Source organism: Croceicoccus naphthovorans (genome assembly GCF_001028705.1).
GTDB lineage: Bacteria > Pseudomonadota > Alphaproteobacteria > Sphingomonadales > Sphingomonadaceae > Croceicoccus > Croceicoccus naphthovorans.
Genome location: NZ_CP011770.1, coordinates 2328713 through 2384542, shown reverse-complemented (window position 1 = coordinate 2384542; position 55830 = coordinate 2328713). Strand labels below are relative to the sequence as shown.

General features: G+C 64.1%; 59 protein-coding genes (2 of these 59 only partly in view). 30 read left to right on the top strand and 29 right to left on the bottom strand.

Translation table 11 applies throughout. The features are described from left to right. From AB433_RS11985 to AB433_RS11940, 10 genes are all read right to left on the bottom strand, one after another. Nucleotides 1-374 carry the beginning of a PhoH family protein gene (locus AB433_RS11985; protein WP_047823981.1) on the bottom strand. 649 nt of this gene lie to the left of the window's left edge, so the window shows 374 of its 1023 coding nt (coding positions 1-374); the start codon lies at nt 372-374; its stop codon lies beyond the left edge, outside the window. A gap of 174 nt (nt 375-548) precedes the next feature. After that, nucleotides 549-1463 (bottom strand): META domain-containing protein, encoded by a 915-nt coding sequence (locus AB433_RS11980; RefSeq protein WP_047821222.1) that lies wholly within the window; start codon nt 1461-1463, stop codon nt 549-551. Between the two features lie 69 nt (nt 1464-1532). Continuing rightward, nucleotides 1533-2861 (bottom strand): tRNA (N6-isopentenyl adenosine(37)-C2)-methylthiotransferase MiaB, encoded by a 1329-nt coding sequence (gene miaB / locus AB433_RS11975; RefSeq protein ID WP_047821220.1) that lies wholly within the window; start codon nt 2859-2861, stop codon nt 1533-1535. A gap of 20 nt (nt 2862-2881) precedes the next feature. After that, nucleotides 2882-3592: a hypothetical protein gene (locus tag AB433_RS11970; RefSeq protein ID WP_047821217.1), complete on the bottom strand. Its 711-nt coding sequence runs from the start codon at nt 3590-3592 to the stop codon at nt 2882-2884. Next, nucleotides 3586-4284, bottom strand: a complete 699-nt coding sequence (locus AB433_RS11965) for a lysophospholipid acyltransferase family protein (protein WP_245626656.1) — start codon at nt 4282-4284, stop codon at nt 3586-3588. Before AB433_RS11965 ends, AB433_RS11970 begins: the two co-directional genes overlap by 7 nt. A gap of 32 nt (nt 4285-4316) precedes the next feature. Then, on the bottom strand, nt 4317-4736 hold the full coding sequence (locus tag AB433_RS11960; protein WP_047821213.1) for a Fur family transcriptional regulator: 420 nt from the start codon (nt 4734-4736) through the stop codon (nt 4317-4319). A 142-nt stretch (nt 4737-4878) separates the two neighbouring features. After that, on the bottom strand, nt 4879-5313 hold the full coding sequence (locus AB433_RS11955; protein ID WP_047821211.1) for a Ros/MucR family transcriptional regulator: 435 nt from the start codon (nt 5311-5313) through the stop codon (nt 4879-4881). A 188-nt stretch (nt 5314-5501) separates the two neighbouring features. After that, nucleotides 5502-5975, bottom strand: a complete 474-nt coding sequence (locus tag AB433_RS11950) for a GNAT family N-acetyltransferase (RefSeq protein ID WP_047821209.1) — start codon at nt 5973-5975, stop codon at nt 5502-5504. After that, nucleotides 5972-6601 (bottom strand): tRNA (adenosine(37)-N6)-threonylcarbamoyltransferase complex dimerization subunit type 1 TsaB, encoded by a 630-nt coding sequence (gene tsaB, locus AB433_RS11945; RefSeq protein WP_179944976.1) that lies wholly within the window; start codon nt 6599-6601, stop codon nt 5972-5974. Before tsaB ends, AB433_RS11950 begins: the two co-directional genes overlap by 4 nt. A 41-nt stretch (nt 6602-6642) precedes the next feature. Next, nucleotides 6643-7218 carry a NifU family protein gene (locus AB433_RS11940; protein WP_047821208.1) on the bottom strand — a complete coding sequence of 192 codons (576 nt, stop codon included), beginning with the start codon at nt 7216-7218 and terminating at the stop codon, nt 6643-6645. 125 nt (nt 7219-7343) lie between these two features. On the opposite strand from AB433_RS11940, the gene AB433_RS11935 reads away from it, so the two are divergent. The 6 genes from AB433_RS11935 (at nt 7344) to AB433_RS11910 (ending at nt 15999) form a co-directional block, all read left to right on the top strand. Continuing rightward, on the top strand, nt 7344-10250 hold the full coding sequence (locus AB433_RS11935; RefSeq protein ID WP_047821206.1) for a M16 family metallopeptidase: 2907 nt from the start codon (nt 7344-7346) through the stop codon (nt 10248-10250). 154 nt (nt 10251-10404) lie between these two features. Continuing rightward, nucleotides 10405-11778, top strand: a complete 1374-nt coding sequence (locus tag AB433_RS11930) for a class II 3-deoxy-7-phosphoheptulonate synthase (protein ID WP_047823977.1) — start codon at nt 10405-10407, stop codon at nt 11776-11778. Nucleotides 11779-11851: 73 nt separating this feature from the next. Then, nucleotides 11852-13087, top strand: coding sequence for an ergothioneine biosynthesis protein EgtB (gene egtB, locus AB433_RS11925; RefSeq protein ID WP_047821203.1), 1236 nt, complete (start codon nt 11852-11854; stop codon nt 13085-13087). A 3-nt stretch (nt 13088-13090) separates the two neighbouring features. Continuing rightward, complete coding sequence (egtD, locus tag AB433_RS11920; protein WP_047821201.1) at nt 13091-14089, top strand: L-histidine N(alpha)-methyltransferase; 999 nt, start codon at nt 13091-13093, stop codon at nt 14087-14089. Nucleotides 14090-14224: 135 nt separating this feature from the next. Continuing rightward, nucleotides 14225-15250 (top strand): aspartate-semialdehyde dehydrogenase, encoded by a 1026-nt coding sequence (locus tag AB433_RS11915; protein ID WP_047821199.1) that lies wholly within the window; start codon nt 14225-14227, stop codon nt 15248-15250. Beyond that, a complete protein-coding gene (locus tag AB433_RS11910) occupies nt 15250-15999 on the top strand; it encodes an alpha/beta fold hydrolase (RefSeq protein WP_047821197.1) in 750 nt (249 codons plus the stop codon). The genes AB433_RS11915 and AB433_RS11910 overlap by 1 nt, the downstream gene beginning before the upstream one ends. 1 nt (nt 16000) lies before the next feature. Here AB433_RS11910 and AB433_RS11905 read toward each other — a convergent pair whose 3' ends face one another. After that, nucleotides 16001-17440 carry an AMP nucleosidase gene (locus AB433_RS11905; RefSeq protein ID WP_047821195.1) on the bottom strand — a complete coding sequence of 480 codons (1440 nt, stop codon included), beginning with the start codon at nt 17438-17440 and terminating at the stop codon, nt 16001-16003. 255 nt (nt 17441-17695) lie between these two features. Between AB433_RS11905 and AB433_RS11900 the strand changes: the two genes are divergently transcribed. Together AB433_RS11900 and AB433_RS11895 are read left to right on the top strand one after the other, a co-directional pair. Continuing rightward, nucleotides 17696-18073 carry a DUF2946 family protein gene (locus AB433_RS11900; protein ID WP_047821193.1) on the top strand — a complete coding sequence of 126 codons (378 nt, stop codon included), beginning with the start codon at nt 17696-17698 and terminating at the stop codon, nt 18071-18073. Nucleotides 18074-18135: 62 nt separating this feature from the next. Next, nucleotides 18136-19251, top strand: coding sequence for a transporter family protein (locus AB433_RS11895; RefSeq protein WP_047821191.1), 1116 nt, complete (start codon nt 18136-18138; stop codon nt 19249-19251). A gap of 69 nt (nt 19252-19320) precedes the next feature. On the opposite strand, the gene rplI is transcribed toward AB433_RS11895, so the two are convergent. The 4 genes from rplI to AB433_RS11875 form a co-directional block, all read right to left on the bottom strand. After that, on the bottom strand, nt 19321-19926 hold the full coding sequence (gene rplI / locus AB433_RS11890) for a 50S ribosomal protein L9 (protein ID WP_047821190.1): 606 nt from the start codon (nt 19924-19926) through the stop codon (nt 19321-19323). A gap of 11 nt (nt 19927-19937) precedes the next feature. Further along, entirely contained in the window at nt 19938-20162 is a 225-nt protein-coding gene (gene rpsR / locus AB433_RS11885) for a 30S ribosomal protein S18 (protein WP_047821188.1), read from the bottom strand. Beyond that, the gene (gene rpsF / locus AB433_RS11880; RefSeq protein ID WP_047823974.1) at nt 20162-20518 is read right to left on the bottom strand and encodes a 30S ribosomal protein S6; all 357 of its coding nucleotides are present in this window, start codon (nt 20516-20518) and stop codon (nt 20162-20164) included. The genes rpsR and rpsF overlap by 1 nt, the downstream gene beginning before the upstream one ends. Before the next feature lie 184 nt (nt 20519-20702). Next, the gene (locus tag AB433_RS11875; RefSeq protein ID WP_047821186.1) at nt 20703-22151 is read right to left on the bottom strand and encodes a glutamate ligase domain-containing protein; all 1449 of its coding nucleotides are present in this window, start codon (nt 22149-22151) and stop codon (nt 20703-20705) included. Nucleotides 22152-22218: 67 nt separating this feature from the next. Here AB433_RS11875 and AB433_RS11870 point away from each other — a divergent pair, with 67 nt between their 5' ends. The 6 genes from AB433_RS11870 to AB433_RS11845 all read left to right on the top strand — a co-directional run bounded on the left by AB433_RS11870 (nt 22219) and on the right by AB433_RS11845 (nt 27458). Beyond that, nucleotides 22219-23076 carry an LD-carboxypeptidase gene (locus AB433_RS11870; protein WP_047823972.1) on the top strand — a complete coding sequence of 286 codons (858 nt, stop codon included), beginning with the start codon at nt 22219-22221 and terminating at the stop codon, nt 23074-23076. A 29-nt stretch (nt 23077-23105) separates the two neighbouring features. Beyond that, nucleotides 23106-24059, top strand: a complete 954-nt coding sequence (fabD, locus tag AB433_RS11865) for an ACP S-malonyltransferase (protein WP_047821183.1) — start codon at nt 23106-23108, stop codon at nt 24057-24059. A gap of 37 nt (nt 24060-24096) precedes the next feature. Next, the gene (gene fabG, locus AB433_RS11860) at nt 24097-24846 is read left to right on the top strand and encodes a 3-oxoacyl-[acyl-carrier-protein] reductase (protein WP_047823971.1); all 750 of its coding nucleotides are present in this window, start codon (nt 24097-24099) and stop codon (nt 24844-24846) included. Nucleotides 24847-24953: 107 nt separating this feature from the next. After that, nucleotides 24954-25325 (top strand): hypothetical protein, encoded by a 372-nt coding sequence (locus AB433_RS11855; protein WP_156170800.1) that lies wholly within the window; start codon nt 24954-24956, stop codon nt 25323-25325. Nucleotides 25326-25511: 186 nt separating this feature from the next. Continuing rightward, nucleotides 25512-26648: a DNA polymerase III subunit beta gene (dnaN, locus tag AB433_RS11850; RefSeq protein ID WP_047821179.1), complete on the top strand. Its 1137-nt coding sequence runs from the start codon at nt 25512-25514 to the stop codon at nt 26646-26648. A gap of 426 nt (nt 26649-27074) precedes the next feature. Continuing rightward, nucleotides 27075-27458, top strand: coding sequence for a hypothetical protein (locus AB433_RS11845; protein WP_047821176.1), 384 nt, complete (start codon nt 27075-27077; stop codon nt 27456-27458). Here AB433_RS11845 and AB433_RS11840 read toward each other — a convergent pair. The 3 genes from AB433_RS11840 to AB433_RS11830 all read right to left on the bottom strand — a co-directional run bounded on the left by AB433_RS11840 (nt 27455) and on the right by AB433_RS11830 (nt 30298). After that, nucleotides 27455-28102 (bottom strand): hypothetical protein, encoded by a 648-nt coding sequence (locus AB433_RS11840; RefSeq protein WP_047821175.1) that lies wholly within the window; start codon nt 28100-28102, stop codon nt 27455-27457. The two genes, AB433_RS11845 and AB433_RS11840, sit on opposite strands and share 4 nt — an antisense overlap. After that, nucleotides 28102-29418, bottom strand: coding sequence for an FAD-dependent oxidoreductase (locus AB433_RS11835; RefSeq protein WP_047821173.1), 1317 nt, complete (start codon nt 29416-29418; stop codon nt 28102-28104). Before AB433_RS11835 ends, AB433_RS11840 begins: the two co-directional genes overlap by 1 nt. A 73-nt stretch (nt 29419-29491) precedes the next feature. After that, entirely contained in the window at nt 29492-30298 is an 807-nt protein-coding gene (locus AB433_RS11830) for an alpha/beta fold hydrolase (RefSeq protein WP_053059139.1), read from the bottom strand. A 136-nt stretch (nt 30299-30434) separates the two neighbouring features. Between AB433_RS11830 and lepA the strand changes: the two genes are divergently transcribed. After that, the gene (lepA, locus tag AB433_RS11825; protein ID WP_047821171.1) at nt 30435-32252 is read left to right on the top strand and encodes a translation elongation factor 4; all 1818 of its coding nucleotides are present in this window, start codon (nt 30435-30437) and stop codon (nt 32250-32252) included. Between the two features lie 9 nt (nt 32253-32261). On the opposite strand, the gene AB433_RS11820 is transcribed toward lepA, so the two are convergent. Further along, nucleotides 32262-32855: an SOS response-associated peptidase gene (locus tag AB433_RS11820; protein WP_053059138.1), complete on the bottom strand. Its 594-nt coding sequence runs from the start codon at nt 32853-32855 to the stop codon at nt 32262-32264. Between the two features lie 12 nt (nt 32856-32867). Next, the gene (locus tag AB433_RS11815) at nt 32868-34928 is read right to left on the bottom strand and encodes a transglycosylase domain-containing protein (protein WP_218916948.1); all 2061 of its coding nucleotides are present in this window, start codon (nt 34926-34928) and stop codon (nt 32868-32870) included. A 490-nt stretch (nt 34929-35418) separates the two neighbouring features. Here AB433_RS11815 and AB433_RS21050 point away from each other — a divergent pair, with 490 nt between their 5' ends. From AB433_RS21050 to AB433_RS20560, 8 genes are all read left to right on the top strand, one after another. Then, nucleotides 35419-36669 carry a hypothetical protein gene (locus AB433_RS21050; protein ID WP_047821170.1) on the top strand — a complete coding sequence of 417 codons (1251 nt, stop codon included), beginning with the start codon at nt 35419-35421 and terminating at the stop codon, nt 36667-36669. A gap of 5 nt (nt 36670-36674) precedes the next feature. Beyond that, nucleotides 36675-37241 carry a GTP-binding protein gene (locus tag AB433_RS11805; protein WP_047821168.1) on the top strand — a complete coding sequence of 189 codons (567 nt, stop codon included), beginning with the start codon at nt 36675-36677 and terminating at the stop codon, nt 37239-37241. Continuing rightward, a complete protein-coding gene (locus tag AB433_RS11800; RefSeq protein WP_082134909.1) occupies nt 37238-37666 on the top strand; it encodes a roadblock/LC7 domain-containing protein in 429 nt (142 codons plus the stop codon). The genes AB433_RS11805 and AB433_RS11800 overlap by 4 nt, the downstream gene beginning before the upstream one ends. Before the next feature lie 88 nt (nt 37667-37754). Continuing rightward, on the top strand, nt 37755-38117 hold the full coding sequence (locus AB433_RS11795) for a hypothetical protein (RefSeq protein ID WP_047821166.1): 363 nt from the start codon (nt 37755-37757) through the stop codon (nt 38115-38117). Between the two features lie 174 nt (nt 38118-38291). After that, nucleotides 38292-39134 (top strand): outer membrane protein assembly factor BamD, encoded by an 843-nt coding sequence (locus AB433_RS11790; RefSeq protein WP_047821164.1) that lies wholly within the window; start codon nt 38292-38294, stop codon nt 39132-39134. 37 nt (nt 39135-39171) lie between these two features. Further along, a complete protein-coding gene (locus AB433_RS11785) occupies nt 39172-39975 on the top strand; it encodes a class I SAM-dependent methyltransferase (protein WP_047821162.1) in 804 nt (267 codons plus the stop codon). 97 nt (nt 39976-40072) lie between these two features. Continuing rightward, nucleotides 40073-40828 carry a transglutaminase-like cysteine peptidase gene (locus AB433_RS19540; protein WP_218916947.1) on the top strand — a complete coding sequence of 252 codons (756 nt, stop codon included), beginning with the start codon at nt 40073-40075 and terminating at the stop codon, nt 40826-40828. A 157-nt stretch (nt 40829-40985) separates the two neighbouring features. Then, nucleotides 40986-41117 (top strand): lipoprotein, encoded by a 132-nt coding sequence (locus tag AB433_RS20560; protein WP_179944975.1) that lies wholly within the window; start codon nt 40986-40988, stop codon nt 41115-41117. 106 nt (nt 41118-41223) lie between these two features. Here AB433_RS20560 and AB433_RS11775 read toward each other — a convergent pair whose 3' ends face one another. Both AB433_RS11775 and AB433_RS11770 read right to left on the bottom strand, forming a co-directional pair. Next, a complete protein-coding gene (locus AB433_RS11775) occupies nt 41224-42333 on the bottom strand; it encodes a glycosyltransferase family 4 protein (RefSeq protein WP_047821160.1) in 1110 nt (369 codons plus the stop codon). Beyond that, nucleotides 42330-43274, bottom strand: coding sequence for a UDP-2,3-diacylglucosamine diphosphatase (locus AB433_RS11770; RefSeq protein ID WP_082134907.1), 945 nt, complete (start codon nt 43272-43274; stop codon nt 42330-42332). The genes AB433_RS11775 and AB433_RS11770 overlap by 4 nt, the downstream gene beginning before the upstream one ends. Nucleotides 43275-43509: 235 nt before the next feature. Here AB433_RS11770 and recN point away from each other — a divergent pair, with 235 nt between their 5' ends. Together recN and AB433_RS11760 are read left to right on the top strand one after the other, a co-directional pair. Beyond that, nucleotides 43510-45186 (top strand): DNA repair protein RecN, encoded by a 1677-nt coding sequence (gene recN, locus AB433_RS11765; RefSeq protein WP_047821158.1) that lies wholly within the window; start codon nt 43510-43512, stop codon nt 45184-45186. 27 nt (nt 45187-45213) lie between these two features. Next, a complete protein-coding gene (locus AB433_RS11760; protein WP_245626655.1) occupies nt 45214-46440 on the top strand; it encodes a dipeptidase in 1227 nt (408 codons plus the stop codon). Between the two features lie 265 nt (nt 46441-46705). Here the strand turns inward: AB433_RS11760 and AB433_RS11750 are convergent, their stop codons facing one another. Then, on the bottom strand, nt 46706-47155 hold the full coding sequence (locus AB433_RS11750) for a DUF2165 family protein (protein ID WP_047821154.1): 450 nt from the start codon (nt 47153-47155) through the stop codon (nt 46706-46708). A 108-nt stretch (nt 47156-47263) separates the two neighbouring features. Here AB433_RS11750 and ligA point away from each other — a divergent pair, with 108 nt between their 5' ends. From ligA to AB433_RS11735, 3 genes are all read left to right on the top strand, one after another. Next, a complete protein-coding gene (gene ligA, locus AB433_RS11745; protein WP_179944974.1) occupies nt 47264-49369 on the top strand; it encodes an NAD-dependent DNA ligase LigA in 2106 nt (701 codons plus the stop codon). 176 nt (nt 49370-49545) lie between these two features. Next, on the top strand, nt 49546-50052 hold the full coding sequence (locus AB433_RS19535; RefSeq protein ID WP_053059135.1) for a hypothetical protein: 507 nt from the start codon (nt 49546-49548) through the stop codon (nt 50050-50052). A 117-nt stretch (nt 50053-50169) separates the two neighbouring features. Next, complete coding sequence (locus AB433_RS11735; protein ID WP_047821152.1) at nt 50170-50985, top strand: hypothetical protein; 816 nt, start codon at nt 50170-50172, stop codon at nt 50983-50985. Here the strand turns inward: AB433_RS11735 and AB433_RS11730 are convergent. Together AB433_RS11730 and AB433_RS11725 are read right to left on the bottom strand one after the other, a co-directional pair. Further along, nucleotides 50982-51365 (bottom strand): hypothetical protein, encoded by a 384-nt coding sequence (locus AB433_RS11730; protein ID WP_047821150.1) that lies wholly within the window; start codon nt 51363-51365, stop codon nt 50982-50984. The two genes, AB433_RS11735 and AB433_RS11730, sit on opposite strands and share 4 nt — an antisense overlap. A 68-nt stretch (nt 51366-51433) precedes the next feature. After that, nucleotides 51434-51712 (bottom strand): DUF4242 domain-containing protein, encoded by a 279-nt coding sequence (locus tag AB433_RS11725; protein WP_047823949.1) that lies wholly within the window; start codon nt 51710-51712, stop codon nt 51434-51436. A gap of 96 nt (nt 51713-51808) precedes the next feature. On the opposite strand from AB433_RS11725, the gene AB433_RS11720 reads away from it, so the two are divergent. Next, on the top strand, nt 51809-52378 hold the full coding sequence (locus tag AB433_RS11720; RefSeq protein ID WP_047821147.1) for a GNAT family N-acetyltransferase: 570 nt from the start codon (nt 51809-51811) through the stop codon (nt 52376-52378). Here AB433_RS11720 and AB433_RS11715 read toward each other — a convergent pair. Genes AB433_RS11715 through AB433_RS11700 form a run of 4 tightly spaced genes read right to left on the bottom strand, consistent with a single transcriptional unit; the run spans nt 52341 to nt 55555 of the window. Continuing rightward, the gene (locus tag AB433_RS11715) at nt 52341-53054 is read right to left on the bottom strand and encodes a TIGR02117 family protein (RefSeq protein WP_245626654.1); all 714 of its coding nucleotides are present in this window, start codon (nt 53052-53054) and stop codon (nt 52341-52343) included. The two genes, AB433_RS11720 and AB433_RS11715, sit on opposite strands and share 38 nt — an antisense overlap. Next, the gene (locus AB433_RS11710) at nt 53027-53932 is read right to left on the bottom strand and encodes a 50S ribosomal protein L11 methyltransferase (RefSeq protein WP_047821145.1); all 906 of its coding nucleotides are present in this window, start codon (nt 53930-53932) and stop codon (nt 53027-53029) included. The genes AB433_RS11715 and AB433_RS11710 overlap by 28 nt, the downstream gene beginning before the upstream one ends. Continuing rightward, nucleotides 53929-54822 (bottom strand): subclass B3 metallo-beta-lactamase, encoded by an 894-nt coding sequence (bla, locus tag AB433_RS11705; RefSeq protein WP_047821143.1) that lies wholly within the window; start codon nt 54820-54822, stop codon nt 53929-53931. Before bla ends, AB433_RS11710 begins: the two co-directional genes overlap by 4 nt. Beyond that, entirely contained in the window at nt 54812-55555 is a 744-nt protein-coding gene (locus AB433_RS11700; protein ID WP_047821141.1) for an SDR family NAD(P)-dependent oxidoreductase, read from the bottom strand. Before AB433_RS11700 ends, bla begins: the two co-directional genes overlap by 11 nt. A gap of 191 nt (nt 55556-55746) precedes the next feature. Here AB433_RS11700 and sdhC point away from each other — a divergent pair, with 191 nt between their 5' ends. Then, nucleotides 55747-55830, top strand: partial view of a succinate dehydrogenase, cytochrome b556 subunit gene (gene sdhC / locus AB433_RS11695; protein ID WP_047821139.1) — the 5' end (the start) only. Its footprint extends 318 nt past the window's final position; only the first 84 of its 402 coding nucleotides appear in the window; it begins with the start codon at nt 55747-55749; its stop codon lies off the right edge, out of view.

Here is a 55830-nt window from a genome sequence, read left to right as displayed (position 1 = left end):
GTGCGGATCATGATCGGCGGGCGCTTGGAATCGCCGGTGATGATGCCTTCCAGCGTCGGCTCGTTGCTCATCGCGATCAGCGATTCGACCGCGCCCTGATCCAGCTCTTGCCCCTGTCCCAGCCGGGTGTGCATGCCGGTCAGCACCTCGCGGGCGCGGGCGACGGCTTCCTCCGGCCCTTCGATCTGTACGCGGTTGCCCCGTGCGGAGATATAGACGCCAAGGCGGTTTTCGATGTGGACGAGGTTGGCGTCGAACTGGCCAAACAGCGCGCCCAGCACGTCCGCGTCTTCAAACGCGAGCTCAGTTCTGGCGCGGCCATTGCCGCGTGGCGCATGGATTGGCGATTCGTCTTCGGGGATGGCGACCGGGATGCGAGAGGGCTTGCGGCTCACTTGGTGTTCCCCACGAATGTTCCTTCTTCAAGGGGGTCGGCCGTCACGCTTCGCAACGCCCGACTCGTTATCGCTATCCTAGAGAATAAGACTGCCACGCACCCGCACAAGGGGTTGGGACGCGACTATGCACTATGCTCAACCATTTGGGGGTCATGTACCGGGCGCCTTTTCCGCCGGTTTCGTCGCATAGTTGCAGGGCGAAGCATCGGGATAGCATTGCTGACCATGCATGACGGTTATCCCGTCGGTCAGCAGCAATTCGCCGTTCGGCCCGCGCGCGATGGAAAGCGGCTGCGAAAGGAACGTGCCGAAAGACCGGATTGCGGTGGGGCGATAGCTGTCGCAGCTGGTCGTCACCGCAATATCGCTCGTCCGCATCTGTCCGTTCGAAACCCGCGCCTTGCCGTGGATCGCGGCGGGACAGTCCATCCAGACCGAGAAGTTGTTACCCTTGAACGACAGCACCGGCGGACGCGAACCGCCGTCGGCCAGCATGATGCGGAACGGTCCAGCCTCCAGCGGCGGGGCGGCGACGTTCTTGTAGCGCGAATCGATCTGCGAAAGCGTCAGCGTGCGGCCTTTTAGGGCCAGCATCAGCTTACCCTCTGCATTGCTGGCGATCAGCGGGCGACCGCCCAGCACTTGTGCCAGCTCGGCATCGGGGCTTTGCGCAGGGCAGGCCACCAGTGTCGCCGTGATGCGGCCCAGCGCAAAGCTGGGGCCGGTATCAACGTAAAGCCCTTCGTGGTGGTTGCACGCCTGCCAATAGATCATCGTATCGGTGAAATGGACGGTGGCAAGGTCGGAATAGCGGTCGGAAAGCGGCTTTCCGTCGATGGCGACGACCAGCCAGCTCGATCCGGCAAGGTCGAAGGCAATGGGCGCGAAACCCGGGGCCAGATTGCCGACCGCGACATTGGGCGAGGGCGTCTCGTCCTCCGGCTCGGCGCTCGGCGCCGCGACCGGCACGTCCTCATCCGCTTGCGCCGGCATCTCCCCGCCGCATCCGGACAAAGCAAGCGCGGCGATATTCGCCAATGCGATCAGTGCGTTGCGTAGACCCATCCCCATGCGGCGCATTCTTGGCGGCGCAATCGATTCGGGCAAGCATGAATTGCCCCGATGTTAAGGCGATTAAGCCAGTTGCAGCACCCGCGCCGACAGCGAGTTCGGGTTGGCGTCCATCAGTTCGACCCGCACCAGATCGCCGACGGCATGGTCGCCCGTGAAATAGGCCGATTGCAGCCATGGGGTCTTGCCCAGCCACTGTCCCTCGCGCCGTCCGGTCCGTTCGACCAGCACGTCGCAGGTCCTGCCCACGGTCGCGCGGTTGAAGGCGTGGCTGTCGCGGGTCAGCGCGGCCTGAAGCCGTTGCAGCCGGTCGTCCATCACCTCGCGCGTGATCTGGTCTTCCATGGTCGCGGCGGGGGTGCCGGGGCGGGGTGAGTACTTGAAGCTGAATGCAGCAGCATAGCCAATGGTGTCGACGATGGAGAGCGTGTCGGCAAAGTCCTGCTCGCTCTCACCCGGAAATCCGACAATAAAATCGCCGCTGATCGCGATGTCAGGCCGCGCTTCGCGCACCCGTTCGATCAGGCGGATATAGCTCTCTGCGGTATGGCTGCGGTTCATCGCCGCCAGCACGCGGTCGCTGCCCGACTGCACGGGCAGATGCAGGTAAGGCATCAGCTTGTCGACCTCACCATGCGCGGCGATCAGCGCGTCGGACATGTCATTGGGGTGGCTGGTGGTGTAACGAATGCGCGCCAGATCGGGCAGCGCGGCAAGTTCGCGGACCAAGCCATCAAGGCCGATCTTGCGGCCCTTGGCGTCCTCTCCATCCCAGGCATTCACGTTCTGGCCCAGCAGCGTTATTTCGCGCGCACCTTGGTAGACAAGGCGGCGGGCTTCTTCGATCAGATCAGCAAAGGGCCGGCTGATTTCTGCGCCGCGGGTGTAGGGCACAACGCAATAAGTGCAGAACTTGTCGCAGCCTTCCTGCACCGTCAGGAATGCGCTGGGCGCACGCTTGCGACGGGCGGGCAGCGCGCCGAACTTTGCGTCGGCGGGCATGTCGGTGTCGGTCACACGCTCACCCTTGCTGGCGCGGTCGATCATGTCGGGCAGCCGGTGATAGGCCTGCGGGCCGACGACCATGCGCACGTCCTTGGCGCGGGCCATGATTTCTTCGCCCTCTGCCTGCGCGACGCATCCGGCCACGGCGATCAACGGGCTGGTGCCGTCTTCGCGTTTGAGGCGACCGATGTCGGAATAGACTTTCTCTGCCGCCTTTTCGCGGATGTGGCAGGTGTTCAGAACGACAAGGTCGGCATCGTCGCCTTCTTCGGCGGCGGCCATGCCCTGTTCGCCCAGCAATTCGGCCATGCGTTCGCCGTCATAGACGTTCATCTGGCAGCCGAAGCTTTTTACGCGAAAGGTGCGGGGGATAGAAACCTTGGTCATGTCGCGCGCCCTTACCGCAATCAGGCCGGATCGGCAAAGTCCTCTGCACGCATGATCGCCGCCCATTCGGCGAATTTCTCGCGGTCGGCCTTTTTCTCTCCACGCGCGACGACGAAACTGTCAAAGGGGGAATCGAAGATGAAATCCTCGCAGCAGATCTGCATGATCATCGGCATGCGCTCTTGCCAGCCATCGGTCAGTCCCTCGCGGCGAATGCGGATGGCGCGTTCGGGGGCGAAGTGGACGAGGTGGCCGGGCACGGTGACGAGGCTGGTCAGCGACGCGAACTTGGCCTCCGTGATGTCGAGCGCCCAATCCACACCGCGATAGCGCGCCGCCAGTTCGTCGCGCCACTGGTCGGAGAATTTCGGACCGGTCGTCGTATCCTGAAACGGATGGGGGTCAAAGCGGAATAGCGTCGTCGTTATCCGTCCCCGAACCGTGGTTCGGATGAACACGCAAGCGTCGAGTTGCAGGTACGAGCGCCCCTTCTGACCCATCGTGTCGAGCAGGCAGTCCTCAACCACTGTCCCCGCCAGCGAGCAATTCATCTGCATGCACTTCACGGCGGAGCAGTTGCGGATCGTGCGCCATTCGCCGGGGTGGACGCTGGCCAGCATGTTGCCCATCACCTCACAATTTTCGAGCGCGAAGTCGGCAACATGGCGGGGTTGATCCTGACCGTTCAGGGTGAGCAGGTCGAGGTCCGCGCCCACAATGCGTGTTACCATCCTGCCATCGCCTTGGTCAGCGCATCCCGTGTCGCTTCGGCAATGGCCTTGCGCCCGTTCAGCGCCTCGCCCGTCAATGCGGGCAGGATCGTGACGGTAGCGTCAATGGGCTTGCCGCGGCCAAGGACGTTGAAGAAATTCGTGGCGCCCGGTTCGTTGCCCACCCATGCGATCTCTTGCGTGGCATCGCCGTAGGACAGGGCGACCGGGTGGATCGCCGTGCCCGCATCGGTCGTGTCGAGGGCAGAGAGCAGCGCGCTTTTTATCGGCAGCAGGGCGGTTCCATCATTGGTCGTGCCTTCGGGAAAGACGGTCAGCACCCGCGCCGCATCCAGTGCCTCGCGAACTTGATCGACCTGATGCGCAACGGTCGACCGGCGCGACCGGGCGATAAACACCGTGTCGTTCATATCGCACAGCCATTTCAGGGCGCGATTGCCAGCCAGCCCGTCGTGCGCCACGAAAACCGATCCGGTAGTTCCGGCGAGCAGGGGAATATCGAGCCAGCTTAGGTGATTGGCCAGCAGGACTGCGCGGGGCGCGCTTATCGAACCGATCCGCCTGACCCGTACGCCCGCAATCGTCGCCACGCCCGCCAGAAAACGCGGCGGCACCGGATTGCGGCGCGTGAACGGGGCAGCGATGTAAAAGGCGCCGACGCACAGGATCAGCCATACGATAAGCGCGGCCATGCGGTATGCGATCCGCAGGCGGCGCATCGGGGTCAGTCCCGTTCCAGCCTGACGCCGTAGAGTTCCATGCGATGATCGACGAGGCGAAAGCCCAGCCGCTCTGCAATCTGGCGCTGCAACGCTTCCAGTTCCGGATCGACGAATTCCACGACTTTGCCGGTTTCGACATCGATCAGGTGGTCGTGATGCGCCTCTGGCGCAGCCTCATACCGGGCGCGGCCGTCGCCGAAATCGTGACGGTCGAGAATACCCGCCTCTTCAAACAGACGGACGGTACGGTACACCGTCGCGATCGAGATGCCCGGATCGATGGCAGAGGCGCGTTCGTGCAGCTTTTCGACGTCGGGATGATCCTCGGCATCGGACAGGACGCGCGCGATCACGCGGCGCTGTTCGGTGATGCGCAGACCGCGTTCGGCGCAGACGGCTTCGATGTCGATGCGATTGGGCACGCGTTCAGCTGGACCTGTGTTGAAGGGGCGGAAAAATCCGCCCCTCAATTGGAATGAGCCCCTTAATGGGAATTACCGGGGCCATAATAGGCTGGCTTCCCGCGTGCGCAACCTTTTGCCGGTCGCGCCTGACCGGTTTTGCTCAGCCCTTTTTCGCACCCTTGCGCGCGCCGGGCTTGCGACCCAAGCCAATCTTCTTGGCCAGTTCGCGACGCTTTTCTGCATAGTTGGGGGCGACCATCGGGTAATCGGCGGGCAGGTTCCAGCGCGCGCGATACTCTTCCGGGGTCATGTTGTAATGCGTCATCAGGTGACGCTTCAGCATTTTCAGTTTTTTACCGTCTTCAAGGCAGACGATGTAATCGGGCTTAACCGAAGAGCGGATCGAAACGGCGGGCTCCGGCGGCGATTCCGGTTCGGCCTGCACGCCGCCAAGTCCGGCGAGCGCGCCATAGATGTTGTTGATCAGCGTCGGCACCTGGTCGACATCGACAGAGTTGTTGCTGACGTGCGCGGCGACGATATCGGACGTGAGAGTGATAAGCGTTTCGGTCATGTCCGGTTTGGCTTCGTCCATGGAAGTCCTCTTGTCTTTGGCCGGATGCGTTACTCGCCATCATGCGAAGGGGGGGTGCGAGAAACTGGGGGCGCATCGGGCTTGACCGGCCCTTAATCTTGCAACTGCGAAATAACAAGGCCAGCGAAACGTTCACACCTTTTGCCAGATTTTGCGCTGTTTTGCGGACTATGAAATCGAAATCGAAATCAGGCGAGGTCGAGCGCCAGTGTACGCGCATCGCGATACTGGCCATCGGCCCCGCGATAATAGGCTTTGCGAAGCCCAACCGGCTGAAACCCCATCTTTTGGTAAAAATGGGCCGCGGTATTGTCGGCCCGCATTTCCAGAAACAGGCGCGCGACACCGCGATCGCGACAAGCGCAGGTCAGATGCTCGAACAGCCGCGTGGCACAACCGGATCTGCGATATTCGGGCAGGACGGCGAGTAGCAGCAGTTCCTCCTCGTCCAGCGTCTGGCGTGAAAGGTAGAACCCCGCGCTGGGCACTGACGGGGAAGGCGGGCCGATGATCCCCGCCGCATCGGCCAGCGCGAAACGCGTGCCGGGTACCAGCAGTGCGGACGTCACCTGCGCTTCGTTCCATGCTTCGCCATAGGCCGGGTCGAAAGCCGATTGCATGACCGACATGATACCGGCGATCTCGGCGCGGGTCGGCATCATCGCGATTTGCCTGCTGGCAAGGCAGCGTCTGGCGCGCGGCCGTAGATCGGGCGGACATCGGCGGTGTAGGCATTGTCAGAGAGCGCCATAACCTTGCGGGCATCGGGCAGCATGTTTTGCGCCGTACCGTGACCGCGCCGGGCGACGAACGTCTCTGCCGCACTTCCAACGATCAATGCACAATCGATCGCGGCAACCGCCACTTCGGGGCGGAGCGACTGTACCGGTTGCGCGCACGATCCGTCGGCATTGTAGGCGGCGACGAACCACTCTCCGTGTCCGCCGGTCATCACGACGCCAAGCGGCATCGCGCCGTGGTCCGCGCGGGCCTGCGCCGCCAGCAAGTCGGGTGTCGCATAGCCCACCGGTTCCGCCCGCCAAGCCAGAGCGAGCGCCTTGGCCGCCGCCAATCCGACGCGGATACCGGTAAAGCTGCCGGGGCCGAGTGCCACAGCGATGCGATCCGCCCGCCCGCGTTGTGGCAGGGCAGAGATCATCGGAACCAGCCGCTCGGCATGACCGCGGCCGAGCAATTCCCATTCGCCCGCGATCAGGTTCTCGCCCTCAAAAACGGCGACCGAACAGGCGGCGGTGGCGCAATCGATGGCAAGCGTGCGGATGGTCATGACGGTCGAAAAGCAATCACACGCGGAGGATCATGCTGGGCTCAGGCGGCGCGCACTTCCGCGACTTCGGGAACGTAGTGCTTCAAAAGTCCCTCGATCCCTTGCTTCAGCGTTGCGGTAGAAGACGGGCAGCCCGCACAGGCGCCCTGCATCGTCAAATAGACGATCCCTTCACGGAAACCGCGATAGATGATGTCACCGCCGTCACCCGCCACGGCAGGGCGAACGCGCGTTTCGATCAGGTCCTTGATCTGCGCCACCACGTCGGCGTCCGCCGGATCGTCGCCGATGTCATCCAGTTCATCCGGCACCGCGATCCCCGCGGCATCGCCCCCGGTGAACAGCGGCGCGCCCGATACGAAGTGGTCGAGCAGCACGGCCACGACCTGCGGTTTCAACGTCGGCCAGTCCGACCCCGGAGCGGCAGTCACCGAAACGAAGCTGGAGCCATAGAATACACCCGTCACGTCGCCGAGAGAGAAAAGCGCCGAAGCCAGCGGCGATATTTCCGCCGCCTCAGGGTCTGTAAATTCGCGCGTGCCGTCGGCCATCACCTGCCGTCCGGGCAGGAATTTCATGGTGGCGGGATTGGGCGTCGTTTCGGTCTCTATGAACATGGGTGCCGATGTAGGCCGCTTGGCCCGCCATTCAAGCCAATTTCGATTGCTTGATGGTGCGCTGAGGACCGCGATAACGACCATGTTCACTGGCGCTTCACCCTTGCGCCCCATATATGCGGGGCATGACCCGCACTTTTCGCACCGCGCCGCTGGCCGCGGTCCTCGCCGTTCTCCTCGTCTCGCCCGCCTATGCGCAGCCCGCCCCTTCGGCAGAGGCCGCCCGCGATTGGCCGCAGGTGGAACCGGACCGCCCGTGGATTTACCGCGGCAGCGATGTGCCGCCCGATCCCGAATGGCAGTTCGGAGAGCTTTCGAACGGATTGCGCTATGCCGTTCGCTTCAACGAAGTGCCGCAGGAGCAGCTGTCGATCCGCGTCCGCATCGACGCCGGTTCGCTGCACGAACGGGATGGCGAGCGCGGCTTTGCCCACTTGCTGGAACACCTGCTGTTTCGGGAATCGCGTTACCTGAAAGAGGGTGAGACGATCCCGAAATGGGAAAACCTTGGCGCGACATTCGGCAGCGACACCAATGCCGAAACCACGCCGACGCACACCGTCTACAAGCTGGACGTGCCCGACATGAACCCGACGAAGCTGGACGAGACGTTCAAGCTGCTGTCCGGCATGGTCGAAGGACCGACGCTGACCGAAAAGGGTGTGCGGACCGAAGTGCCGATCGTGCTCGCCGAAATGCGCGAACGGGGCGGCGCGGGCAAGCGCGTGGCCGATGCGACGCGCGAAACCTATTTCAACGGCATGAAGCTGGCGGTGCGTTCGCCCATCGGCACGGTAGAGACGCTGAACGCCGCCAATCAGCAGAATGTTCGCGCGTTCTACAACCGCTGGTACCGACCAGAAAACACGGTGATTACCGTTGCGGGCGATGTCGCCCCGGCGGTTATGGTCCAGATGCTGGAGAAATACTTCGGCGGCTGGAAGGGCAAGGGCGCGTGGACCCCCGCGCCCGATTTCGGCGATCCGGTGCCTGGTGCCAATGCCAAGGCGGCGGCGGGTGCCCTGGCCCCGGTAGACAAGTTGACCGTGCTGGACGAGCCGGACCTGCCGATCAGCATCAACTACGCGATCCTGCGTCCGTGGGAGAAGGTCGCGGATACGATCGAATATAACGAAGGGTTGCTGACCAATCAGCTGTCGATGGCGATCATCAACCGCCGTCTGGAAAACCGGGCGCGGGCGGGCGGCAGCTATTTGGCGGCGCAAGTCGGGCAGGACGATGTCAGCCGTTCCACCGATGCGACCTTCGTCTCGATCACGCCGCTGGGCGATGACTGGAAAGGCGCGCTGACCGACGTGCGCGCGGTGATCTCCGATGCGCTGGCCAACCCACCGGGCGAGGACGAGATCGCGCGCGAATTCGCCGAGTTCGAAAATGCCTTTCGCGTGGGCGTGGAAACGCAGGAAGTGCAGCAGGCCGCCGACCTTGCCAACAACGTGGTACAGGCGGTCGACATACGCGAAACCGTGGCTGCTCCGGATACGGTGCTGAAAGTGCTGAGCGGGATGCGCGGCAAGGTCACGCCCGATGCGATCCTGTCGCACACGCGCGCCCTGTTCACCGGCCCCGTCCTGCGCGGGGTGATGACCGTGCCGCAGGCAAGCATGGCAGACGAAGCCGCCTTCCGCGCCGCGATGGTCGCGCCGGTTCAGGCCGATGCTTCCGCCCGGGTGCAGGCCAAGGCGATTTCCTTTGCCGACCTGCCGTCGCTGGGCACACCGGGGACGGTCAGCGAAGCGGTGCCGACTGGCATTCTGGAGGTCGAGCGGCTCACGCTGTCCAACGGCACGAAGTTGCTAATCTGGCCAAACGATGCGGAACCGGGTCGCGTCAGCGTACGCGTGCGTTTCGGCGATGGGTACGAGGCGTTCGGCAAGGACGACGCGCCCTATATCGCGTTGGGCGAATTCGCGCTGATGGGCACGGGCATCGGTCCGCTGTCGCAGGACGATCTCGATCAGGTGTCGAACGGGCGCAAGATGGGCCTCGATTTCTCGATAGAGGACGGCGAGTTCGTGATGGGCGCGGAAACGCGTGCCGCCGATCTTGAGGATCAGCTCTATCTCTTCGCCGCAAAGTTGGCGACACCGCGTTGGGACGCGAATCCGGTGCTGCGCGCGAAGGCGGCGCTGGAGATGGGATACGATACCTATTCCACCAGCCCGAACGGCGTGATGCAGCGCGATCTGGAATATATCCTGCGCGGCAAGGACCCGCGCTTTGCAACGCCGACGCCAGCCGCGTTGAAAGCCGCCGACATGGCCGGGTTCCGCAAGGTTTGGGAGCCGATCCTTGCCAGCGGAGCGTTAGAGGTAGAGATTTTCGGCGACGTGCCGCGTGCCGACGCCATCGCGGCGGTTAACAAGACGTTTGGCGCGCTGGCCCCGCGTTCGGCAACAACGCCAAAGGCGGACTTGTCGAAGGTGCCCGCGCCGACGGCCGAACCGATTTTCTTGACCCATCGCGGCGATGCCAATCAGGCGGCGGCGGTAATCGGTTGGCCGACCGGGGGCGGACGTCAGGGCATTCAGGTGTCGCGCCAGCTCGAAATCCTGTCGCAGATCTTCAACAACCGCCTGTTCGACGCGATGCGGGAACGGCTAGGGGCCAGCTATGCCCCGAATGTCGGCTCCCGCTGGCCGCTGGATCGCAGCGATGGCGGCATGATCCTCGCCATGGCGCAGCTTCAGCCCGAAGCGGTGCCTGCTTTCTTTGAGGAATCGAAGAAGATCGCCGCCGATCTGGCCACCACGCCGCCCACCGCAGAAGAAGTCTCTCGCGTGACCGAACCCCTGCGCCAGCTGATCATGCGGGCGTCGTCGGGCAACGGCTTCTGGCTGCGTGAACTGGCGGGCAGTGCGGGCGATCCTTCGCGTCTGTCGGCGGTTCCGACCATCCTCGACGACTATTCGAAGACCACGCCAGAGGCGATGCAGATGCTGGCTCAGACGTTCCTTGCCAACGATCGGTCTTTCGAAGTCGCCATCGTGCCGGAGGAGCAGGGTCAATGAAGCCGATCACGCTGATCGCAATTCCTTGCGCCTGAAACCTTTGCAAATAGAGGTTCGCGGGCGTAAGGGCTGGGCCATTCCGACATTTCGGACTTTTATTGGAGCGCCGCCGGCGGGAATGGCGGCTCAGTCGATCAGACGCGGAGAGCGTAACGTGGCGAGTAACTGGAGCCCCGAGAGCTGGAAGTCCTTTGAAGGACGCCACCTGCCGGAATATGCGGACAAGGCCGCTTTGGCCTCTGTCGAAAAGCAGCTGGGCAGCTTTCCGCCGCTGGTCTTTGCCGGTGAAGCGCGTGCGCTGAAAGCCGATCTGGGCGAAGTTGCAAACGGTCGCGGCTTCCTGCTGCAAGGCGGCGATTGCGCCGAAAGCTTTGCTGAATTCCACCCCGACAACATCCGCGATACGTTCCGCGTGCTTCTGCAGATGGCCGTCGTGATGACTTTCGCCAGCAAGCAGCCGGTCGTGAAGGTTGGTCGCATGGCGGGCCAGTTCGCCAAACCGCGTTCGGCTCCGACCGAAAAGCAGGGCGACGTCGAGCTGCCGAGCTATTTCGGCGACAACATCAACGACATCAATTTCGAGGATGCGGGCCGTCAGCCCGACCCGGAACGCATGGTCCGTGCGTATAGCCAGGCAGCGGCGACGCTGAACCTGCTGCGTGCATTCGCGACCGGCGGCTACGCCAACCTGCGACAGGTCCACCAGTGGACGCTGGACCACATCGGTCGCAGCCCTTGGGGTGAGCGTTTCGCCCAGACCGCCGACCGTATCGGCGAGGCGCTGGACTTCATGGAAGCCTGCGGTGTGAACCCGGCGGAAGTGCCGCAGTTGCAGGGCACCAGCTTCTACACCAGCCACGAAGCGCTGCTGCTCCCGTACGAGCAGGCGATGACGCGCCGCGATTCGCTGACCGGCGACTGGTTCGACACCAGCGCGCACATGCTGTGGATCGGCGACCGCACCCGTTTCGAGGGATCGGCGCATGTCGAATACTTGCGCGGAGTCGGCAATCCGATCGGCATGAAGTGCGGGCCCAGCCTTGAACCGGACGCGCTGCTCAAGATGCTCGATACGCTGAATCCGGGGCGCGAGGCGGGTCGCATTACGCTGATCAGCCGCTTCGGGCACGATAAGGTCGAGGCGGGGCTGGCCCCACTGGTTCGTGCGGTGAAACGCGAAGGGCACCCGGTCGTCTGGTCGTGCGACCCGATGCACGGCAACGTGATCAAGGCGGCTTCGGGCCTGAAGACCCGTCCGTTCGAGCGGATCCTGTCGGAAGTGAAGGGCTTCTTCGCGGTCCACCGCGCAGAGGGCACCCATGCCGGCGGTATCCATATCGAAATGACCGGGCAGGACGTGACCGAGTGCACTGGCGGCGCGGTTGCGATCACCGACGAGGGATTGTCCGACCGCTATCGCACCCACTGCGATCCGCGTCTGAACGGGGCGCAGTCGATCGAGCTGGCGTTCCTGCTGGCCGAGGAACTCAACCTCGAAGCGGCGGGCCGGAAGGCGGAAGCGGCCTGAGATTCAGCGGCTTGCGCCGAGGTTTATTTCGGCCCGACGCGCAACCGTAACCGATCTCGTGCATTAAGTGGGCATGGAGAATGCCCACCGCACGGTCGCGGACCATACGCCGACCGCTTCCTTTGCCGATCAGTTCCGCCGCGCCCGCGCGCTGAGCGAGGCATTGGCCGCCCCCCTGTCGGACGCCGACGCCACGATCCAGTCGATGGAAGATGCGAGCCCCGCAAAGTGGCATCTGGCGCATACGACGTGGTTTTTCGAAACCTTCCTGCTGCGCGACAGGCTGGCAGGTTACACGCTCTATGATGAGCAATTCCCGTTTCTTTTCAACTCGTATTACGAGGCGGAAGGCGCGCGGATTGCCCGCTTTTCGCGCGGAATGCTTTCGCGCCCGACGCTTGACGACGTGTTGGGCTATCGCCGTGCCGTCAGCGAAGCGATGGAGCCGCTACTCGACCGAGCGGATTGCGCCGACCTGATTGCGCTGGGCATTGCGCATGAGCAGCAGCATCAGGAATTGCTGCTGACCGACATCAAGCACGCGCTATTCCAGAACCCGCTGGGCCCCGCAATGTTCGCGCCTGTCGTCCGCGCACGCCAAGCGCAGGCGGCGGGATGGTTCGAACATCCGGGCGGTATTGCGCTGATCGGGCATGACGGCGACGGGTTTGCCTTCGACAACGAGGCCCCGCGTCATCGCGTCCTGCTCGAACCCTTTGCGCTGTCGCGGGGCCTCATCACCAATCGCGACTGGCAGGCGTTCATCGACGATGGCGGCTATCGCAATGCTGTGCTGTGGCTGTCCGACGGATGGGCATGGGTGCAGGGCGAGGGTATCGAAGCGCCGCTGTACTGGCATGGCGAGGAACAGTTTACCCACGCCGGATGGCAGGTGCGCGATCCCGATGCACCGGTCACGCATATCTCGTACTTTGAAGCAGATGCCTTCGCCTCATGGGCGGGCCATCGCCTGCCGACCGAGTTCGAGTGGGAAGCAATCGCCGCAGCGGGGGACCCTGCTGAGGGCGACCAGGTCGACCAAGCCGCACCGATCCTGCCCCGCGCCACCACATCGCTGTTTGGATCGTGCTGGCAATGGACGCGCAGCGCGTATCTTCCATATCCCCGCTTTCGGCCTGCCGAGGGTGCGGTGGGCGAATACAACGGTAAGTTCATGTCCGGCCAGTTCGTGCTGAAAGGGGCGTCCTGCGCCACTGCGCGCGGACATTCGCGGGCGAGCTATCGCAATTTTTTCTACCCGCACCAGCGCTGGCAATTCACCGGCCTGCGGCTCGCCAAGGATATTTAGCCAATGCCAGTGACCGAAGCCGTACGGATCGTCGACGAGGACGATAGCGGGATCGACCGCGCCTTTCGCCGGGATGTCCTGCAGGGTCTTTCGCAGCGTCAGAAGGCGGTGCCCGCGCGGTGGTTTTACGACGAACGCGGATCGCAACTCTTCGAGGACATAACCGGCCTCGATGAATATTACCCGACCCGCGCCGAAACAGAGATCCTGCGCGACAATGCCGCCGCCTTCGCCGATGCGATCGGACCGGGCAGCGCGGTTGTGGAGTTCGGTTCGGGCAGTTCGGCCAAGACCCCGCTGCTGTTGGCGGCTATCGCGCCCGCTGCCTATGTGCCAATCGATATTTCGGGCGAATTTCTGCGCGCCTCGGCGGATCAGCTTTCCGCCAAGTTCCCCGGCCTTCCCGTCTGCCCGGTAGAGGCGGATTTCATGCGCAAAGTGACGATGCCCGATGCCATCGCCGGGACGCCGCGCCTCGGTTTCTTTCCTGGCTCCACCATCGGCAACATGGTTCCGCGCTCGGCCGTCGACATGCTGCGCGAAATGCGCGAAACACTATGCGACAAAACCGATGCCCCGGCCAAACTGCTGATCGGGATGGACCGGGTGAAGGAAACGGCCGTGCTGGAGGCCGCCTATGACGATGCGCGCGGCGTGACTGCCGATTTCAATCTCAACCTGCTCTACCGGATCAACCGCGAACTGGATGGAACGGTGCCGGTCGAATCATTCGCCCATCGCGCAATCTGGAACGACGAGATTGCCCGGATCGAGATGCATCTGGAGGCGGAGCGAGACGTGGCCTTTACCGTCTGCGACCAACGCTTCGTGATGAAAAAGGGTGAAACGATCCACACCGAAAACAGCCACAAGTATACGAAGCGCAGCGCCAATGCCCTGCTGCTGGCGGGCGGTTGGACGCCGATCCGGCACTGGCGCGATGCGCAGGATCGTTTCATGCTGATCCTGGCCGAGGCAAGCGAATTGCGTATGGCGCCCTGATCGCGGCGACGGATAGCCGTTTTGCACCTGCGAACACTTGCGGTTTGCGCCTATCGCGGCTAACCGCAGCCCTCCCTTAGCGGGTCCGCAATCAGGCGGGCGTTTCCGCGCGAATATTGGCAGCGAGTTAGTGCAATGGGTTACCGGGTAGTCGTCGTCGGTGCGACCGGGAATGTCGGTCGTGAAATGCTCACCATCCTTTCGGAGCGTGAATTCCCGATTGACGAGATTGCCGCCGTTGCCTCGTCGCGGTCGCAGGGTACAGAAATCGAGTTCGGCGAAACCGGCAAGATGCTGAAGTGCAAGAATATCGAGCATTTCGACTTCACCGGATGGGACATTGCCCTGTTTGCCGCAGGATCGGGTCCGACCGAAATCTATGCGCCCAAGGCCGCTGCGGCGGGCTGCGTCGTGATCGACAACTCGTCGCTCTATCGCATGGATCCGGACGTGCCGCTGATCGTGCCCGAGGTGAACCCGGACGCAATCGACGGCTACACGAAGAAGAACATCATCGCGAATCCCAACTGCTCGACCGCGCAGATGGTCGTTGCACTGAAGCCGCTGCACGATGTTGCCAAGATCAAGCGCGTCGTCGTCGCCACGTACCAGTCGGTTTCCGGCGCGGGCAAGGCGGGCATGGATGAACTGTTTGAGCAGAGCCGCGCGATCTTTGTTGGCGATCAGGTCGAACCGCGCAAGTTCACCAAGCAGATTGCCTTCAACGTCATCCCGCACATCGACGTCTTTCTTGAAGACGGTTCCACCAAGGAAGAGTGGAAGATGGTGGCCGAGACGAAGAAGATCCTCGACCCCAAGGTCAAGGTCCACGCCACGTGCGTGCGCGTGCCGGTTTTCGTCGGCCATTCGGAATCGCTGAACATCGAGTTCGAGGAAGAGCTGGGCTGGGAACAGGCGCAGGATATCCTTCGTGAAGCGCCGGGCGTGATGCTCGTCGACAAGCGTGAGGACGAAGGGTACGTCACCCCGGTCGAGTGCGTGGGTGACTATGCCACCTTCGTCAGCCGCGTGCGCGACGATCCAACGGTCGACAACGGCCTTGCGCTGTGGTGCGTTTCGGACAACCTGCGCAAGGGTGCGGCGCTGAACGCGGTGCAGATCGCGGAACTGCTGGGCCGTCGCCACCTCAAGAAGGGCTGATGACCGCTCCGATCCTCGAACACGTCACGGCGGTGGACGGCACGAAGCTGGCCGTCCACCGCCTTGGCGCGGGGCGGCCGGTGGTTATGCTGCACGGGCTGTTCTCCAGCGCGGAGGTCAACTGGATCAAGTTCGGCACGGCGCAGAAGGTCGCCGATGCCGGGTTCGACGTGATCATGCCCGACCTGCGGGCGCATGGCCTGTCTGAGGCTCCGCATGGTGAGTATTCTTCGGCGGTGCTGGTCGACGATCTGAAGGACGTGATCGCGCACTATCAGTTGAGCGGTTTCGACCTCGTCGGCTTCTCTCTTGGCGCTCGGACGGTGCTGAACGCTGTGCTGGCGGGCGTGCAGCCGGAACGGCTGGCAGTCGTCGGCATGGGCTGGGAAGGGCTGGTCGGCTGGGACAAGCGGATCGCGTTCTTCGTCGATGCCATCGACCGGTTCGATGATATCCGAATGGGCGATCCGGCGTTCTTCGCGGTTTCGTTCATGAAGACCCAGAAAGTCGACCGCGCCGCCGCCCGCGCCCTCCTGACCTCGCTTTCGGGCACCGACCTTTCCAACCTTTCTGCGGTGACAATGCCGACCAAAGTCATCAATGGCGCGAAGGACAACGACAACGGTTCGGCCCAGACGCTGGTCGAAAAGCTGCCCAACGCCACCTATGCCGAGATTCCCGGTACGCACATGAGTTGTGTGTCCGAACCCGCGCTGGGCGAAACCTTGGTCGAATTTCTCTCCCGCTAGGTCACCGAAACGGCGGCTCGTTGAACGCGCGCAGCTTGCGGCTGTGCAGGCGTTCACCCTCGGCCCGCAGTAATTCGCAGGACCGGATGCCAATCTGCAAGTGGCTGGCGATCGCCTCTTCATAGAACCGGTTCGCTTGTCCCGGCAGCTTCAACTCGCCGTGGATCGGTTTGTCCGAAACGCAGAGCAACGTCCCGTAGGGCACGCGGAACCGATACCCCTGCGCTGCGATGGTGGCGCTTTCCATGTCGATCCCAACTGCGCGGGACAGCGACAGGCGATGCCCCGTCTTGGTGATGCGCAGTTCCCAGTTGCGGTCGTCTGTCGTCACCACCGTGCCCGTCCGCATCCGCCGCTTCAGGTCCGCGCCCGCGGTGCCGCTGATCTCCTCCGCCGCCCCGGCCAGCGCCTGCTGCACCTCCGCAATCGCGGGCAGGGGGATTTCAGGTGGCAGCACCGAATCCAGCACGTGATCGTCGCGCAGATAGGCGTGGGCCAGCACGTAATCGCCGATCTTCTGGCTGGGCCGCAAACCACCGCAGTGGCCGATCATCAACCACGCCTCTGGCCGCAGGACCGCGAGGTGGTCGGTAATCGTCTTTGCGTTCGACGGCCCGACGCCGATATTGACCAGTGTGATCCCGGTCCGGTCTGGCGCGACGAGGTGGTAGGCAGGCATCTGGTGCCGCCGCCACGCGGTGTCGGACAGGCGCGCACGCGCGTTCTCGGTCCTCTCGGTCAGCATCAGGCCACCAGCTCCGGCCAACGCCGTAAATCGCCCGTCTCCAAGCTGTTCACCCGCCCAGTCCACGAATTCGTCGACATAGCGGTGATAGTTGGTGAACAGGATGAACCGTTGGCAGTGATCCGGATTGGTGCCGGTGTAGTGCTCCAGCCGGGCAAGGCTGAAATCGGTGCGCAGCGCGTCGAACAGTGACAAGGGCATGGCTCCGCCAGCCTTCCCGATGTCGATCCCGTCGGCCAGTTCGTCGCCGATCAGCGACAGCTCGGTCGCCGGGAAATGGCGCGCCAGATCCAGCGGGCTGACCCCGGCCAGAACCGCGCCAGCCTCTCCGTCGACGACATAGGGAAACGGGATTTCCTGCCGCGAGCGACCGACGTCGATTTCTACATTGTAGTCCGCGATCAGCAGCGAGAGCTGCTCTGCCAGATAGGGCCCGAACAGGCGCGGGCGGGTGATCGTGGTCGCATACTGGCCGGGCCGCGTCAGCCGTCCGAAAGCGCGCGATACCGGGGGCGGGGCGTCGCTCTCGCGGAAATTCAGGCGCAGTTCGGGATAGGCATATGTACCGTCGGTGCGGCGTTCGGCTGCGGGGCGGGTGCCGTCGGCGGCAAAGGCCAACAGGTCGGTGCGCAGCGCGGCGCGTGCCTCGTCATAGATGCGGGTCAGTTCCGCCAGGATCTGCGTGGTGTCTTTCATGGACAGGAGTTAGCGCCTGTTGCGCGACTTTTCAAAGACGGCGCACGCGGTTTCGCGCTGGAAGTTGACAAAGTTGACACACAGCTTTGGAAAATCCGATCGATCAGAATTGCAGGTTTGATCGATAGGGGCGATTACACGGAAGGCGGGCGTTCGGAGTGTCATGCCCATCGTCATAGAGCGGCACCGACCCTGTAGGAAAATCCCGATTTTGGCCCTTGGCGCGGCCTCCTAACCAGCCTAACGGCGGCGGCGATGCGACGTGCGCTTCGCCTTCACCGCCCCGGGGCATGCGTCTGGCTTTTGCTGGTCGCTACGCTGTTCATGCGCGCGGTCATGCCCGCCGGATACATGGCCGAGGCAAAGGGCGGCTCCATCGTCGTCGATATCTGTAATTCCGACGCGACGTGGCGCATTCCGCTGCCCGCCAAGAAAAGCGACGATCACGCCAAGCAGCAGGCCCCTTGCGCCTTCGCCGGGTTTGCCCATGCCGCATTGACCATGCCCGATGTGCCGACCGTTTCCGCGGTTGCCCCGGCGCAGGAGGTTCAGCCGCGCCTTGCGGGCAAGGTTCTGGTCACTCGGCACTATTGGTTCGTACCCCCGGCCACGGGGCCACCTCTGACTGTCTGATCCATGCTGGGCTGCGTTTCTTGCGGCCCGACCAATGCGAATACAGACAGGAAATTTCGACAATGAAAGAATACATTACGGGCGGCGCATGTGCGCTGCTCGCCACCTTGCCCGCGCCTGCTGCGCTGGCCGAAACCGCAACCTTGGCCGAAACCTCAACTGTGGCCGATGCGGGCGAAGGCGATCCCATCGTCGTCGAAACCGCACTGATGCATCCCACCGCGGGCCTGATGCATGACCATATGCACGACGGGGGCGAGGCGATGATCGGCCTGCGCTTCGAACGGCGGCGCTATTCGGGTGCGAACGTCGCGGGCACCGATACGCTGACCGATGCAGAGGTGCTGGCCGCCGGATATGGTGCGCGGGCCAGGACCATGGAGATGGACATGATCATGCTCGACCTGATGGTCGCGCCTTCGGACAAGGTCACGCTGATGGTGATGCCGCACTACATGTGGCACCGCATGGAGATGGTGGGCATCGATCCGATGGCGGGCATGCCGATGGAAGGCGAAATGGACCACCATCACGGCATGGCGCTTGGCTATGGCGAAGTGCATGAGCATGCGGCCGAAGGGTTTGGCGATACGCTGGTTTCCGCCTCGTACACCTTGGCCAAGACCCATGCATTCCGCGCCCATGCGACGTTGGGGCTGTGGGTGCCGACCGGATCGGTCGAGAAGAAAAACGCCGATGGGACCTATGTCCATTACGGTATGCAGCCGGGCAGCGGGACCTGGGATCTCGAACCTTCGTTGACCGTATCGGGCACTACCGGCGCGGTCGGTTGGGGCGGGCAGGCGGCCTATCGCTGGCGCACCGCAGAGTTCAACGATGCGGGCTTTTCCTTTGGCGACCGGTTTCAGGCCAGCGGATGGACCAGCTATCGCCTGAGCGCGTCGCTGGGTGCGGTCGCGCGGGTCGAGTATGTGCACGAAGGACAGGTGCTGGGCCACTACGACGGGCCGCATGCGCATACCTCACCTGCGAATTTTCAGCAGAACTATGGCGGCGATACCGTGTCGGTGGGGCTGGGCGCGAACTGGCTGCTGCCGGTGGGTGAGCGCGCGCCGCAATTGTCGGCGGAATTCGCGCTGCCGGTGCATCAGGACCTGAACGGCGTGCAACTGCCGCAAGACTGGCGCCTGTCGGTCGGGCTTAGCCAGACGTTCTGATACGAAAAGGGCGCGGGTGGCAGATGCCGCCCGCGCCCGAATTCGTCAGCGCCGATTGCGCGAAGTGGCTTACGCCTCTTCCTCGCCCTCTGCCGCGTCGTCCTCGATCGCGATTTCGCCGGGTTCGGCGTTCGGATCGAAGGCCTCGGTAAAGCCGCCCTTGTCCTGCGACTCTTCTTCGAACATCGCGGCCAGAACGTCGACGCCCTGGCTCTGCAGTTCGGCTTCGTCGTCGCTGCGGGCGACGTTGGCCTTGATGGTCACGCGCACTTCGGGGTGAAGCGCAACGGTCACGTCGAACATGCCGATGGTCTTGATGGGCGCGCCCATGATGACCTGCTTCTTGTCGACGTCGAAGCCCTTGTCCTTCAGCGCGATGGTCACGTCGCGGACGTTGACCGAGCCATAAAGCTGACCGGCGTTCGACGCGGCGCGGATCAGGGTGATCTCGGTACCGTCGAGCTTTTCGCCAGCAGCCTGCGCGTCGGTGCGACGCTCGGCGTTTTCGGCTTCAAGACGGTCACGATTGGCTTCGAAGACCTTCTTGTTGGTTTCGTTGGCGCGCAGCGCCTTCTTCTCGGGAAGAAGGTAGTTGCGGGCATAGCCGTCCTTCACGGTGACGACGTCACCGATCGAGCCCAGCTTCTCGATGCGTTCGAGCAGGATGATATCCATGTGTCCGCTCCTTACTTGACGATGTAGGGCAGCAGGCCGATGTGGCGTGCGCGCTTGATCGCCTTGGACAGCTCACGCTGCTTCTTGGCGGAAACGGCGGTGATGCGGCTCGGCACGATCTTGCCACGTTCGGACATAAAGCCCTGAAGCAGGCGAACGTCCTTGTAGTCGATCGCGGGCGCATTCTTGGCCGAGAACGGGCAGGATTTGCGGCGGCGGAAAAACGGGCGGGCCATCAGCGATCTCCCCGGCGGCCGCGGCGTTCGCGGTCGTTCTTGCGCATCATGACCGACTGGCCTTCCTCATGCTCTTCGACCTTGATGGTCATATAGCGGATGACGTCTTCGTTGATGCGGGTCTGGCGCTCCAGCTCTGCAACGACGCCGGCAGGGGCATCGATATTGAGCATGACGAAGTGCGCCTTGCGGTTGCGGTCGATCTTGTAGGCCAGGTTCTTCAGGCCCCAGGTCTCCATCTTGGTGACCTTGCCTTCGTTCGCCTCGACGATCTCTGTTGCGGTGTTCGCAAGCGCGTCGACCTGAGACTGGCTCAGGTCCTGGCGCGCCAGGAACACATGCTCATAAAGCGGCATGCGTTTCGCGTCCTTGTACTTACTGCCGATCGGCTGACCTTTGCACCGGATGTGCAAGGCCCCTCCGGCCTTCTGCATTCCCCTGCGGACAGCACGGGAAGCCGCGCGCATAGCGGATTGGGCGGGGAATGCAAGGGGAAGTGGGTGGAGGCCCTCGGACCGCGGGTCATGTCCGGGGTAACGATTAGGCGCTGAGCCGCCCCAGCACACTTTTCGCAAAAACCGTCAGCGTATCGTCTCGCGCGCCCATCACCGCCACGCGGTCGCCGGGGAGGGCGATTTCCGCGATCCGGTCGCCGCAGGCCTCGCGCGAAGGGATATGTTCGGCCCCGACGCCTCCGCCCCCGGCTGCGTCCTCGATCCATTGGCACAGTTCGGCGCTGCCGACGCTCTTGTCCGTTGTTCCGCCAAAATAGACCGGGTCGCACAGGATCACGCGATCGTCGGGCAGAAGCTCCTCGGCAAAGACGTCTGCCAGTTCGCGGCCCATCTGCCGCAGGGGGCTAAATCCGTGCGGCTGAAAGAACGCGATGATGCGGCCCGGATGGGTGCGCAGTGTGCGGAGGGTGGCGCGGACCTTGTCGGGGTTGTGGCCGAAATCGTCGATCACCGCGATGCCCGACGGGCTGGTGCCGAGCACGTCGAACCGCCGCGCCAGACCCGCGAATGTGCCCAGAGCCGCGACCGCATCCCCCACCGGCACGCCCGCGCAAACCGCCCCGGCAATCGCGGCCAGCGCATTCGACAGGTTGTGGCGGCCCGGTACGTTCAGCAGCAGCGGATATTCGCTGCCGTCATGCCGGTCGATCACCGTCGCGGCCTGTCGCACCGGTCCGTCGGCGATGGAGCCGGGGACCACGCCGATCTGCGCGCGCGGTTCGTCGATCCCGAAGGTCAGCGCCTGTTTCGCGCGGGGCAGCAGGGCCAGCGCCTCCGGATCGTCGGCGTTGATCGCGGCAACCTCGCTGGCGGCGAGGAAATCGCCGAACAAAACGCGCAATTCGTCCATCGATTTGTGGTCGAGCGTGACGTTGAGCAATACCGCTACGCTCGGGCGGTAGAGCGCGATCGACCCGTCGCTCTCGTCCACTTCGCTAACGAATACTCCGCCGCGACCGGCGCGCGCGCTAGCGAAGGGCACGTCGGGCGCGACGAAATTCTTCATCACCGCGCCGTTCATGATCGTGGGGTCTGTGCCCGCGCGGTCCATGATCCAGCCGGTCATGCCCGTGACCGTCGATTTGCCGCTGGTCCCGCCGATGGCGATGGATTTCGGCGCGGCGTTGAACAGGGCGGAGAGCAGTTCGGCCCGGCTGGCGCGCAGGCAGCCCAGTTCTTTCGCCCGCGCCACTTCGGGCACGGTGTCCTCGATCGCGGCACTGGCGACCAACACCTGATCGCCGCTCGTCACGCCGCTGCCGTCTTGCGGGAATAGCGCAATGCCCTGATGTTCCAGCCACGCGAACTTTTCGGCGCTGCGCCCCTGATCGCGGCTGCGGTCAGATCCGGCGATTATCGCCCCGCGCGCGTTCAGGATGCAGGCGAGGGGGAGCATACCCGATCCGCCGATCCCGCAGAAGAAGAACGGGCGGCCAGAGAGGTCGGTGCATTGGGAAAAGGGTGCGTCGGTCATTGCCGCCTGTGGCTATTGCCTTCAACCGCGCTTGGCAATCGCGGGCGCGGCGAATAGCACTGTGAATATGGTCCGCGTTGCAATCTGTGCCCCATCGGCAACCCTCCCGCGTGAACTGGTCGCGCCGGTCGAGCATGTCGCTTCGCATTATCCGGGCATTGAACTGATCTTCCACGATCAGTGCTTTGCCGAGGCCGGGCACTTTGCGGGCACCGACGAACAGAGGCTGGAGGCGCTGCTGGAATGCGCCAACGATCCGACCATCGACGCGGTGTGGTTCGCGCGCGGCGGATACGGATCGAACCGCATCTGCGAACCGGCGCTGACCTATCTGTCGCGCGCGGCGGACGACAAGATATTCCTCGGCTCGTCAGACGGCGGCTATCTGCTGGGGTCGCTCTACAAGGCGGGGATCGGGCATCCCGTCCACGCCCCTATGCCTCTGGACATCAAGCGAGAGGGCGGCGGCGATGCCATTGCGCGGGTGCTGGCGTGGTTGTCGGGCCATCCGGAAACGTTGGAGCCGCATCTCGACAATCGTCCCACGGTGGCGTTCAACCTGACGACGCTGGCCATGCTGGCGGGAACGCGGCTGATGCCCGACCTGACCGGCCATGTCGTGATGGTGGAGGAAGTGAGCGAGTACCTTTATTCGGTCGACCGGCTGATGTTCCACACAACGTCGGTCCTGCGCCACATGAACGTCGCGGGCCTGCGGCTGGGCCGCGTATCCGACGTGCCGGAAAACGACCGTCCTTTCGGCAGCGACGCGACCGCCATCGCGCAGGACTGGTGCGCGCGCATGGCGATCCCCTTCCTTGGCCCCGCCGACATCGGGCACGATTTCGCCAATCGCATCGTGCCGTTCGGTTCTGCCGACAGGAACCTGCCGCTGGGGGTTGTGCGCGCGCCCGCCGCTGCCTAACGCGCGAGCCATAATAAGGAGTTCCCCCGATGAGAGCATTCGTATTCCCCGGACAGGGCAGCCAGAAAGTCGGCATGGGCGTGGACCTTGCCGCCGCCAGCGGTGCCGCGCGCGAAGTATTCGAGGAAGTCGACGATGCGCTGGGCCAGAAGCTGTCGGCGATCATGGCCGAAGGGCCGGAAGATGCGCTGACCCTGACCGAGAATGCGCAGCCCGCGATCATGGCCAATGCCATGGCAGTCGTGCGCGTATTGGGCCGCGAATTCGGCGTCTCGCTACATGAAAAGGGCGATTACGTCGCCGGGCACAGCCTTGGCGAATATACCGCGCTTTGTGCGGCGCGGGCCTTTTCGGTGGCGGATACGGCGCGGCTGCTGAAGCTGCGCGGACAGGCAATGCAGGCGGCGGTGCCGGTGGGCGTCGGCGCGATGTGTGCGTTGCTGGGCGCGGATATCGAGAAGGCTGGCGAGTTGGCAGAGGCCGCCGCGACCGATCCCGAAACCGGCGAGAAGCAGGTCTGCACCGTCGCCAACGACAACGACCCGACGCAGGTCGTATTGTCGGGCCATGCCGCCGCCATCGATCGCGCCATTGCGCTGGTCAAGGATTTCGGCATCAAGCGCGGGGTGAAGCTGCCGGTTTCGGCCCCGTTCCACTGCCCGCTGATGCAACCCGCCGCCGATGCGATGGCCGCCGCGCTGGCCGCCACGCCGCCGCAGGCGCCGATCATGCCGGTCTTCGCCAACGTCACTGCGCAGCCCGTTGCCGATCCGGCGGAAGTGCAGAAGTTGCTGGTCGAACAGGTTACCGGCCGCGTCCGCTGGCGGGAAAGCGCCATCGCAATGGGCGCGGTTGGCGTTACGCAATTCGTCGAACTGGGGGGCAAAGTGCTTGCCCCGATGATCAAGCGCTCTTTCCCCGATGCCGTCGTGACCAGCGTGGTGACGATGGACGACATCGAAGCATTGGCTAAAGAGCTGTGAGAGGCCAAGGAACTCTGAGGGGGTACTGATGGAAAAGATGTTTTCGCTGGAAGGCATGACCGCACTGGTCACCGGGGCGAGCGGCGGGATCGGATCGTCCATCGCCGTCGCACTGGCGCGGCAGGGTGCGCGGATCGCTCTATCGGGATCGAACGGAGACAAGCTGCGCGCCTTTCGAGATCAGCTGAACGAGGATATCGGGGGCGACCACGTCGAGATCACCTGCAACCTGTCCGACACCGTGCAGGTCGAGGAACTGGTGCCCGCCGCGATCGATACGCTGGGCAAGCTGGATATCCTGGTCAACAACGCCGGGATCACCCGCGACGGGTTGATGATGCGGATGAAGGACGATGACTGGCAGAGTGTCATCGACATCAACCTGTCCGCCGCATTCCGCCTGATGCGCGCCGCGACGCGCCCGATGATGAAGGCGAAGTTCGGGCGGATCGTTTCGATCACCAGCGTGGTCGGCACCACCGGCAACCCCGGCCAGATGAACTACGCCGCGGCGAAGTCGGGTCTTGTCGGCCTGTCGAAATCGCTGGCGCAGGAACTGGCCAGCCGCAACGTCACCGTGAACTGCGTCGCCCCCGGCTTCATCCGCACCGCGATGACCGACGTTCTGCCCGACGCGCAGAAAGACGCGCTGAACCAGCGTATCCCCGCAGGCCGCATGGGCGAGGGCCAGGACATCGGCGCGGCGGTTGCCTACCTGTCGTCGAAAGAGGCGGGCTATGTGACCGGCCAGACGCTGCACGTGAACGGCGGTATGGCGATGATTTGACGGATCGTTAGCTGGAGGCCGCTATCGGCAACAGCGTCATTCTTGCGGTCATCGCCTTGCCGGCGCTTGCTCTTGCGGGCCTGATGGGCTGGGCGGTGTGGGCAGAGGTGAGCGGACAGCCGACTTTCCGTGAAATGCGGATGCCGCCGGGCGTGGGTGATGCGGCAAATCGCGCGTTTAACGCTCTCGATCGGCTATCAGAAATTGCTGGCATGCTATTTATATTCGCAGCCTTTACAGTTGCGATTTTTGTGGGTGGACTGACAGCGTTCTTGGTTGTTCTAGGTATCTTTCCCGGGCTGCCATTGATATTTGCCGTAGCATCTGCGGTAGAGAGCCGAAGCACGAAAGACGTGTCATTTGGCCCCGCACTTCTCGATGCTTTTCGAGATTATCTTTGGATCTTCCTCTCTCAATTGGGTTTGCGAGCCTTAGGGATATTCGTCGTGCTTGCGCTGATTGCATGCTTCGTTTTGTAGTGCGGACAGGTTCACTCTTGGCCTGATGGCTTGTTGAGCCGACTTTCCCGCCTTTTATCCCCAGAATCGAGCCGTTCCCCTTCCGTTCGCCTTGTCCGGTCGTGACCATCCGCTAGGAAAGTTTGACCGTATTTCATGCCCGCTCGGTCTCCTCGACGCGTCGGGCGCCAAGGGGATCATATCGAGATGAAGGCGACGATCGAACGGGCGACCCTGCTGCACAGCCTCTCCCACGTGCAGTCGGTGGTGGAACGCCGCAACACGATCCCGATCCTGTCGAACGTGCTGATAGAGGCGAAGGCCGATGGCGCGGTCCGCGTCATGGCGACCGACCTTGACCTGCAGGTCGTGGAAACGATGCCCGCCGCCTCTGTCGAAAGCGCGGGCGCGATCACCGTATCGGCCCACCTGTTGTTCGACATCGCGCGCAAGCTGCCCGACGGATCGCAGGTCTCCCTCGAAACCGCCGACAATCGCATGGTCGTAAAGGCCGGACGCAGCCGGTTCCAGCTGCCGACCCTGCCGCGTGACGATTTTCCGGTCATCGTCGAAGGCGACCTTCCGACCAGCTTCGAAATCCCGGCGCAGACTCTGGCGCAGTTGATCGACCGCACCCGGTTTGCGATCAGTACCGAGGAAACGCGGTACTACCTGAACGGTATCTTCTTCCACGTGGCCGACGACGGTCCGGGCGGACAGCCGGTGCTGAAGGCCGCCGCCACAGACGGCCACCGCCTGGCCCGCTTCACCATCGCCCGCCCTGACGGGGCAGAGGGCATGCCCGACGTGATCGTGCCGCGCAAATGCGTCGCGGAACTGCGCAAGCTCTTGGAAGAGGCGCTCGATTCGAACGTCCAGATCGACCTGTCGGCCAGCAAGGTGCGCTTCACGCTGGGCGGAGAAGGCGGCATCGTCCTGACCAGCAAGCTGATCGACGGCACGTTCCCCGACTACAGCCGCGTCATTCCCACCGGCAACGACAAGCTGCTGAAGCTGGACCCCAAGTCGTTCTTTTCCGGCGTGGACCGCGTTGCGACGATCGCCACCGAAAAGACCCGTGCGGTGAAGATGGCGGTCGACAACGATCGCGTCACGCTGTCCGTCACGTCGCCCGACAATGGCACCGCGGCAGAGGAAATCGCCGCCGACTATGGCAGCGAGGGGCTGGAGATCGGCTTCAACGCCAATTACCTGAAAGACATCCTTGCCCAGATCGAAGGCGACAATGTCGAACTGCACCTTGCCGATGCCGGTGCGCCGACCCTGATCCGGCAGAACGACAAGAGCCCGGCGCTCTATGTCCTCATGCCGATGAGGGTGTGAGGTTACGCCGCTTTTCCGCGAACTCCCGATTTTTTTGGGCTGGCCTGCGCGCGGCACCGCGAAGCGCGTTCCGGTGCTCACGACCATAAGGTCGCTGCGTTTCAGGTCGCATCGCGACACCACGCTCGGCTCGACCTGAACGAAAAAACGACGCAACCTCAGTTTTTGCGACGTTGGCGGTGGGGTTGATTAGGTGAGATCGGGGCGCGAAGCGACTCGCGCCAGGCCGAACGGCCGCCGCGCCTTATTGGTGCGAAGCCAAACGGGCCGGACGGCCCGCGCCCGGCGCTTCAGGGACTAAACAAAAGACTCATCCGATCCCTTCATCCTGTGGCAAGCCCGGTTCGTCCATGTGGGCTGCCGCATGGGTTGGCCATCGGGCGCGTCAGGCGTTAGGGGCCGCGCCCAGACGGGAGTTTTTTGAATATGACCAAAACCATTTCCGCCATTCTGGCCGCCACCTTGATGGGCAGTGCCGCGATCCCTGCGCAGGCGCAGACGGCTACCGATCCGGACTTGCAGTGCGCGGCATGGGCGCTTGTCGCCAGCTCGCAAGAGCAGGACGAGGGCAAGAAGCGCGGTCTGGGCTTTATGATGAGCTATTTCATGGGCCGCTACGAAGCGCGCACCAATGGCAAGATAGAGGCGCAGATCAAGCCGCAGGCGATCCCCACGCTGCTGGGTGACATCGAAACCGCGAACAAGGCCTGCGCCCCCCGTGCACAGGATTTCGGCCAACGCCTTGGCGAAACGATCAACGGCTTGCAGCCGCCCGCACCATCAAACGCGCAGGCAGGCGAGGGGCGCTAAAGCCCGTTGACGGCGACGGACGCTCCAAAAACGGCCGTCGCTACAAAGCCAAGTAGTGCAAATGCTCCGGCCGCGGCCAGCGGCAATGACACGCCCGCATAGAGTGCGAGGAAGCCAAGCGTAGACCCACCCCATCCGAGCAACGCTGGCCATACGATCCAAGGCGCAATGGAAGTACCGCCGCGCTGCATCAGAACGAATGCCAGCGTCACACCGGCACCGGTGACAAGGTTGCCGAAGACGAATATTTCCGTCGCCACCGCCCGCGTTGCCATGAACAGCGGTCCAGCCTGATCGTCAGGCAAGCCATTCGCGGCCCCGAAGCCCCCGATCATCAGCGCATACATTGGGATGACCGCGATTGCGCCGACACCGGCGACGATCCAGCCTGCCTTGCCGGGACCTTCGGCAAGGCAGAATGCTGCTGCGGCTAACATCGCCATTCCCAGAGCTTCGAAATGCCAACCGCGTGAAAGCGCGTGGTGCGAGGCGCGAGAATGTACCAGCCTTTCGGCCACGCTGGCATCAGTAGCCACAGCCTTCATGATCAAGATGTATTCCACGATGATGAACGGCATCATGCCGCAGCCTACCATCAGCAAAATGCCGCCGATCCGCACGCTATCCATCGTGTCTGGCACCATTACTGCGCCGCCCGGATCATCGCCTCGATATCCGCGAACTTCTCACGCGGAGAGCCATCGCGCGCTGCTGCCGCTTCGGCTTCCTCGATCTTCTTCCAATCGCGGAAGGTGACGACGTCCAGCCCGCGTTCGGCGGCCAGCGCGTCGAAACCGGCGCGGCCTTTCTTGCCGCCGTTCCCCAAAACGCCCTTGTCCATGTCCTGAGCGATTTTTTCGACGATGGCGAAACCGTCGGGCTTGTTGGTGCCGATGGTCCCGGTCGGCCCGCGCCGAGCCCAGCCGACGCAATAGAGGCCGTTGACGATCCGCCCCTCGTCATTGGCGAAGCGGCCAAGACGCTCATCGAACGGTACGCCGGGGATGTTCGCGCTTCGATAGCCGATGCACGATACAACGAGGCCGCAGGGGATGATGTATTTCTCGCCCGTGCCGACCGCGCGTCCGGCTTTGACCTCGGTGCGCTCTACCTCGATTCCTTCAACCTTGCCCTCGCCCAGAATCGCGACGGGGCTGGCGAAAAAGTCGAAGTCCACCTCGATCGCCTTGTCCGCGTGCATGTGTTCGGGGATCGCGGCAAAGCTGCGCAAGTGGTTCACCGATTTGCGCAAGCCAGGTTCCAGCATCGCGTCCTCGCCTTCGTCGGGCAGGTCCGCGGCATCGACGCGGGGGCTGGCGCGTTCGAGCCTTGCCAGTTCGCCCAGTTCCTTGGGCGTCATCATGATCTGGTGCGGCCCGCGACGGCCCAGCAGGACGATCCGCTTTATGTTCGAACCCGAAAGGATGTTCAGCGCATGGGCGGCGATGTCGGACCCTGCGAACTCGGCCTCGGTCTTGGAAAGGATGCGGCTGACGTCCAAAGCCACATTGCCCATGCCGATGACGACGGCGGTGTCGGCCGACAGGTCCGGGTCCAGATTGCGGAACTGCGGATGGGCATTGTACCACCCGACGAAGGCGGCGCTGCCGTAGACGCCCTTCAGCTCCTCGCCCGGAATGCCAAGCTGCCGGTCATGCGGCGCGCCGGTGGCGACAACAACCGCGTCGTACAGGCTCTGCAGTTCCTCGATAGTAATGTCGCTGCCGATAGTGACGTTGCCGACGAAGCGGACATTGTCGGTCAGCGCCGTTTTCTCGTATCGGCCGGAAACCGCCTTGATCGTCTGGTGATCGGGTGCGACACCCGTTCGGATCAGGCCATAGGGCACGGGCAGCCGGTCGAACACGTCGACCCGCACGTCGTCTCCCCAGTGTTTCAGCGATGCCTCTGCCGTATAATATCCGGCCGGGCCGGAACCGATCACCGCGATATGACGCAAGCTTCACGCCTCCCACAATTGCTTTGGGGTCAGGCTATCGCAATGTCCGCAAAAGAAAAGAGGTTGTCCGCAATCAGGCGGGGACGGTTTCGTCTCCGGCCATGAACGCGGCCAGTTGCGCACCCACCTTGTCGGGCAGGGCGAGCGGGAGGAGGTGACTGCCCTGGCGGAACTCAACCGTCTCGGCCTGCGGGATCAGGCAGGACAGCGCCCGCTGATGCGCGATGGGGACGATGGGGTCTTCCGCCATTCCAGCGAGCAGAACGGGCATGCGCACGAACGGCAGCAGCATCGCCGAACTCCACCCGGCCAGCGCCAGCACCTGACTGCCCACGCCGCGCGGACTGGGCATGACGAAGCGGCGCAACAGTCCCGCACCCGCGCCGCCTTCTTGCAACAGCGCGTGAAAGTTTTCGGAGAGCAGCGTTGGGTCGACGTACTCGGTCGGGTCGAGCAAACGCCGCATCACTTCGGGATTGGCGAAGGGCAGGGGCATCCCCGAGGGCGCGGCGAGCAGCACCATGCGGTTCACCCGCCGTGCCGCCGATGTCGCGATCTGCTGCGCCAAGGCGCCGCCCCATGAAAAGCCGAGCAGGTCAAACGGGCGGTCCGGAAATTCCGTCTCCATCAGCGCCAGCATCGCCCGTGACAGGCGCGACATGGTATAGGGCAGGACCGGATCGGGCGATTGTCCGCAACCGGGCATGTCAGGGCAGACGATAGGGCGGCCGGGGAACTGGCGCGACAGCGGCTCCATCAGTTCGGCGTTGAAGCCGATCCCGTTCAGCATCAGCAGCGGCGTGGCCTGCGAAGCTGCGTTTTTGAAGCCGACGCGCAGGGTCAGGCCCTCTACGGTGATGGTGCGAAAGGTGAATGCCATGAAGCCGGGGCGCTAGCAGGTTCGCGCCCGGGTGCCCAGCGGACTCTTGGCCAATCCGCGCCCAATCGGCGGCGCAGCGGGCCGAAACGGCGGTTCCCTGCTGACAGCGCCATCGCCAACCGCTAATGGCCCGCGCATGACCGATCTTGCGCACATTCGTAACTTTTCCATCATCGCCCATATCGACCATGGCAAGTCCACCCTGGCCGATCGGCTGATCCAGTTCACCGGCGGGCTGACCGAGCGGGAAATGAGCGCGCAAGTCCTTGATAACATGGATATCGAGAAAGAGCGCGGCATCACCATCAAGGCGCAGACCGTGCGCCTCAACTACACCGCCAAGAACGGCGAGACCTATGAGCTGAACCTCATGGACACGCCCGGCCACGTCGACTTCGCCTACGAAGTCTCGCGCTCGCTCGCCGCCTGCGAGGGCGCGCTGCTGGTGGTGGACGCGGCGCAGGGGGTTGAGGCGCAGACGCTCGCCAACGTGTACCAGTCGATCGAGCACGACCACGAGATCGTGCCCGTCATCAACAAGATCGACCTGCCCGCCGCCGAACCCGAAAAGGTCAAGGCCGAGATCGAGGACATAATCGGCATTGACGCCTCCGACGCGGTGCTGGCCAGCGCCAAGTCGGGCATCGGGATCGAGGAGATCCTCGAGCAGATCGTCGCCAAGATCCCCGGCCCCACGGGCGACCGCGATGCCCCGCTGAAGGCGATGCTGGTCGACAGCTGGTACGATCCCTACCTCGGCGTCGTCATCCTCGTCCGCGTCATCGACGGCGTCATCAAGAAGGGCCTCAACGTCAAGTTCATGCAGGGCGGCACCGATCACCTGATCGACCGCGTCGGCTGCTTCAGCCCCAAGCGCACCGAGCTGGCCGAACTCGGCCCCGGCGAGATCGGCTTCATCACTGCGCAGATCAAGGAAGTGGAACAGGCCAAGGTCGGCGACACGATCACCACGGTGAAGGGCGGCGCGACGCAGGCGCTGCCCGGCTACAAGGAAGTGCAGCCGGTGGTGTTCTGCGGCCTGTTCCCGGTGGACGCCAATGATTTCGAGAAGCTGCGCGAATCGATCGGCAAGCTGCGCCTTAACGACGCGAGCTTCAGCTTCGAGATGGAATCGAGCGCCGCGCTGGGCTTCGGCTTCCGCTGCGGCTTCCTCGGCCTCTTGCACCTGGAGATCATCCAGGAACGCCTCAGCCGCGAATACGATCTCGACCTCATCACCACTGCCCCCTCGGTCGTCTATCGCATCGACCTGCGCGCCAGCCGCACCGACGATGCGGCGGAAATCTACCTGCACAACCCCGCCGACTATCCCGACCCCAGCCGGATCGAGACGATCGAGGAGCCGTGGATCAAGGCAACGATCTACACGCCCGACGAATACCTCGGCTCGATCCTGAAACTGTGCCAGGACCGGCGCGGCATCCAGCGCGACCTCACCTATGTTGGCGGCCGCGCGCAAGTGACCTACGAGCTGCCGCTGAACGAAGTGGTGTTCGATTTCTACGACCGCCTGAAATCGATCAGCCGCGGCTATGCCAGCTTCGACTATGAACAGATCGGCCTGCGCGAGGGCGACCTGGTGAAAATGAGCATCCTCGTCAACAACGAGCCGGTCGATGCCTTGTCGATGATCGTCCACCGCGGCGTTGCCGAGGAACGCGGACGCGGCATGTGCGAGCGCCTGAAAGACCTGATCCCGCGCCACCTGTTCAAGATCCCGATCCAGGCGGCCATCGGCGGCAAGGTCATCGCCCGCGAAACGATCAGCGCGATGCGCAAGGACGTGACCGCGAAGTGTTACGGCGGCGACATCACGCGCAAGAAGAAGCTGCTGGAGAAGCAGAAGAAGGGCAAGGCACGGATGCGGGAGTATGGCAATGTGTCTATCCCGCAGGAGGCGTTCATTGCTGCGCTGCGGATGGGTGAGGAATAGCGCCGGACGCTAGTTCGTCGCCGCCACCGTCATCAGCTGGCTGGGATAGCTGGCCACCAGTTTCAGCGCATCTTCCGCATCATCGCCCAGCCATCGGTCCTGATCCTCTGCCATCAGGACGACAGGCATCGCCTTGGGATGTAGCGGGGCGACCAGCGCGTTCGGCTCCGTCGTGCAGAACGCAAAGACCGGTCCCGTTTCGGTCGGTCGCCACAGGCCGGCAAAGGCGGCGACGGGCTGGTCGCTGATCGTGAACCAGTATTGTGCGGGCTTTCCTTCCGCATCCTTGCCCGCCTTGGGTTCGGCAAAGCGGGTGAAGGGCACAAGGCATCGCCGCGTGGCAAGGCTGGGCCGCCACATCGGGCTGTTCAGGTTGCGGGCATTGGTGACGTGTTTGGTCAGCATCCTTGTCTTGCCGCACACTTGTGTCGGAAAACCCCAGTCCATCGGGCCCAACCTGCGCTCACCCCTGGCGGATACGATCACCGGCGCGGTCATGCGCGGATAGATGTATTCGGGCCATTCGAACGCGCTGCTCAGCGTCGCGCCGAACAGGCGGGCCACTTCGTCGGCGGTCTTGGTCATGCGATAGAGGTTGCACATGACGTCCTTCCACTACCCCTCGGTTTCACCCCGGTCGATAGGCGGCGGCTGGCGCGGTGGGGCGGGGATCGGGTCCGGCTCTTCGCCGCGTTCGGGGATTTCCTCCACCTCCATCGGCGCATTCACCGGTTCGCCGGTCAACTCGCCCTCGGGCAGCTGCGGAATGCCTTCGGGAATGTCGATGTCGTACTGGTAATCGTCCATCGGGATATTGCCGATGTCGATCCCGCGCATGTCCGCTTCGCCCGGTGCCATCGTGGCGCGTGGGACGGGGCGGCGGATCTGCTTGACCTTTACCGGCAAGGCCAGCGGTTCCAGCTTTACCCCGCTCATGAACTGTTTCCAGATCTGCGCCGGGTTGCCGCCGCCGTGGTTGCCGGGAACGGGCTTGTTATCGTCTCGCCCGACCCAGACCGCCGTGATCATGTTGCCAGCAAAGCCCACGAACAGCCCGTCGCGCCCTTCCTGCGACGTGCCGGTCTTGCCGAAGGTCGGTTGCGAGCCGATCACCGCGCTGCGCCCCGTGCCATGGTTGGCGGCGTTGTAGAGCAGCGTCAGCATCGGCGCCCATTCGCGCCGGGTGTCCAGCTGATGCCGCGGTGCTTCGCCTTGGCCCGCGATGCCATAAGGGCGCACCGGATAGCGGCCAGAGGCAAAGGCGGCATAGGCACCCACCAGTTCCTTCAAAGTCAACGTCGCCGTGCCCAGCGCCATCGATGGCGTTTCGGGAATATCGCTCTCCACGCCCAGATCGCGCGCGCCCTCGATCACCTGATCGGTTCCGGCCAATTGCGCCACCCGGATCGCGGCGGTGTTGCTGGAAATGGCGAAGGCGCGGGACAGCGGGATCGGCCCGTAATAGCCGGGATAGGCATTGCGCGGCTGCCACCCGTCAAGGTCGATCGGTCCGTCCTCGATCGCGGTGCTGGGCGTCATGCCTTCGCGGATCGCGGCGAAATAGTCGAACAGCTTGAAGGTCGATCCCGGCTGGCGCTGGGCGGTAACGGCGCGATTGAAGGCCTCTGGCGTCCACTTCTTGCCGCCGACCATGGCGGCGATGGCACCGTCGGGGCGGATTGCGATGAGCGCCACTTCGGTGCCGCCCAGCCGGGCGTTGCGCACCACGCGCTCGGCGTGGGCCTGAGCGTCGGCCTCCAGCGTGGTTTGCACAGTGCCGGTGAAATCGTCGTCGATGTCTTGCATCAGCCAGTCGACGAACCACGTGCCGGTCGGGCCCTCCTCTTCCTCCGCACCGGGCGTCACCTTGGGGTCGGACTCTTCATCGGCGGCGGCCTGATCGATGAATCCGGCATAGACCATCGCGCCCAGCACCACGCGCATGCGTTCTGCGGCGGCCTCGTAGTCCACCGTCGGGGCAAGCCGTGACGGTGCCTTTACCATGCCCGCCAGCATTGCCGCCTGCCCCAGCGACAATTCGTCGGGCGTGACGTTGAAATAGTGATTGGCGGCGGCGACCAGACCGTATTGCCCTTCGCCGAAATAGCAGTTTTCAAGATAGCGAGAGAGGATCTCGTCCTTGCTCATCCACGTCTCGATCCAGTCGGCCAAGAGCATTTCCTTGCCCTTTCGCACGAAGGTCCGATCCTGCGTCAGATAAGCGTTCTTCACGTATTGCTGGGTGATCGTGGACCCGCCTTCGACCACGCCGCCCGCCTTCAGGTTGGCGATGGTGGCGCGGGCCAATCCGCGAAAATCGACACCGCCATGGTCGTAGAAACGCCGATCCTCGATAGCCAGAAACGCTTGCCGCACATGATCGGGCAGGGCGGCGGCATCGACCGGGGTGGCGGTTTTCGGTCCGCGATGGGCGATCAGGGTGCCATCGGTGGCAAGGAAGTCGATCCCCTGCGGCGGGGGTGGCCCGCCCAGCGTCCATGGCGGGGCGGCATAGGTTTCCCAGCCGATGAACAGGATCAATGCGGCCAACAGGGCAAGGAACCACCGCGGCCACCTGAGCACTTCGTCCAAAGCGCGGCGTGCAATGCCGCCCCGTTCGTTGCCGGAAATAGCCCCGTCGGAAATTGCCGAAGTGTTCACACGCCGTCCCGTCACCCAAGAATCCACGCAGCATGTCGCCGCAGGACCACCGATCAAGCACGTAACGCGCGAATAGGCAAAAAGTCTCATACCGGCGATTCGGTAAGGATAGTCGGACAATGCCGCACTGGCACACGGGCGCATGCGGGCATTGCTTAACAACCGTCACATCATTCGATGATCGACCGGTTTGCAGTGAAACCAGCCCGTTTCACAAACCTTTGGAAATATAGCGCTTTCGAGATTGTACAAAATTTCATAAAATACATAGCGGGATTGACGAAATGATCGGACTTATTGTGATTGGGTCATGCTGCGGGTGCAAAAATTAAAAATAGGGTAACTATGTTAACCGGTAAATCACGCCAAATAACTCTATCGTTAAACGCGCGGTAATCATGACGTTTCACCGATGCTTAGTTCCACATGCCTATCGACTGACATCAATGGCGCGCTGACCTTTTCCTTTCGAAACGGGTGCGCCATCGTTGGAGATGGCTTGGCAATGGGATTTGCTTCCAAAGCAAGGCACAGTCTGGGGCTGGTCGGTTTATCGCCGATTGAGTGCGCGAAGATCGCGACATTCATCGAAAGCGAGGCCGAGGCTTCCGATTGCCCTTGGCTGGTGCTGCATTCCGACAGCTGCGACGCGCTCATCGTGCCCGCGGACATCGATTTCTCTGCCGATCCCTACCAGATCCTGATCCGCCTTGTACGCCGCCCGGGCAATCCGCCCCCGGCCAATGGCGACATCATCCTGAATCTGCCTCTTTCCGCATCGGACCTGATGAACGCTCTTGAACAGGCGCAGCAGCTTTTGCGCAACCAGTCTCGGTCCGGCGGTCCCGCGCGGTTGCAGGTGAAGATGGAGGACTGGAGCACGGTTCCGGCGAACGACCGCCACGGCACACCGCCCGCGTTCGGCAGCGATGCGCCGCCGCCTATGGTTCAGGGGTCCGCAGCGCTGAAGCCCGAAGCTTACGCCTCTGCGCAGCCGCACTATCAGGCGCAGCCGCAGCAGGCCCATTTTCAGCCGGCCCAGCCCGCGCCGCAATACGTGCCGCAGCCAGTGGAGGCGCAGCCCGCGCCCTATGCCGCGCCCCAAAGCGCACCGGCCCCGCAATCCTACAGCGCCGACGACGGTGCGCAGGACGACGTGTGGGACCAGATCGCCATCGCGCTCTATTCCATCGTTCAGCATTCCGCGCCCGCCGTGGCCGAAATCCGCGTCGACAACCTCGACATGATCCGCATCGATTTCCGCTTCCGCGCCTTCAACGCGCGGGTTCCGCTGGAACAGATCGTTGCCAACCCGCATCGCGTCGCGATCCGGTCCGCCTTGGTAGAGGCCTATCGCCCGCCCATCGTGAACCTGCCGGGGGAATCGCTGGATCGCCTGTTCTGGCATATCGGCAGCCGCGCCTTTGCGGGGCAACCCGCGCCGTGGATCAAGCCGGGCGACCGCTATCGCCTGCGCCGCTGGCCCAATTTCACCGAACTGAACCACGCTGTGGCCGACATGCGCACCGCGGCGGCCATCGGGAACTGCTTCCTCAACGCCCGCGAACTCAGCGGCGCGGCCGGGATCTCGCCCGATCAGGCGACCCGCACGCTGAACGCCTATTCGCTGATGGGGCTGCTTGAAATCCAGACCGAGAAAGTGCCCGAACCCGTCTTCTTCGCGACCGCTTCGACCGAAGCGGCAGAGGCGCCCGCCGGGCTGCTTTCCAAACTTCGCATGAAACTGGGGCTGTAAATCCGATGGCCGAACACGTCATTCTTTTCGCAGGGCCGATGGGCGCGGGCAAAACCACCGCGATCGAGAGCCTGAGCGAGTGCGAAGTGATCCGCACCGAAGCGGCGAACACTGACCGCGAAACCGCCGACAAGGACACGACGACCGTGGCCATGGACTATGGCGAGATCACCATCGGCGACGAGGACAAGGTGCGCCTCTACGGCGTGCCCGGCCAGCGCCGCTTCAACTTCATGTGGACCATCCTGAAGGAACGCGCGGTTGGCCTTGTCCTGCTGGTCAACAACGATGCGGCGGACCCGATACAGGAGCTTTCCGACTTCCTCGAAGAGTTCGGAGAGTTACACGAAAAAGGCGGCGTGGTCGTCTGCGTGACGCGCACCGACGTCGCACCCACCCCCTTCATCGATCAATATGCCGAACGCATTCGCGAAGTGATGCCCGGCCGCATGATCCCCGTATTCACGGCCGATGCGCGCAACGAAGAACAGATGCGCACCTGCCTGATGAGCCTGATCGCAAACATTGAAATGACGGCGATGATCGCCGCCAGCCAGGAGCGCGCGGCATGAACGCCCACACCCCCACTCAGCCCGTTCACGCGCACAAGGACCCGCAGGTCATCGCCCACGCGACCGAAGTCCTGCACGGCTTTGCCGACCTGTGCCGTTCGCTTCGCTATGCCACGATCCTGACCGACGACGGGTTCGAAGTTGCCAGCCTTTCGGGCGAGGACAACCAGAACCGCCGCATGGCCAGCATGGCCAGTTCGATGCAGGCCCTTGGCGATGCCGTGGCCCGCGACCTGCGCATCGGGGGCAGCGAATACATCATCATCGCGGCAGAGACGGGTTACGTCATCCAGCTGCGCGTCCCCGAACACATGATGGTCTTGGCCGCCCACTTCGACTCTGCCGAAACCGTCGGCAAGGCGCTGTCGGTTGCGCGGCTGGCCGTATCGAACATGCGCGCCCTTGAACGGGATCGCGCCGCATAAGTCGCAGCAAACTTTTCGGCCCCTGATGTTGGGCGGGACAGGGACCGTTGGATCGTATCAACCGCTTTAAAACAAGGAACGAGAGAAAATGGCTAGCATTCAAGATACCCTCAGCGAACTCCTGACCATTGACGGCGCAAAGGCCGCTGCGGTCGTCGATTCCGATTCGGGCATGGTCCTTGGCAAGGAAGGCGGCGGGCTTGACCTTGACGTCGCCGGCGCCGGCAACACCGAAGTGGTTCGCGCCAAGCTGAAGACGATGAAGGCGCTGGGCCTGACCAAGGACGCGATCGACGACATCCTGATCACACTCTCGTCGCAGTACCACATCATCCGCCCGATGGCGCAGCGCCCGGCGGTGTTCATCTACCTCGTGCTCGACAAGAGCAAATCGAACCTGGCGCTGGCCCGCATCAAGACGGCCGAGCTGGAAGGTTCGATGTCGCTGTAAAGCGAATTGAAATTCCGGCGGGGGACTTAACCCCACCGGCGCTTCACCCGAAGGGCGGAGCGGCTTCCACGCGGAGCCGCTCCGTTTCGTTTGTGGCAAGGCCCGATGACGGACGCGTGGAAAGGGCGGCACGCTTCACTTGGCGTTCACGGCAGGCGCGGCTATAGGCGGCGCATGACTGCGCAAATCCGCTCGGCCCTGCCGCTTCGCCTTTCGTCTGGAACTGCCCTTTATCGGGCTGCGCGCATCGGCGCGCTGGCACTGGCGGCGGGCAGCATGACGGTGCTGGGCGGGTGCGCGGGCGGCAGTGGCCGCCCCGACGATACCGCCTATGTCGCGCGCGACGTGGAATCGCTGTACTTCGCGGCGAAAGACTGGCTCGATCGCGGTCAGGTGAAACTCGCCGCCGCCCTGTTTGACGAGGTGGAGCGTCAGCACCCCTATTCGCCGTGGGCCCGCCGCGCCCAGTTGATGAGCGCGTTTTCATACTACGTCGCCAAGGATTACGGACAGGCGGTCAGCGCGGCGCAGCGCTTCCTGTCGATCCACCCCGGCAACAAGGATGCGCCCTATGCCAGCTATCTGATCGCACTTTCGTACTACGAACAGATCAGCGACGTGGAACGCGATCAGGCGACGACGCGCCTTGCCAAGACCGCGCTGACCGACGTTGTGCGCCGCTATCCCGAAACCGACTATGCCGCCGATGCTCAGCTGAAGCTGGACCTTGTCAACGATCACCTTGCGGGCAAGGAAATGACCGTCGGTCGCTTTTACGAGAAGACCGGCAAGTGGCTGGCAGCCACGCTGCGGTTCCGCAAGGTGGTGGACGAATACCAGACCACCAGCCACACGGCAGAGGCGCTGTATCGCCTGACCGAGACCTATCTCGCGATGGGTATTCCCGAGGAAGCGAAGAAGAGCGCGGCCGTGCTGGGCGCGAACTATCCGGGCAGCGAGTGGTACGAAAAGGCCTATGACCTGATGGAGCGCAAGGCCCCCGGTTCGATGAGCTGAAGCGGCTCGGGTCCGCCACAATGAAGGGGAAGGGACCATGAGAACATCCATCGCAAGCCTGCTGGCATCAGCGACAATGCTGCTGGCCGGTTGCACGGTCGAGCCGCCGCAGGACGCGCCGACCGATGCGATCACGACCGTCCCGTCCCCGGTCGCCGCCGATTACGCCAGCGTGATCGCCAGCCCGATCCGCACCGATCAGGACCGTGCGGCGGATCCTTTGCGCAAACCCGCCGACATGCTGGCCTTTGCGGACGTGCGCCCCGGCATGGCGGTGTTCGAGATGCTGCCCGGCGGCGGATACTTCACCCGCCTGTTCGAACAGGCCATCGGGGCGGAGGGTGAGCTGGTCCTCTATGCCAACGACGAATTTCTCGACAAGCCGTGGAAGCCGTTCGATAGCGCGCAAAAGCTGGCCGGATCGTTCGAGGATGGCACCGTCGGCGCGGTTCACTTCCCGCTGGCCGGGCCGGTGCCCGATGGCATGGCCGAACGGTTCGACCTTGTCTGGACGTCGCGCAATTATCACGACTTTCACAATGCTGAGGGCTTTGATGCCAAGGCGTACAATGGCATGGTGCTCGACCTGCTGAAGCCCGGCGGCGTCTACGTCGTCGTCGACCACGCCGCGCCAGAAGGTAGCGGCGCGAGCAGCACCAACACCACCCACCGGATAGAGGCCGAGCAGGTCCGCCGCGACGTGGTCGGCGCAGGCTTCCTCTATGACGGGGCCAGCGCGGTATTGGCCAACCCCAACGATCCGCGCGACATTTCGGTGCACGACCCCTCGGTAAAAGGCGATACCGACCAGTTCGTCCTGCGCTTCCGCAAACCGGGCTGATCCGCGCGCCTGTGGACAGGTTGCGACCCAGTCCGCCGCTGCGCCGCTTTGCTGATAGGCTGCGGCGATGATCGTTCGGGTGGCTCTTTATCTTGCAATGTCGGGTCCGCAGGCCGCCGTGGTCTTGCCCGAAGTGCCGGGCGTGACTTGCGCGGTCCAGGGCGAGGAACCGGTCGCGACACCGCAGGCGGAAACTTACGTCCTGCCAGAAACCGGCTTTGTGTTCGCGATCCCCGGCGCGGAAGAGCCGCAGACCGCCGAACCGCTGCCGCCGTGCACCCCTGCGCCGGTTCGCCCACGCGATCTCGACATATTCGGCTTTCACGCCCTGCCGGTCGGCCCTGCGATGGCCGCGCGTTGGCACGATGGCGCGCTGATGGCCTTGCCCGAAAACACGCCGCGCGTTGCCGGGCTGACCTTTGGGGCGGCGCGACCGGGGGCCAATCCGCTGGAACTGGTCAACAAACGGGTCAACGCGATGCTGCGCTATGTCGAGGATCGGGGCGGCGACGCCTGGTCCCCGGCGACCGATACCTTGGCCGCGCGGCAGGGCGATTGCGAGGATTTCGCGATCCTGAAACTGGCCCTCTTGGCCAAACTGGGCATCGATCCCGACGACATGTTCCTCGTCGTCGTGCGCGACACCGAACGCCGCATCGATCACGCCGTTGCCGCGGTGCGCTGGCAGAGCCGCTTGTGGGTGCTGGACAACCGCGTCGACACGCTGAAAAGTGCCGAAAGCGTCACCGATTACGTGCCGCTGCAAAGCTTTTCCGGGCAGTGGGCATGGACCTACGGCTATTCCGGCAACGGCAGCGCGGCCAAGGCGGCGCGCAAGGTCGCCCCGCGCTGATCTTGCGACGAAGCGACCGGGTTGAGCGGTTGGCCCGACGCCAATTGCGGCCACATTCTGGCGAACGGATGAACGGCCCCGGAACCACAAATTCACTCAAGCATTGTCACCATCACTATCCACGCGGAAATCTCGGCCGCAGCATTGGAGATTGATGATGAAAAAGATTCTTGCAGTGATGGCCTTCGGCTCGATGTTCGCCCTTTCGGCCTGCAACACGGTTCATGGCGCGGCCGAAGACGTTGAATCGGTTGGCGATTGCGTCGACGGCGTCGAAGGCAACTGCTGATCGCAATTTCCTGACAACAGGAAGAATAGAGGCGCTGCCCGCAAGGGTGGCGCCTTTGTTTTTCTAAAGTAAAATATTCGCCCGATGTGACGGGGCTGACGGGTTTTTAAGCCGCGACCGGCTCACCCTCCAGCGCGCCCGCCAATGCCGCAACGAACTGATCGGTTGCCGCGTCCCAGCTGAATTCCGCACCGTATCGCGCACAATCGGCGCGGTTGCAGGCAAGGGCACGGGCGATGGCCGCGTTCAGGTCTTCGTCCACCGCGCCGATGGGGTTCAGCTGCTCGTTCATCCCACCGCGCCCGACCGGGCCGACGATGTCGATGGGGCCTTGCACCGGGAAACCGGCGACCGGCACGCCGCAGGCCAACGCCTCTACCATCACCAACCCGAAAGTGTCGCTGCGGCTGGGGAATACGAAGCAGTCGGCGGCGGCGTATGCGCTGGCCAGTGCCTTGCCGGTCAGCCGCCCGGTGAACGAGGCTTGCGGATATTTCGCCTTAAGCGCGGCCAAAGCAGGGCCATCGCCAACGACGACCTTGCTGCCCGGATGGTCGCAGCGCAGGAAATCGTCGAGGCCTTTTTCGGGCGCGAGGCGGCCGACGTAGAGCAGGACCGGGCCCCGACCTTCATCGCGTAGCGCACGGATGCGGGCATCGGGCACCACGTCGGCGTTGAACAGCGCCGCATCGATCCCGCGCGACCACGGCACGATGGGGCCGATCCCGCGACCGACCAGTTCATGGCGCAGGCTGGGCGTTGCCGCCAGCACCGCACGGCTTGGCGCGTGGAAGCGCTGCATCAGCGGCCAGAACCGCTCTGCCGACAGGCCGGTGCGGACGGCGGCATAATCGGGAAAGCGCGTGTGAAACGCGGTGGTGAAGGGCACGCCGTGCTTCAGGCACCAGTTGCGCGTGGCCCACCCGATCGGACCTTCGGTGGCGATATGCACGATTTCGGGCGAGAACGCCGCCAGCTTGCGCCCGATCGCGCGTTTCGGGGCGAGGGCCAGCCGGATCTCTCGATAGAACGGCATCGGCAGGCTGGCGAACTGGTCCGGTGTGATCGGCATAACCTCGTGCCCGCGCCACGCAAGGCGCGACACGGTTTCCTCCAGCGTGCGGACCACGCCGTTGACTTGCGGCTTCCACGCGTCGGTGGCCAGCGCGATGCGTTGCGGGAAGGGCGGGTCGAACAGGCTGGAATGCAGGTTCATGCGGGCTGACGCTCCTTCGCCTTTTTGCTGGCGGCCTCGAACCTGGGCGCGGCATCGCGGGCGCGGGTTTCTTCGGCCCAGTCGAGGATCGTGAACGATCCTTGCGCATCCTCGACCAGCGCGGTGCAGCTCTCGACCCAGTCGCCGTCGTTCATGTATTCGATCTGGCCGATCTTGCGGATTTCGGCGCAGTGGATGTGGCCGCAGACAACCCCGTCGACCCCGCGTTCGCGCGCGGCGTGGGCCACCGCTTCCTCGAAATCGCAGACGAACTGGACGACGTTTTTTACCCGGTGCTTCAAATAGGCGGAGAGCGACCAGTAGGGCAATTGCAGCCGCTTGCGCGCGACGTTGAACCAGACGTTGGCGCGCAGCAGCAGGTCGTAGGCCTTGTCGCCCAGAAAGGCGAGCCAGCGGTGATAGAGCACCACCCCGTCGAAGGCGTCGCCATGCGTGACCAGCAGGCGGCGGCCGTCGGCGGTGACGTGGATCGCTTCGTAGGCGATCTCGATCCCGCCGAAGTGCATCCCGGCATAGCTGCGCAGCATCTCGTCATGATTGCCCGCGACAAGGATGACGCGCGTGCCCCGGTGCGCCATTTTCAGGATGCGGCGGACGACTTCGCTATGCGCGTCGGGCCAGTACCAGCCCTTTTTCAGCCGCCAGCCATCGACGATGTCGCCGACGAGGTAGAGCGTGTCGCATTCGACGGAGCGCAGGAAGTCGACCAGCATTTCGGCATTGCAGCCGCGCGTACCAAGGTGGGTGTCGGAGATGAAGACGGTGCGGTACTTGCGCTTGGGCACGAAACCGCGCGGGCCCCGTGAATCGTCTCCGTCGGTGTCGGAACTGAGCCAATCGGGCACGCGGCCCGGTACCGCGAAGCCCGCGGCGTCTGAACCAAGGTGGGTGAACACGGTCTGCACGGGATCGATCTTCATCTCAAATGCCCCCATTTGCGCTCTTCATGCGGGGGGTATCGCAGGCCCGTGTTGCGGTTCGGCGTCGGTATTACCGGCGCGTGACAGACGTGTGCGCAACATTGTGGATAAACGCAGGACAGGCTGTGCGTGCCCGGTGAACACCATGTGCGCAAGTTGTGCATGGAATTTCGCCATGGGGCTGACTGGCATCGCGGCGAAGGTTAGGACATAGAGCGAACATGCTGACCACGCCATGCTAACCACTCTGGCCATCCGGAACATCGTGCTGATCGAGGCGCTGGACCTTGCCTTCTCGCGCGGGCTGGGCGTGCTGACGGGTGAGACCGGGGCGGGCAAGTCGATCCTGCTCGATGCGCTGGGCCTCGTGCTGGGCAATCGCGCCGATTCCGGGCTGGTGCGCAGCGGTGAGGATCGCGCGAGCGTGACCGCGACGTTCGAGTTCGACGCGCTGCCCGATGGCATGGCAGAGGCGCTGGACGACGCAGGCGTAGAGATCGAGCCGGGTGAGGCGCTGGTTCTGGGGCGGCAGGTCAAGGCGGACGGCGGGTCCAAGGCTTTCGTCAATGGCCAGCCCGTCGGTGTGGCGACCTTGCGCGCGATTGCGCCTTTCCTTGTCGAGCTACACGGCCAGCATGACGATCGCGGCCTGGTGAATGCACGCGGCCATCGGGCCTTGCTGACCCGCTATTCCGGAGCGGACGAGGCGGGCGTGGCCGGGGCGTGGCGGCGCTGGCAGGCAGCGGAGACGGCTCTGGCCGAGGCGCGGGCGAATGCGGAAAGCGCGGCGGCCGAGCAGGAACTGATGGCCGCGCATCTGGCGGAACTGGAGCGGCTGGCCCCGCAAGAGGGTGAGGAAGAGGCTCTGGCGGGCGAACGCGCCGATATGCAGAAGGGCGAGCGGCTGTCCGGCGACTTGTCGAACCTGCAACACCTGTTTGCCGGTTCGGACAGCGCGCTGGCGCAATTGCGTGCCGCAGCCCGCCGACTGGACCGGATCGCGCCCGAGCATGAGGCGCTGGCCGATGCTCTGGGCGCGCTGGACCGCTGCCTGATCGAGGGCAGCGAGGCCGAGGCCGCGGTTGAGCGCGCGCTGGATGCGCTGAGTTTCGAGCCCGCGCGGCTGGACGCGGTGGAAACGCGGCTGTTCGATTTGCGGGCAGAAGCGCGCAAGCATGGCTGTCAGGTCGATGACCTGCCCGCGAAGATGGCGGCGCTGCGTGATGGATTGTCAGCCATCGAAGGCGGCGAGGCGCGGATCAAGGCCCTACAAGCCAACGCATTCGAAAAGGGTTCGCACTACCGCGCGCTAGCCGAAACGCTGTCTGCGCAGCGGGTCGAGGCTGCGAAGCGGCTGGACAAGGCGGTTGCGGCGGAACTGGCGCCGCTGAAGCTGGATGCCGCGCGCTTCAAGACGCTGATCACTCGCACCGAGGAAGATCGCTGGGGCCCGCACGGGATGGACGCGGTGGAGTTCCTGATCTCGACCAACCCCGGCGCGCCGTTCGCGCCGCTCGCCAAGATCGCGTCGGGCGGCGAACTCTCGCGTTTCATCCTCGCGCTGAAGGTCGCGCTGGCCGAAGAAGGCGGGGCGGCGGTGATCATCTTCGACGAGATCGACCGCGGCGTCGGCGGCGCGGTGGCCAGCGCCATCGGCGAACGGCTGGCGCGGCTGGCAAGTGCCAATGGAGAGGGTGGGCAACTGCTGGCCGTTACGCACAGTCCGCAAGTCGCGGCGCGGGGCAATGTGCACTACATGATCGCCAAGTCCAGCGAGGGTACGGTCACGCGCACCTCGGTCGGATTGCTCGACGCGGGCGGGCGGCAAGAAGAAATCGCCCGGATGCTATCCGGCGCGGAAATCACGCCAGAGGCGCGGGCGCAGGCCGAACGGCTGCTCGAAGGCGTCTGACGCCCATTTCGAAACGGAGTACGAAAAGTGCAATTTTCGACGGCCCTGCGCGCATTCCGACCATCGCCACTGGCCATCGCCGCCCCGCTTGCATTGATCGCCGGGTGCGCCACGGTAGAGGAATCCGCGCCTGACGCGCCCGATGCCGAAGCCGTGCACCGCGACCTGCTGACGCTCGACACGCATCTCGACACGCCGATCAATTTCGGCCGTCCGGGCTGGAGCTTTGCCGATAGCCACGATCCCGCGACCGAAATTGCTCAGGTCGATCTTGGGCGCATGGCCGAGGGTGCGCTCGACGGCGGGTTCTTCGTGATCTTTACCGCGCAAGGCCCTTTGACCGAAAAGGGCTATGCCGATGCGCTGGATTTCGCGCGCAAGCGGTCCGACACCATCGACCGCGAAATGGCGCTGCATTCGGCGATGATCGGGCAGGCGACGACGGCGAAAGAGGTCCGGGCGCTTAACGATGCGGGCAAGCTGATCGCGCTGAAAAGCATGGAGAACAGCTATCCGCTGGGCACCGACATCGGCCTGTTGCGCGAATTTTACGACCGCGGCGTGCGGATGGCCGGGCCGGTCCATTCCAAGGTCAACCAGTTCGCCGATTCGGCAGAGGATGCGCCGGTGTGGAACGGGCTCAGCCCGCTGGGCCGCGAATGGGTGGCGGAAATGAACCGGCTGGGCATCGTGATCGACGCCAGCCATTCTTCCGACGCGACGCTGGACGATATGCTTTCTCTGTCGAAGGCGCCGATCATCCTGTCGCACAGTTCGCCGCGTTGGGCGCATGACCTGCCGCGCAATATTGGCGACGACCGCGTGCGCCGCATCGCCAAGGCGGGCGGGGCGGTCTGCATGTCGACGATCTATCTTAGCGACGTGTCAATGGGCAAACGCCGGGCCGAACTGTTCGACCGATACGATTCCATCAGCGTGATGACCCCGGCAGAGCAGGCCGAATTCATCGCGCAGTGGCATGCGCTGGACGCGGTCGATCCGCTTTGGGCGACGACGTTCGACGAATACATGACCGCATTGCTGCACCTGATCGACGTGGCCGGGGTCGACCACGTCTGCTTTGGCGCGGATTTCGATGGCGGCGGCGGGATCGCGGGGCTGGACGATGTGTCCGATCTGCCCAAGATCACCGCGCGATTGCTGGATGCCGGATTTACGCCCGACCAGATCGGCAAGATGACCGGCGGAAACGTGCTGCGCATCCTGGCGGCGGCAGAGGCGGCGGCGGAGTGACAATGCGCGGGCGGGGGCGTTTGGCACCCCGTCCGCGCATCGGTTTTGCCGGGCTAAACCGAGCCGAAAAGGCCCGTCACCACGAAAGCCACCAGCAGGATGGCCATCCCGCCGATGATCGTGATCCAACGCAGGTTATAGTCCGGCGCATGGGGCAGATGCATCTTGCCCTCCTTCGCTCCACTCTCGCGGCCCTCCGCAGCGACGTGCGGAGTCGCGAACGGACCGATTGTACGCCTTTTTCGGGCGGGTTGCGATAGTTGGATCACCCCGCCACGCGCTCTTCCGGCATCGACAGGTAGATCAGCGCCATCATCGCCATGCCGCCATAGACCCACGATCCGTCGAACGGCCCCTGGCCCAGCGGCATCTGCCATAGCTGATACCCTGCGATGGCGACGCCCTGAAACAGGCCCCACCAGTTCAGCACCGCGCAGCCCATGCCGATCTTGGCCCATTTCTTGGCTGCAAGAAACGTCGCCGGATCGGCATCGCGGGCCGCGAAGATGGCCCACCCGCCATAAAGGCCAAGCAGGCCCGCCGCGGCTTCCAGCGTGAAAACCACGATCATGCCGATGACGATCAGGAACGACGGCGGCACCGGCAAGAGGGTGACTGGATAGGCTTCTTGGTCAGCGTGGCTGGTCGTATAGACGAAGAAATCATGCGCCGCGCCGAGATTGGCGATGTTGTGCGCGACATAGAGGAGGGCCATCAGCCCTACGCTTGCGGATACCACCGCTTTTAAAATCCGATCGGTTTTCACGTGCAGTCCCCCCGGTAAAACGCGCCCCGCCTCTTGAGTAGCACGAGAAAGCGCGACATGAAAAACGCCGTGACCGATCCTGCAAAGATGACAGAGGCGGATGCCGCCAACGAACTGATGCGGCTGGCGCGGCAGATTGCCCGGCATAACCGGCTGTACCATGCCGATGACGCGCCTGAGGTTTCGGACGCCGACTACGACGCGCTGGTGCGGCGCAACGCGGCGATCGAGGCGGCGTTCCCGCATCTGGTGCGCGACGACAGCCCGTCCAAGGCCGTGGGGCACGAGGTGGCGTCCTCGCCTTTGTCGAAGGTGACGCATGAGGTTCGGATGATGAGCCTCGACAACGCGTTCAGCGATGAGGAAGTTGCCGATTTCGTCGCCCGCGTGCGCCGGTTCCTGTCCCTTTCCGCCGACGAGCCGATGATGTTCACCGCCGAGGACAAGATCGACGGGTTGTCCTGCTCTCTCCGCTACGAACACGGCAAGCTGGTCCGCGCCGCGACGCGCGGAGACGGGCAGGTGGGCGAAGATGTGACCGCTAACGTCGCCTTTATCGACGACATTCCGCAGGAATTGGACCAGAACGGCGCCAGCGGGCCTGTGCCCGAAGTGTTTGAGATCCGGGGCGAGGTTTATATGGCCAAGGCCGACTTCCTCGCGCTGAACGCCGCACAGGAAGAGGCGGGGGGCAAGATTTTCGCCAACCCGCGCAACGCCGCTGCCGGATCGCTGCGCCAGAAGGACGCCAGCGTCACCGCGAAACGCCCGCTGAAGTTCTATGCCCACGGCTGGGGCGCGGCGAGCGCGGTTCCGGCAACCAGCCAGTTCGGGGTGATGCAGGCCATTCTGGACTGGGGCGTGCCGATTTCCGCCGCGCTGATCCGCTGCCGCACCCTGGAGGAAATGCTGGCGCATTATCGCCAGATCGCCTCGCTGCGCGCGGATATGCGCTATGACATCGACGGCGTGGTCTACAAGGTGGACCGGCTGGACTGGCAACACCGGTTGGGCTTTGTCGCCAAGGCGCCGCGCTGGGCGATGGCGCACAAGTTTCCGGCAGAGCAGGCCGAGACGACGCTGGAAGGCATCGACATACAGGTCGGGCGCACCGGCAAGCTGACCCCCGTGGGGCGGTTGAAGCCCGTTACCGTCGGCGGCGTGGTCGTGTCGAACGTCACGCTGCACAACCGCGACGAGATCGAGCGGCTGGGCGTGCGCGTGGGCGACCGGGTGGTGATCCAGCGCGCGGGCGACGTGATTCCGCAGGTGGTCGAGAACCTGACGCGAGACGAGGATCGCGATCCCTATCCTTTCCCCGACCATTGCCCGATCTGCGAGAGCGAGGCCGTCGCCGAGGAGGGTGAGGTCGACGTGCGTTGCACCGGCGGGCTGATCTGCCCGGCGCAGCGGACCGAGCGGTTGAAGCACTTCGTCAGCCGCGGGGCGCTGGATATCGAGGGGCTGGGCGAGAAGACCATCGACGAGTTCTTCGGCCAAGGCTGGTTGGAAAGCCCGGCCGACATCTTCCGCCTGAAGGCGCGGCGAGACGATATCCTGAAGCGCGAGGGCTGGAAGGAGAAGTCGGTCGACAACCTGCTGGCCGCGATCGAGGCCAAGCGCGAACCCGATGCGGCGCGGTTGCTGTTCGGTCTGGGCATCCGGCATGTCGGCGCGGTGACGGCGCGCGATTTGCTGAAACACTTGATCACGCTGCCCGCGCTGCGCGATCTGGCCGAACGGGCGCGCAACGGTACGGGCGAGGTGGCGAGCGATGCCGTCGCAGAACTGACCTCCATCGACGGGGTAGGGCCGGTCGTGGTCGAGGCGCTGGGCGACTTCTTTCACGAGGATCACAACAAGCAGGTCTGGGACGACTTGCTGTCCGAAGTCTCACCACCCGATTACATCGTCGAGACAAGGGACAGCGCGGTTGCGGGCAAGACCGTGGTCTTTACCGGCAAGCTGGAAACGATGAGCCGCGACGAGGCGAAAGCGCAGGCCGAACGGCTGGGCGCGAAGGCCGCCGGGTCGGTCAGCGCCAAGACCGACCTTGTCGTAGCCGGGCCGGGTGCGGGATCGAAGATCAAGAAGGCGGCCGAACTGGGGATAGAGGTGATCGACGAAGCGGCATGGGCCGAGATCGTGGCCGCTGCCGGCTGACATCTTCCTGACGCGCACTGTCATATTTATAACACGGCTCATCGGCATTAGACCTTGGTGAACGCCGCGTTAAGGCCCGGCTTTAATATTCGGTTAATGCGCCAGGCGCAGATTTGCGCGACCAAACAGGGATATCGAATGTGCGCGCACGGGATGCGTGCCGGGAGAACATTTTCATGAAGAAATTACTGCTCGCGGGTGCATCCGCGATCCTCGCCGTGTCGGCCGCCACGGCCTATGCGCAGGATGACACCGACATGGGCGACACGCCCGAGGTCGAGGAAGTCGAAACCGTAGAGGGCGGCCAGCCGATGGAGCCGACCGCGGGCGGCAACGGCGCGACCGTGCTGCGCGAAACGAGCGACATCACGCAGCAGGCGACCGATCCCGAGACCGGCGAACCGCTGTTCGAAGAACCCGCCGAAGGAGAAACCGAAGGCGCACCGATCATGGAAACGATCGGTACTGCATCGACCCAGACGGTCACGACGCCTAGCGGCAACGTCAACACCGTGACCAAGACCACCGATCTGGACGGCAACACCACGACCACGGTCGAGCATTTCCGCGCAGAGCGTCCGGAAAAGCCGGAGCGGGCCGAAAAGCCGGAGAAGCCCGAGCGCCCCGAGAAACCGGAAAAGCCGGAAAAGCCCGAAAAGCCGGAAGGCGCGGGCCGCCCGTAATCGGCGCATAAATCCATGAGGGGTGCAGCGCGGCGGTTCCGTTCGGCGGGATCGTCGCGCTCGCCCTTTCAGGCACAACAGGCCAATTACGTCCAACAGGGAGGACAGGAAGGTCCGATGAACAGGATCGCGAAGACAGGCATCGCCACGGCGGCGATTGCGATTACGATGGCCGCGGCACCCGCCAGCGCCGACGAATACTGGCAGTTCAGCCTTGGCGCGGATTACTCCAGCGGCGACTATGGCGATGTCGAGGATACGACCATGCTGGCGATCCCGGTCGGCGTGAAGTTTCAGGGCGATAACGTCTGGTTCCGCGCGTCCGTCCCCTATGTCCGCGTCGATGGCCCCGATGGCGTCATCCCGGGTGAGGGCGGGGTCAGCCCCGGTAACGGAAATGGCAATGGCGGTGGTGGTAGCGGCGAAGACATCGTCGACACCAACGTGCGCAGCGGCGTGGGCGACGTGAACCTTGCGGCGGGCTATACCCTGCCCGTGGGCGACCGCACGTGGTTCGACCTGATCGGCAAGGTCAAGCTGCCGACCGCGTCGAAATCCAAATTCCTCGGCACCGGCACGACCGACTACACGCTGATGGGCGAACTGCTGCACAGCTTTGGCGGCGTCAGCGTCGCGGTGAATGGTGGGCGGCGGTTCAACGGGTCGAACGATCTCTATCCGCTGAACGACGTTTGGCAGGCCGGTGGCGGCATCTATGGCAAGGCGGGCGAGCAATTGACGCTCGGCCTGGGTTACGAATGGCGCGAAGGCGCACTGGATACCTCGCCCAATCGAAGCGAAGTTACCGGATCGGCGACCTACAAGGTCAGCCCCGGCCTCTTGCTGCAAGGCTATGGCTATACAGGGCTTTCCGATGGCAGCCCCGATGTGGGTGCCGGTTTGCAGGTCCTGGTGCGGATGCGCGCGGACTAGCCCTCGGCGCGCTCCGCCGCTTCAGGGGGCGGGGCGTCCGCATCGTCGGCGGGCACCGGTTCGGGGGCGCCCATCGTCATTTCGCCGTCCAGCGCGCGCGGATCGTGCTGGCTGCCGCAGATCGGTGCCATGCGGTCGCCGTGGCGATTGGCCGCCTTGCGCACGTGGACCGATGCGATGCGCATCTGCTCCATCGAGGCGGCGTTGTTGTTGAAGCTGGGCGCGATGACCTGCCGCAGGACGCAACCTTCGCGCTGGGCATGTTCGACGGCGGCGTCGCGGTCCCCGGACCGGTCATCACGGTCGCGCGCGGCCAGCGGCTGAGCAGCGGCGATGGCGCACAGGGCAACGGCGGCGGTAATCGTTTTACAGGCAGGCATGCGACGATCCTTTCGCAGTGCGGAAGCTCGCCTTTTGCACCCTGCGCGCTTGCGGGGTGCTGAACGGTTCAGGACATGCCCTCGCTGGTCGGGTCGATCATACCGCCGATCAGGGTGATCTTCGTTGCCGGAAAGCCCGACAGCGCGGCGTGTTCGTGGATCCGGTCCTCGTTCTCGGCAAGGTAAATGCAGAAGGTCTGGTCGTCGGCGATGTAGGAATGTTCCCATTGCACGCCCGGCGTCTTGGCCAGCGCCCCGTTCGACGTTTTCGACGCCTCTGCCAGTTCGGCCTGCGTCAACTTGCCCACGCCCGGAATGGCGCGTTCGACCACGTATCGCTTGAGCATGATTTTCACCCCGACTTCGGGCGACCCTGTGGCGGAAAATGAACCTCTTTGCAGCTTCGCGCAATCGGTTAAACACGGCGCGGAGGAGACTTGCCAATGCCCATCGAAATCGTGCCGCTGACGCCCGAACGGCGTGGGTTGTTTCTGGATCTGTTCGATGGCGAAGGGTTTGCCGACAACCCCGGCTGGGCGGACTGTTATTGCCGGTTCTATCACTATGACCACGATGGCGGCGGATGGGACCGGCAGTCTGGCGCGGACAATCGCGCGGCGGCTTGCGACATGATCGCGGCGCAGACGATGCAGGGCTGGCTGGCGCTGGACGATGGCGGCGCGGTCGGCTGGCTGAACGCCGCGCGCAAGGATGCCTATTGCGCGTTTCGCGGCGCGGACGTTCCGGGAAAGGCGGCGGATGAGACGGGGATGATCGCCTGCTTCCTCGTCGCGCCATCCGCTCGGGGCAAGGGCGTGGCACGGGCGTTGATGGACAGGGCACTGGCCGCGTTTCGCGATTCCGGGCTGAAATGGGCTGAGGCGAAGCCGTCGAAATCCGCCGATACGCCCGCGGGCAATTATCACGGTCCTTTGGCGATGTACCTGAAAGCAGGGTTTAGGCAGGACGGCGATTTCAGCGAGTACCAACACCTCGTTCGGCTGGCTCTATAGGCGGCACCCATTTCATCACGCTGCCCGCGAAGGGCGTCCACGCGCCGGTCCTTATGCCAGCCAGTCGCAGCGTTTCGCCGGTCCACTCGTTACAGGTGTTGTAGGTCGTATAGGTGCCGCGTGCGTCGTAGAACACGTCGTGCGTCGCGTACCCCGGATAGACCGCCCGCGCAGCCGTGCGTTCGGGCAAGTCGCGGAGCAAGGCTCGGATCAGGCGCCGGTACTGTGCGCGGCTGATCCGCAGGGGCCGGAAATCGGGCGAGGGAGCGGGGCGAACCCACTGTTCAACATGGTAGAGTGCGTCGCCGCCCACGCCGATGACCCGCATTACCGTCATTGGCGACAGGTCGGCCCAAGTCTCGGTTTCGAGAAACACCGCCCGCTCACCCCAGCTGATCGCGACATGGGTATAGGGCCGCGAGGGATCGGCGGTGTCGGAAGGAGGGAAGACGCGGGTCCAGTCCATGTCCGGGCTGGTGAGGGGGACCGCGATGCTGGTATGAATGCCGTTGGTGGCGACGATGATCTCTACGCCGTTCGGATCTTCCACGAAATTCCGGTTGGACGGGATGGAAGAGCCAACCCAGCCCGCAAAGAAATACAGCCCGACGGCCAGCGCCAGCCAGCCGAAGACCGCACGGAGCGCCCTTAGCGCGCGTTTCGGCGCCGCAGCCACAGGATCGACCAGTCGCCATTCGTCATGCGGCGGGCAAGGCGGAAACCGGCGCGGAAATGCGCGGCGCGGACAGCAGGTTCCTGCGTCGTCAACAGGCCCGCCAGCACGAGGTGCCCGCCCGGCAGCACCGCCCGTGCAAAGTCGGGCGCAAGGTCGACCAGCGGCCCGGCAAAAATATTGGCGATCAGCAGGTCATAAGGTGCACGCGCGGCGATCAGCGGGTTGTCTGTTCCCGCCGCGACCGTCATCACCAATCGCCCCGGCCCATCGCCCAGCGGTACGCCGTTGGCCGCGGAGTTATCCTCGACCACGCCGGTGCAGACCGGGTCGATGTCGCTGGCCAGCCCATGCGCCGTCGGCCACAGGTCGCGCGCCGCGAAGGCCAGCAGGCCCGTCCCGGTGCCGATGTCGGCATAGTTGCGCACCGCGACACCCTCTGCCTTCATCTGCGTCAGCATGGCCAGGCAGCCTGCCGTCGTTTCGTGCTGGCCGGTGCCGAACGCTTGGCTGGTGGGAATGCAGAAATCGGTTACGCCCGCGCTGTCGTAGGCGGGAAAGTCGGGGGTGTGGACGTGGAAGCGCCCCGCGCGGATCGGGGTAACGTTGGCTTGCGACAGGCTGACCCAGTCCTCATCCGGCAGCTTTTCGGCGCGCATCGCGGGCGGCAAACCTTCGAACAGGGCGGCCAGCGCGGTCTTGTCGGCCTTCGTCGGGCGGCGGGGGTAATAGGCTTCCAGCACCCAATCGTCGGGCTTGTCCTCGGCAATTTCGCTTCCGGTCAGGACGACTTCATAATCCCAGTCCAGCGCATCCTCATGCGCGACGAGGGCGGACTGGATGACCTCTTTCGATCCGTGGGCGACGATTTTCCAGCTCATTGCGCGGCTTCCTTGGCCAGCCTTTCGGACAGGCGCGTTTCGATGCCCATAGCATAGGCCTTGCACGCATCGCCGTCGATGAACGAGCCTTCGCCCATCCGCTTCGGCATCTGGCTGGCCGACGGATGCGGCGTGAGCAACAGGTCGCAATCGAGCGCCGCCACATCGGCCAGCGATGCACGATAGGCGGCGACATAGTCGGGATGGCCCGAAAAGCGGTATTCGTCGCTGCTGACCGGCGACAGGCTATCGGCATAGACCACCGAAACGCACTCCGCGCCTTCGCACGATTGCCATGTCCACGATGCCGCGCCGGGGGTATGGCCGGGGCTCGGGATATAGGTCACGCGGATGTCGCCGACGCTAACCACGCCGCGCGGTTCGACGACGCGCGAGACGGTGGCTGGGGCCATCGGTTCGAACAGGCCGGTCTGCGGATCGCCCGGTTGCGGCAGGCCGGTCTCGATCGCTTGCGACAGGATCTGTCCCGCTTCGATCCTTGCTCCGGTCGCCAGCTGCATTTTCGCAAGGCCGCCGATGTGGTCGGGGTGCTCGTGGCTGGCAAGGATCACGCGAATGTCCGCCGGCTCAAAGCCCAGCCGTCTTATATTGGCGAGCACGACGTCGGCCCCGGCCTCTGTTCCCGTGTCGATCAGCACGTGGCCATCATCGCCCGCGATCACGATCGCCGCGATGCCGCAGGTGCCGACGTAATAAGTATCGCCGTGGATGCGCCAGGGCGGGGCGGGCTTGTCCCACTCGTCCCAGTCCGTGCACTGCGCGGTCCATTCCGACCACGCGGGCGCGGCAGGCGGTTCGGGCGCGGCGGCGGTGGCGCAGCCGGTCGATGCAAAGGCGAGGGCGGTGAGGAAAAGGACTTTAACGGACAAAGCTGGCTCCATTGGCGTCGATCACCGCGCCAGTCATGCTGGCGGGTGCGTCCAGCGCGCAGAACGCGGCGATGCAGCCGATTTCTTCGGGTTCGGCCACGCGGCCCAGCGGAATGTCGGCCAGCAAGGCGGGGCCGCCGCGCGTCTCCAGGTAGTCGCCCGCCATCGCGGTATCGACGAAACCGGGGCAGATCGTGAAGCAATAGATGCCATCGCGCGCATAATGCCGCGCGATGGTTTTCGCCATCGCCACCATGCCGCCTTTCGCCGCGGCATAGTGCCAGTGATCGGGCGAATCGCCGCGATAGGCGGCGCGGCTGGCGACCTGCACGATGCGCCCGCCTTTCCCTTCCGACTGGAATTGCCGCACGGCGAGCCGCGACAGTTGCGCCGCGGCGGTCAGGTTGATCTGCTGGCACCGGTCCCAGCCCGCAAGCCAGTCGGCATCGTCGCCGTCGATGGGGTTCGCCTCGAACACGCCCGCGTTGTTGATCAGCACGTCGATCCGGCCCCCACCCCGTTCCCGGGCCATCTCCAGCGCTTCTGCCCAAAGCCGTGCCGGGGCGGCCGGATCGGAAAGGTCCGCGCCCAGAACGCCGTCCGCCGCCTTGGTACCCTGCCGGATCACGCGCACGCCGCGCGCGTCCAGCTGGGCGGCGATGGCCGCGCCGATGCCGCGCGTGCTGCCGGTGATGAGGGCGGTGGTCGCCGGGGCCTTGGGATGGGTGGTCATAGGCCGCCCCGATTAGGCCGCGCGCCACGCGCTATCAAGCGCAGGCGCGACCTGTCCGGCACAAGTTGCGCCCAAACGAATCGAATTGCCCTCTTGCCCTTGCGGAATTCCCCTGCCATTCGCGCCCGCAACACGCCGTTCGTGCGCGGGCCATCCGCGCCATGCGGCATAAGGCATACGGGGACCATATAATGGCGCAGGCATCGAACAGGCCGCAGGCAAGACCGCTCTCTCCGCACCTTTCCATCTGGAAATGGGGCCCGGCGATGGCGGTG

Bases quoted from the DNA above. Each gene is read 5' to 3' on its own strand.
- AB433_RS11775 (WP_047821160.1), bottom strand. From the start codon at position 42,333: ATGAACCTGCATTCCAGCCTGTTCGACCCGCCCTTCCCGCAACGCATC.
- rpsF (WP_047823974.1), bottom strand. From the start codon at position 20,518: ATGCCGCTTTATGAGCATGTGTTCCTGGCGCGCCAGGACCTGAGCCAG.
- AB433_RS21050 (WP_047821170.1), top strand. From the start codon at position 35,419: ATGGGATTTGCTTCCAAAGCAAGGCACAGTCTGGGGCTGGTCGGTTTA.
- recN (WP_047821158.1), top strand. From the start codon at position 43,510: ATGCTAACCACTCTGGCCATCCGGAACATCGTGCTGATCGAGGCGCTG.
- rpsR (WP_047821188.1), bottom strand. From the start codon at position 20,162: ATGGCCCGCCCGTTTTTCCGCCGCCGCAAATCCTGCCCGTTCTCGGCC.
- rplI (WP_047821190.1), bottom strand. From the start codon at position 19,926: ATGGATATCATCCTGCTCGAACGCATCGAGAAGCTGGGCTCGATCGGT.
- dnaN (WP_047821179.1), top strand. From the start codon at position 25,512: ATGAAGGCGACGATCGAACGGGCGACCCTGCTGCACAGCCTCTCCCAC.
- AB433_RS11940 (WP_047821208.1), bottom strand. From the start codon at position 7,218: ATGTTCATAGAGACCGAAACGACGCCCAATCCCGCCACCATGAAATTC.
- AB433_RS19540 (WP_218916947.1), top strand. From the start codon at position 40,073: ATGTCGGGTCCGCAGGCCGCCGTGGTCTTGCCCGAAGTGCCGGGCGTG.
- AB433_RS11720 (WP_047821147.1), top strand. From the start codon at position 51,809: ATGCCCATCGAAATCGTGCCGCTGACGCCCGAACGGCGTGGGTTGTTT.
- AB433_RS11830 (WP_053059139.1), bottom strand. From the start codon at position 30,298: ATGGCATTCACCTTTCGCACCATCACCGTAGAGGGCCTGACCCTGCGC.
- AB433_RS11770 (WP_082134907.1), bottom strand. From the start codon at position 43,274: ATGAAGATCGATCCCGTGCAGACCGTGTTCACCCACCTTGGTTCAGAC.
- AB433_RS11970 (WP_047821217.1), bottom strand. From the start codon at position 3,592: ATGGTAACACGCATTGTGGGCGCGGACCTCGACCTGCTCACCCTGAAC.
- AB433_RS19535 (WP_053059135.1), top strand. From the start codon at position 49,546: ATGAAGAAATTACTGCTCGCGGGTGCATCCGCGATCCTCGCCGTGTCG.
- lepA (WP_047821171.1), top strand. From the start codon at position 30,435: ATGACCGATCTTGCGCACATTCGTAACTTTTCCATCATCGCCCATATC.
- AB433_RS11950 (WP_047821209.1), bottom strand. From the start codon at position 5,975: ATGATGCCGACCCGCGCCGAGATCGCCGGTATCATGTCGGTCATGCAA.
- AB433_RS20560 (WP_179944975.1), top strand. From the start codon at position 40,986: ATGAAAAAGATTCTTGCAGTGATGGCCTTCGGCTCGATGTTCGCCCTT.
- AB433_RS11790 (WP_047821164.1), top strand. From the start codon at position 38,292: ATGACTGCGCAAATCCGCTCGGCCCTGCCGCTTCGCCTTTCGTCTGGA.
- AB433_RS11750 (WP_047821154.1), bottom strand. From the start codon at position 47,155: ATGGCCCTCCTCTATGTCGCGCACAACATCGCCAATCTCGGCGCGGCG.
- AB433_RS11805 (WP_047821168.1), top strand. From the start codon at position 36,675: ATGGCCGAACACGTCATTCTTTTCGCAGGGCCGATGGGCGCGGGCAAA.
- AB433_RS11935 (WP_047821206.1), top strand. From the start codon at position 7,344: ATGACCCGCACTTTTCGCACCGCGCCGCTGGCCGCGGTCCTCGCCGTT.
- AB433_RS11900 (WP_047821193.1), top strand. From the start codon at position 17,696: ATGCGACGTGCGCTTCGCCTTCACCGCCCCGGGGCATGCGTCTGGCTT.
- AB433_RS11875 (WP_047821186.1), bottom strand. From the start codon at position 22,151: ATGACCGACGCACCCTTTTCCCAATGCACCGACCTCTCTGGCCGCCCG.
- AB433_RS11700 (WP_047821141.1), bottom strand. From the start codon at position 55,555: ATGACCACCCATCCCAAGGCCCCGGCGACCACCGCCCTCATCACCGGC.
- egtB (WP_047821203.1), top strand. From the start codon at position 11,852: ATGGAGAATGCCCACCGCACGGTCGCGGACCATACGCCGACCGCTTCC.
- AB433_RS11870 (WP_047823972.1), top strand. From the start codon at position 22,219: ATGGTCCGCGTTGCAATCTGTGCCCCATCGGCAACCCTCCCGCGTGAA.
- AB433_RS11905 (WP_047821195.1), bottom strand. From the start codon at position 17,440: ATGAAAGACACCACGCAGATCCTGGCGGAACTGACCCGCATCTATGAC.
- AB433_RS11800 (WP_082134909.1), top strand. From the start codon at position 37,238: ATGAACGCCCACACCCCCACTCAGCCCGTTCACGCGCACAAGGACCCG.
- AB433_RS11955 (WP_047821211.1), bottom strand. From the start codon at position 5,313: ATGGACGAAGCCAAACCGGACATGACCGAAACGCTTATCACTCTCACG.
- AB433_RS11735 (WP_047821152.1), top strand. From the start codon at position 50,170: ATGAACAGGATCGCGAAGACAGGCATCGCCACGGCGGCGATTGCGATT.
- tsaB (WP_179944976.1), bottom strand. From the start codon at position 6,601: ATGACCATCCGCACGCTTGCCATCGATTGCGCCACCGCCGCCTGTTCG.
- AB433_RS11845 (WP_047821176.1), top strand. From the start codon at position 27,075: ATGACCAAAACCATTTCCGCCATTCTGGCCGCCACCTTGATGGGCAGT.
- ligA (WP_179944974.1), top strand. From the start codon at position 47,264: ATGAAAAACGCCGTGACCGATCCTGCAAAGATGACAGAGGCGGATGCC.
- AB433_RS11965 (WP_245626656.1), bottom strand. From the start codon at position 4,284: ATGGCCGCGCTTATCGTATGGCTGATCCTGTGCGTCGGCGCCTTTTAC.
- AB433_RS11895 (WP_047821191.1), top strand. From the start codon at position 18,136: ATGAAAGAATACATTACGGGCGGCGCATGTGCGCTGCTCGCCACCTTG.
- AB433_RS11820 (WP_053059138.1), bottom strand. From the start codon at position 32,855: ATGTGCAACCTCTATCGCATGACCAAGACCGCCGACGAAGTGGCCCGC.
- AB433_RS11730 (WP_047821150.1), bottom strand. From the start codon at position 51,365: ATGCCTGCCTGTAAAACGATTACCGCCGCCGTTGCCCTGTGCGCCATC.
- AB433_RS11915 (WP_047821199.1), top strand. From the start codon at position 14,225: ATGGGTTACCGGGTAGTCGTCGTCGGTGCGACCGGGAATGTCGGTCGT.
- AB433_RS11725 (WP_047823949.1), bottom strand. From the start codon at position 51,712: ATGCTCAAGCGATACGTGGTCGAACGCGCCATTCCGGGCGTGGGCAAG.
- AB433_RS11710 (WP_047821145.1), bottom strand. From the start codon at position 53,932: ATGAGCTGGAAAATCGTCGCCCACGGATCGAAAGAGGTCATCCAGTCC.
- AB433_RS11980 (WP_047821222.1), bottom strand. From the start codon at position 1,463: ATGGGTCTACGCAACGCACTGATCGCATTGGCGAATATCGCCGCGCTT.
- AB433_RS11840 (WP_047821175.1), bottom strand. From the start codon at position 28,102: ATGGTGCCAGACACGATGGATAGCGTGCGGATCGGCGGCATTTTGCTG.
- AB433_RS11910 (WP_047821197.1), top strand. From the start codon at position 15,250: ATGACCGCTCCGATCCTCGAACACGTCACGGCGGTGGACGGCACGAAG.
- AB433_RS11785 (WP_047821162.1), top strand. From the start codon at position 39,172: ATGAGAACATCCATCGCAAGCCTGCTGGCATCAGCGACAATGCTGCTG.
- fabD (WP_047821183.1), top strand. From the start codon at position 23,106: ATGAGAGCATTCGTATTCCCCGGACAGGGCAGCCAGAAAGTCGGCATG.
- fabG (WP_047823971.1), top strand. From the start codon at position 24,097: ATGTTTTCGCTGGAAGGCATGACCGCACTGGTCACCGGGGCGAGCGGC.
- egtD (WP_047821201.1), top strand. From the start codon at position 13,091: ATGCCAGTGACCGAAGCCGTACGGATCGTCGACGAGGACGATAGCGGG.
- AB433_RS11795 (WP_047821166.1), top strand. From the start codon at position 37,755: ATGGCTAGCATTCAAGATACCCTCAGCGAACTCCTGACCATTGACGGC.
- miaB (WP_047821220.1), bottom strand. From the start codon at position 2,861: ATGACCAAGGTTTCTATCCCCCGCACCTTTCGCGTAAAAAGCTTCGGC.